Origin of the sequence: Ochrobactrum sp. P6BSIII, from assembly GCF_014138065.1 — a bacterium.
Taxonomy (GTDB): domain Bacteria; phylum Pseudomonadota; class Alphaproteobacteria; order Rhizobiales; family Rhizobiaceae; genus Brucella.
On record NZ_JACGXB010000010.1, the window covers coordinates 171,818 to 228,670 of the forward strand.

The window sequence follows — 56,853 nt, forward strand, 5'->3', positions numbered from 1 at the left end:
GCAATGCCAGCAGTAGAATTCCTGTCCGGGATAGGCCGGATCTTTGAAACCCGGCGTCAGAAGAAACAACGTATCTTGGGTCATTTTGCTTTGGCCTCAGAACGAATGGATTTACAAATACCTGCTTACATCATCCCTTAGCATTTCTGCATCAAACCGTCTTCAAAAGTGAGTAACCGTTGCGGAACCGGATGCATCGCATACCGTTCCGGTTTAACGCCGGTCCTCAACAACAGGAGTTACCCCATGGGCGAAAAGATCAACCAGCGCATCGTGCTTGCATCCCGTCCCGATGGACGCCCCACGGCGGAAAACTTCCGGCTTGAAGAAGCAGCAGTTCCGCGCGCTGGCGAAGGCGAGGTGCTTCTGAAGCTGCGTTATCTTTCGCTCGACCCCTATATGCGCGGTCGCATGAGTGCCGCCAAATCCTATGCCGCACCGGTAGAGATCGGGTCCGTCATGGAAGGCGGCACGGTGGGCGAGGTGGTGGAAAGCCAAAGCGCAGGCTTTGCGCCGGGCGACTTCGTACTGTCCCATTCCGGCTGGCAAAGCTATGCGGTGGCGAATGCTTCAACCTTGCGCAAGCTTGATCCTGAGCAAGCGCCGCTGACTACAGCGCTTGGCGTCCTTGGCATGCCGGGCTTCACCGCCTATTCCGGCCTGCTGACGATCGGCCAACCCAAGGAAGGCGAAACCGTTGTCGTTGCAGCGGCTACCGGTCCCGTTGGTTCTGCTGTCGGGCAGATCGCCAAGCTGAAGGGCGCACGGGCGGTCGGCATTGCGGGTGGCGCGGACAAGTGCAAGGCGCTGATTGACGAATTCGGTTTCGACGTTGCCGTTGACCATCACAGCCCGAACTTTGCGCAAGAGTTGGCGCTGGCCTGCCCGGACGGTATCGATGTCTATTTCGAGAATGTCGGCGGCAAGGTTTTTGCAGCGGTCTTCCCGTTGCTGAATCCTTTTGCCCGTGTGCCGGTTTGCGGGCTCATCGCGCAATATAACCAGAGTGGTCCATTTGACGGTCCCGACCGCCTGCCAGTGCTGATGCGCGATATCCTGTCCAAGAGCCTGACCATTCGCGGTTTCATCCAACGCGACTTTGCCGATCAGCGCCCCGCCTTCTATCACGATATGGCAAAATGGATCGCTGACGGCCAAATCCGCTATCGCGAAGACATTGTGGAAGGGCTCGAAAACGCGCCGAAAGCCTTTATTTCCATGCTTGAAGGCGGCAATTTCGGCAAACTCGTCGTAAAGCTCTCATAGAATGCAACTATTCCGCTTGCAGAACCACGTTGCAAGCATAATGCTACGCCGGGTTTTGCGAGTCACTTCGGCGAGGCAGGCAGATCATGGGTGAACGCCAGCAGGCTGGCATTGGCGAGGATGCCGGCGGTCCGGGACGCGAGCGCCAGGAAGAAGCGCGCCGTATTCTGGATCGGCTGGAGCGCGAACAGATCGGGGCGGACGGCCTCGTCCGTCGCGGTTTTGCCCGCACCGCCAATCACCTTGCCGCCGGGGACGCGCCGGAAAACGACCGTATCGAAATCTGGGCCACCCGCATCGGACGAACCCTCGGCCTTCTCATCACGCTGGCGATCATCGTCTGGCTCCTCATTTATCTCATGCAAAGCTAGGTCTAACATGACGCTTTCTGCGCCTTCGGACGCGACAACCGTTATTGTCATTTCAAGCCATGTCGTGCGCGGTTCGGTGGGCAACCGGGCCGCTGTCTTCGCATTGGAAACACTGGGATTTCCAGTCTGGGCCGTGCCAACCGTGGTCCTGCCCTGGCACCCCGGCCATGGGCCTGCCGGGCGCATCGTGCCGCCGCCGGAAGAGTTTTTGCGCCTGATGCAGGATCTTCAGCGCGCTCCTTGGCTCGGTGAAGTCGGCGCAATCCTGACCGGCTATCTTGGCCACCCGGAACAGGCCGCAGCTGTCGCCGAGCTGGTCAAAGGCGTCAAGGCCCAAAACCCGAACGCAGTCTATCTCTGCGATCCGGTGATTGGTGACGAGAAAGGCCTCTATGTGCCGGAGGCAACCGCCATCGGCATCCGCGATAAGCTCATGCCGCTTGCCGATATAGCAACACCCAATCGGTTCGAGCTGTCCTGGCTGACCGGCGTGCCGCTGGAAGACAACAAATCGCTGATGGAAGCTGCACTGGACGCCGGACCGGCCACCATGCTGGTCACGTCCGCCTTCCCGCTGATGGCGGGCAGCATAGGCAATATATTGCTGACGCCAACCATGGCGCTGATGGCCGAACATCGCCGTGTGGATGGTCCGACAAACGGGCTTGGCGATCTGACTTCGGCTGTGTTTCTCGCACGCCGCCTTTCCGGCCAGTCGGAAGAAAAGACCTTGCAGAGCACAACAGCTGCCGTTTTCGAAATCATGGCGCGGTCGGCCAAACGCGGCGCCGATGAGCTGATGCTGGAAGCCGACGCCTCCAGCCTCGCGACACCCATGGCCATGGTGCAGACGCGTCGTCTTGTGCACCCGACCAAGGGATTGCGCGCTTGACGCGTGAAGCGACGCCTGTTGCTGGCGTCGATGGCTGCCCGGGCGGCTGGATCGTTGTGTCGGGCGAAGGCAGCAGCATGCGTGCCGACGTCTTCCGTAGCTTTGCCGCATTGATTGCCGCGCTGCCGGACAATGCCACTATCGCGGTCGACATGCCAATCGGGCTGCCAGAAACAGGCACAAGGGCAGCCGAACGCGCAGCGCGGGTGCATCTTGGTGCCAGACAGTCGAGCCTCTTTTCCATTCCGCCACGCGAAGCCGTTTATGCCGAAGACTATCGCGAAAGCTGCGCGCGTTCGCTGGAGCGGTCCGATCCGCCACGCAAGGTTTCCCGGCAAGCTTTCGGGCTGTTCCCGAAAATCCGCGAACTCGACACAGTTCTGCGCGGCGAGCCTGAATTGCGCGAGCGTGTGATCGAATCTCACCCCGAACTCGCCTTCGCCATGCTGAACGGCAGACCCGGTGGTCCGAGCGCCATGACGCTGCCCAAGAAAATCAAAAGCCGTGTCAATCCGGAAGGCATGGCGGAACGCCAAGCCTTGCTTGTTCGCTGTGGCCTGCCGGAAAATTTTGTCAGTCTGCGCGCTCCACGAGGCGCGAAAGATGATGACTTTCTCGACGCCTGCGCCATGTTTCTCGTAGCCAGACGTTATACGCACGGCGAAGCCCGAGCACATCCTGCCCATGCCGAGCATGATGCACACGGTCTGCGAATGACGATATGGGCCTGATCATTTTGATTGATCTCGGTTTTCGATAAGGATATTGGAACGCCATGGCTGATCTTCCGGACACACTCCTCTCGGGTTACAAAACCTTCATGACGGAGCATTTCGCACGGGAAACCGCGCGCTATCGCGAACTGGCGGAAAAAGGACAATCACCGGAAACTCTGGTTATTGCCTGCTGCGATTCCCGTGCTGCTCCCGAAACAATCTTCAACTCTGCGCCCGGCGAAATCTTCGTCCTGCGCAATGTTGCCAATCTCATCCCCCCCTACGAGCCCGATGGCGAGTTTCATGCGGCATCGGCTGCGCTGGAATTTGCTGTGCAAAGCCTCAAGGTGAAGCACATCGTGGTCATGGGCCATGGACGATGCGGCGGCATCAAGGCTGCGCTCGATACAGAAAGCGCGCCTCTGTCGCCCGGCGACTTCATCGGCAAGTGGATGAGCCTGATTGCGCCAGCGGCTGAAGCCGTCGGCGGCAACAGCCTGATGACGCCGACCGAGCGCCAGACAGCACTGGAGCGCATTTCGATCCGCTATTCGCTCAATAATCTGCGCACCTTCCCTTGCGTCGATATTCTGGAAAAGAAGGGCAAGCTCAGCCTGCACGGCGCATGGTTCGATATTTCGACCGGCGAGCTTTGGGTGATGGATCACCAGACGGGCGACTTCAAACGGCCTGAAGCCGGCGAACCCATTCTGTAAATCTTGCCAGACGGCAATAAAAAGCCCCGGTTTAACCGGGGCTTTTTTAGTTCCAGAACATGCGGAGCGCTTCAACAGCGCTCCGTCGTTATTCTTAGAGCGCGTTTCGATCTGATTGAATCAGATCGGCGCTCTAATTCTTTGTTTTAACGCGCATCTTTTCCGAAAACTGTTTCACACTTTTCGGGATGCGCTCTAATTCCCGTCAATAGCCTTGCCCATGACGGCAATGGCGCGCTGGTAAACCTGCGCTGCATTCCAGCCCTGGATCGCGCCGTAATTCGGCTCACCCGGCTGGTAGCCAGCACCGCGGCTCCAGCCGTGACCGACCAGGAAGTTGGCGGTCGAGTGAAGAGCGTCCGCCTTGTTCTTCAGGTCGAAATGGGCACTGCCCGAACCGCTGACGCCGTATTTCAGGACATTTGCCGGCATGAACTGGGTCTGGCCAACTTCACCATGCATGGCGCCGACAGCCTGCGGGCTGAGATCGCCCTGATCAACGAGCTTGAGAGCAGCATAGAGCTGTTCAGTGAAATAATCCGAACGGCGGCAGTCATAAGCCAGCGTTGCAACGGCCGAAACCGTGTGCTGCTTGCCCAGATAGTTGCCAAAGCCGGTTTCCATGCCCCAGATCGCGATCAGCGGACCAGCAGGAACGCCGTAGCGCTTTTCGATATTGGCGAAGAGAGCCGCGTTCTGCGCCTTCATGGCCTTGCCGCGCTTGATGATCGTATCCGCGCCGCGCTTCTTCATGAAGTCTTCAAAGGAGAGCTTGAAGCTCTTCTGGTTGCGGTCGGCATTGATGGTGGCCTGCGCATATTTGGTGCTGGCCAGCGCGCTGATGCCCGCCTTGCCAACGCCGCGCGACGGCGCTTCCTTCAGGGTTTGCTGCAGCCACGCATTGTAACCGGCAGCATTATTGCCGCATTGTGCAGCTTCCGCCGCACCTGCACCCGCAAACATGCCCGCTGCAAGAACTGTCGCCGCCCAAATCCGGCCCTTGGCAGTCAACGCCATTCTTCTCTCCTTAGTGAGTGATCTGCTGTGAACTGTTCCGCGAAATTGATTCGCCTTATGCGGGAATTTGCCATTCCCACACTGTAATGTCATCGGCGGATATGCGCTAAATCGGGTGAAAGAACGGCAAAATGACCGAGTTTTGCTTGACATTCAGCCTTTCGAGCCCTAATCCACCCCTCAATCTATCCGCGATCTTCAGAACGCGAGCCACCGACCGGGACCCATTATGGTATAAAGCGATCCCGGAGGTCCACATCCGACAGCGCGTTGCGCCCTCGGGTGCTGTATCGCTTTGGGTGCTTCTTGAACTGGCAGACACGCGGGACGATCTATCCCGGATAAGCCTCCCGCCTACTCCCGGATATAAGGAAACGCGATGTTTGAATCACTTCAGGAGCGTCTTGGCTCCATCCTGAACGGCCTCACCGGACGCGGCGCTCTCTCTGAAAGCGACGTGACGGCAGCGCTGCGCGAAGTGCGTCGTGCGCTCATCGAAGCCGACGTTTCGCTGGAAGTGGTTCGCTCCTTTACCGACCGCGTTCGTGAGAAGGCCGTCGGCGCTGAAATCCTGAAAAGCATCAAGCCCGGCCAGATGGTCGTTAAGATCGTCCATGACGAGCTTATCGAAATGCTTGGCACCGAAGGCGTCTCCATCGATCTGAATGCGCCAGCGCCAGTCGTCATCATGATGGTCGGCTTGCAGGGCTCGGGTAAGACGACCACCACCGGCAAGATCGCCAAGCGTCTCACCGAGCGCCAGCGCAAGAAAGTGCTGATGGCCTCGCTCGATACGCGCCGTCCGGCCGCGCAAGAGCAGCTTCGCCAGCTCGGCATCCAGACCAGTGTTGACACGCTGCCGATCATTGCCGGTCAGTCGCCTGTCGAAATCGCCAGGCGCGCCGTTCAGGCCGCCAAGCTTGGCGCGCATGACGTCGTCATTCTCGACACCGCCGGTCGCACGCATATTGACGAGCCGCTGATGGTGGAAATGGCGGATATCCGCAAGGCCGCCAACCCGCATGAAATTCTGCTCGTTGCCGACAGCCTGACCGGTCAGGACGCCGTCAATCTGGCGCGCAATTTCGATGAACGCGTCGGCATCACCGGTATCGTTCTGACCCGTATGGACGGTGACGGTCGTGGCGGTGCAGCCCTTTCGATGCGCGCCATCACCGGCAAGCCGATCAAGCTGATCGCCACCGGCGAAAAAATGGATGCGCTTGAGGAATTCTATCCCAAGCGTATCGCCGACCGTATTCTCGGCATGGGCGACATTGTTTCGCTTGTCGAAAAGGCTGCTGAAAACATCGATGCGGAAAAAGCCGCTGCGATGGCCAAGAAGATGCAGTCCGGCAAGTTCGATCTTAACGATCTCGCCGACCAGCTGGGCCAGATGAAGAAGCTCGGCGGCATGGGCGGCATCATGGGCATGATGCCCGGCATGGGCAAGATGAAGGATCAGGTTGCTGCAGCCGGCCTCGATGACAAGGTCTTTGACCGCCAGCTCGCCATTATCGGTTCCATGACCAAGGCTGAGCGCGCCAATCCGGACCTTCTGAAGCACAGCCGCAAGCAGCGCATTGCCAAGGGTTCGGGCACCAACGCCGCCGACATCAACAAGCTTCTCAAGATGCACCGCCAGATGGCCGACATGATGAAAGTCATGGGCAAAGGCAAGGGCGGAATGATGAAGCAGATGATGGGCGGTCTTGCCAGCAAGATGGGCCTTGGCGGTCTGGGCGGCGGCATGGGCGGCCTCGGCGGCATGCCGGATCTGTCGAAGATGGACCCGAAGCAGCTTGAAGCGCTTGCCAAGCAGGCGGAAGCAGCCGGTCTGACGAAAGGCGGCGGTTTGCCTGGACTTTCGGGCGGCGGTCTCCCCGGTTTGGGCGGACCCAAGCTTCCGGGTCTTGGTGGCGGCCTTCCAGGTCTGCCGAAGAAGAAGTGAGCATTATGAGCGACGAACAGAACACTGCACCCGCCGAACTTCTGTCACTGCGTGCCTCCATCGACAATATTGATGCGGCGCTGATCCATATGCTGGCCGAACGCTTCCGCTGCACAAAGGCAGTGGGCGTGCTGAAGGCCGAACGGGGCCTCGCCCCGGCTGACCCGGCTCGCGAAAAGCGTCAGGTCGAGCGTCTTCGCGCTCTGGCTGTCGATGCCCATCTCGACCCCGATTTCGCCGAAAAATTCCTGAACTTCATCGTGAAGGAAGTCATTCGGCATCATGAGCATGCCGCTGCCAATCACAGCGGAAAATAAATAGCCGATAACGGCTCGATCCATTGCCCTGACGGGCAGAACTACCGATAGCCCGTCAGGGCCGAACAATTTGTCTAAAGGAAAGAAAAAATGTCCCTCAAGATTCGTCTCGCCCGCGCTGGCTCCAAGAAGCGTCCTTACTACCACGTCGTCGTTGCCGACGTCCGCAGCCCGCGTGACGGCCGCTTCATCGAAACCGTTGGCGCATGGAACCCGATGCTGGCCAAGGACGCTGAACGCGTAAAGCTCGACGCCGACCGCATCCAGCATTGGATCGCTCAGGGCGCACAGCCAACCGATCGCGTTCTGCGCTTCCTCGACCAGGCTGGCATTGCCAAGCGTCCGGCTCGCAGCAACCCGACCAAGGGTGAGCCAGGCAAGAAGGCTCAGGAGCGTATCGCTCTGGCCAAGCAGGCTGAAGAAGAAGCCGCTGCCAAGGCTGCAGAAGCCGCTGCTGCTGCAGCTGCTCCGGCTGAAGAAGCTGCTGCAAGCGAATAATCTTTCGCGCAATTTGCGTTTTGAGAAAGCGGCGGAGCAATCCGCCGCTTTTCTTTTATGCACGGGCCTTCATTTGTCCAGAAAGACTTGCCGTGAGGTTTAACTCCCACGTCTGGCCGATCAGATCGACACCGAAGGAATGGTGCGGCGCTTCTTCGACAAGCCTGAATCCGGCGCGCTCATAAAGACGCCGTGCAGCCGTCAGAACACTATTCGTCCAGAGTGTGAGACGCTCATCGCCGACAGCACGTGCACGCTCGATGCAGGCGTTGACGAGTTTCGCTCCGACACCCGCGCCCCGCGCATCCGGTTCTACATAGAGCAGACGCAGCTTGCCAAGTTTGGGCTGGTCGCCTTTGACCAGAAAGACCGAGCCGACGATGCGACCGTCGATTTCCGCCACCCATGCCGCATCATGGGCGGGATCGAAAGCCTGCGTGAAATCGGCAAGAATGCGGGCGACGAGTGCTTCGTAATCATTGTTCCAGCCATATTCTCCCGTGTAGAGAACGGCTTGGCGATGAATGATCCAGCCGAGATCACCGGCTTTGAGATCACGCAGGAGCACCTGCCCGGTTTGACCTTCTTCGAAAACCCGCATGATCGAACCGGCAGCTGTCAGCAGATCGCGGCGGCGGTCAGGATTTAAACCATCGAGAAGTTCGCCCACGGCCTCGCAGGTATTGCGCTCCAGAGCGCTGAATGTCTTGCGGCCAGCTTCAGTTAGCAAAATGGGGCGGCTGCGACCGCCTTCCGGATGCGGCTCCGTCTCGATCAGTCCGCGCTCGGTGAAGCGCTTCAATGTCCTGCTCAACTGGCCGCGATCAAGTCCGAGTGCTCGCATGATGTCCGCCGCCGTCGGCGCGGAACGGTGCGCGATTTCGTAAAGAATACGCGCCTCGGTCAAGGTGAACGGGCTTTTGTCGAGATGCGCGTTCAACAGGCCGAGGCGGCGCGTGTAGACACGGTTGAAAGCGCGCAATGCGTCAATGTCATCTCGTTTTTCCGGTTTCGTCATCCCTGCATACGCCATGGCGCGGCGCCTCCCTATGTTGACTCTATCAATATCTAAAGTGTTGACTAAGTCAACATAGAGTTGACGTGCATGGCATACTCTCACCAAACGGACTGGACGAGGCGCGAAATTACGCTATCTTATTGATTTGACGGCTCGCATTTGCGTGATTGCGAATATTCGGGCTACGACATCAGTGTTCGGGCGCTTGGCAAAGCGTCCTTTTTCAGGAGAAACCCATGTCGGCTGCGACGGTTGCCTCTTCTTTTTCTTTCCGCCGTATTTTCATTGCTCTTGGTCTTGCCGTTCTTGTTCCGCTGCTTTCTGCATGCGGTTTCAACACGATCCCGACCAATGAGGAAAAGGCCAAGGCCGCCTGGAGCGAGGTGCAGAACCAGTACCAGCGCCGCGCCGATCTCGTGCCCAATCTGGTCGAGACCGTGAAGGGCTATGCCGCCCATGAAAAGGACACGCTGCAAGCGGTGATCGATGCGCGCGCCAAGGCGACGCAAGTGCAGATCACGCCGGAAACGCTCAACAATCCTGAACTCTTCAAGCAATTCCAGGACAATCAGGCCAATCTCACCAGCGCCCTGTCGCGCCTGATGGTGGTGGTCGAGCGCTATCCTGACCTCAAGGCCAATCAGAACTTCCTCGCGCTGCAATCGCAGCTCGAAGGCACGGAAAACCGCATCGCTGTGGCGCGCCGCGACTATATCGAAGCGGTTCGCGTCTACAACACGACACTGCGGACCATGCCAACCATGATCTGGACCTGGATCTGGTATCGCGACGCCCAGCCGATGCAGACCTTCAGCGCTGATGCTGGCAGCCAGGCAGCACCGCAAGTCAAGTTTAACTGACGGTCGCTACCGTGGCGGCGGGCACAGCATTTTCGCGTCATCATCGCGGCCTTCACTGGCCGCGATACCTGCTTGCATGCATCGTTCTGCTGTTTTCCGCTGTCCTGACACTGCAACCGACCTCGGTTGCCTATGCGCAGGATGCTGCCAAGCAGACACCGGCCCTTACCGGTCGCGTGGTGGACAATGCGGGCATCATCGACCCGGCAGAGCGTCAGCAACTGACCCAGAAATTGGCGGACTTCGAAGCCAAGTCGTCCGATCAGGTCGTGGTGGTGACGGTGCCGAGCCTCAATGGCGAGGATATTGAGTCCTATTCAAACCGCCTGTTCCGCAGCTGGGCTCTCGGCCAGAAGCAGGAAAACAACGGTATCCTGCTCGTTGTCGCGCCGAATGACCGCAAGGTGCGCATCGAGGTCGGCTACGGGCTTGAGGGCACCATGACCGATGCGCTTTCGAGCGTTATCATCAACGGCACCATTATTCCCGCCTTCCGCACCGGCGATTATAGCGGCGGTATTGTGCAGGGTGTGGACGGCATTCTCTCCGTTCTCTCCGGCGACGCTGCCGAGCTTGAAGCCCGCGCCAAGCGCAATGCGCAAACCAGTTCGGACGATGTGGACTGGGTTGCCGTCATCTTCATCACCTTCTGGTGCCTGATTTTCTTTGGCGGTTTCGGCTTTGCCGTGCTTGCCCCGATCTTCGGACGCAAGCTTGGCCCCGGTCGCTATGAATGGCTGGGCATGACGATCAACACCAATTCAAGCGGCGGCTCCGGTGGTCGTGGCGGCGGCTGGGGCGGCGGTGGTGGCTGGTCATCCGGCGGTGGCGGCGGCGGCTTTGGCGGCGGCGGCGGTTCATCGGGTGGCGGTGGCGCCTCGGGTAGCTGGTAGGGAGACGCGACGATGAAGCACCACACGCTGATTGGCGCTGAAGACCATACCCGCATTGCCGAGGCAATCCGGCAGGCGGAAGCCGAGACGAGCGGCGAAATCTATGCCGTGCTGGCGCGCAGCAGCGACGACTATTTCTTTGCAGCCGGTTTTGTCGCGACTTGCGGCATTCTGCTCGCTTCGGTCATCGCCGCCTTGCTCGCGCATTGGTACTGGTTTGATATCAGCCTGCCGATGTTTGGCCTTGCCATTTTGGCCGCCTTCATTTCGGCCATGCTGGTTCTCTGGCTCCTGCCATCGATCCGCATGCTGCTGGTGCCGCGCCGTATCCGCTACAAGCGCGCCCATCTCAACGCACTGCAACAATTCCTGGCGCGCAACGTACACATCACGGAAAACCGCACCGGCATTCTGCTCTTCGTTTCCATGGCTGAGCACTATGCCGAAGTCATTGCCGATGCGGGTATTCATGCGCGTGTCGAGCAGGACGAATGGAACGCCATTGTCGCAACGCTGATCCATCACGCATCGCGCTCGCAAATGGCGGAAGGCTTCGTCATGGCGATCGGTCAGGCGGGCACGCTTCTGGAAAAGCACTTCCCCGCAGGCGCTGACAATATTAACGAATTGGACGATCACCTGATCGAACTTTGACGGCTCCAGAGCATTTCCAGCAAAAGTGCGTAGCGGTTTTGCGTAGGATAATGCGTAAAAAATGGATGGAGCGGTTCCACGATTCCGTTCCAACTGGAACCGCTCCAGCATCTCAGAATCATCTACGACTTTGGTCTGAATTGTGGCGAAGCAGAGCCATTTCCGACGCCAGCGGACGCCGTTTTGTAGTGCACGGTGAATTTCTCCGGTATTTTTAGAAAAATTGCCCGAAGTTTTCGATATTTTGTTCCAAATTAAATGGATTAGATGCCATTTTTCTGACTTTTCGGGAAATTTTTCGTTATTCGCAGCGATTTGTCATCGAAACAAATGTCTAATCTGCTAGTTTGGCGCGCATTGCCATCATGACAGGAGTATCCGACGTGACTGCAAAGCAGGATCGGTCGAGCAAAGTTAAGAATTCCAAGGCAAGCAAAGAGGAAAAAAAGGGGGGGAAGCCGAAGGCGCTGGCAGCCTTCTCACAGCTCCTCTTCGAGTGGGCCCCGCCAGAAGATCTGGCTGCTTACGACGCCGAAGCTCTCGACAGTTCTGCCCGCCACGGCTATGCGGCGCTTGAGTCCTACCGCAAGGGCAAGAGCATCATCAGCGTCGATAACGGTATCGAACGTCACGATCGCCCGGTAAGCGTCATCACCATCGTCAACGACAACATGCCGTTCCTGCTCGATTCCATTCTGGGCGAGCTGAACAATCACGTCAGCCAGATTTTCATGGTCGTGCACCCGGTTCTCGATATTGCTCGGGAAAAGGATGGACTGGTCATTCTCGGCGAAGCATCGCAGCTCGCACCCGCCAAGGGCGTTGAGCGCGTCAGCCTTGTGCAAATTCACCTCCCCGCGCTTGGCAAGCAGGCCAAGGCCGATCTGACGGACGGGCTGAAGCGCGTTCTCGGTCAGGTGCGTTTTGCCGTCGGCGACTGGAAGCCGATGTTGAAGCGTCTTGATGACGCCATTGTGGATTACAAGCGCGCTTACGAGCTGAACGGCAATGCCGCCATGCCGGAAGCCATCGCCTTCCTCGAATGGCTGCGCGACGATCATTTCATCTTCCTCGGCATGCGTGAGCTGGCCTTTGAAGGCTCGGGCAAGAAGCGCAGCCTCGTCGCCATCAAGGAGCCACTTGGCGTCCTTGGCGACAATGAAGTGCGCGTCTTGCGCAAGGATGACGACGACACGGTAACGCCGCGCGAGGTCACGGAATTCCTCGATAGCAGCGAGCCGCTGATCGTCACCAAGGCGAACACGCTGTCTCTGGTGCATCGCCGCTCCTATCTCGACTATATCGGCGTGAAGATCTTTGGACCGAAGGGCGAAGCCGTGGGCGAATTGCGCCTCGTCGGCCTGTTTACCTCGGTCGCTTACATCAGCTCGGTTGCCAGCATCCCGTTCATTCGCTCAAAAGCCGATGCGGTCATCAAGCATCTGGGCTTCAACCGCGAAGACCATTCGGGCAAGGCACTGATCAACGTGCTGGAAGAATATCCGCGCGATGAGCTTTTCCAGATCGACACGGAAAGCCTGACGGCCAATGCCGAACTCATCCTCGCGCTTGGCGAGCGTCCGCGTGTCCGTGCCATTCCCCGTCTCGACCGTTTCGGTCGTTTCGCGACTGTGCTCGTCTATATCCCGCGTGATCGTTACGACTCGGTCGTGCGTGAAAAGATCGGCCGCTATCTCGTTGACGTCTATGGCGGTGACAGCTTTGAATTCCACCCGGTTTTCCTGCAGAACGGCCTGACGCGCGTTCAGTTCGTCATTCGCCGTCACGAACGATCCACCCCGCATATCGACCGCGAAGCACTGGAAGCGGAAGTCCGCGCCATGGTCCGCACCTGGGAAGATGCGGTGCGTGAAAGCGTGGAAAATGCCGATGCAGGCGTCGTGGCGCTGGCCGCAAGCTTCCCGCCATCCTACCGCGAAATCTTCACCGCGCCGGAAGCGCTGGTCGATGCCGAGCGCATTGCCGGTCTCAGCCCGGAAGCGCCGCTTTTCGTGGATTTCTACCGCTATCGCACCGATGGACCAGATGCGGTTTCACTGAAGCTCTATCATCACGGAGCGCCGGTCGTGCTGTCGCAGCGCGTGCCGCTTTTGGAAAATATGGGCTTCCGCGTCGTCAGCGAACAGACCATCGACCTGCCGCAAGCCGGTAAAGACGGTGCGCCGGTCTATGTTCACGACATGCAGCTCGTCAACGCCTATGGCGCTCCTGTCGATCTCACAGATGACGGCGAAATGCTGGAAGACGTGTTCCGCACCGTCTGGGACGGCTTTGCCGACAATGACGGCTATAATGCGCTGGTACAGACGGCACGCCTGACCGCGCGCCAGATCATGATCCTGCGCTCCTATGGCCGTTATCTGCAACAGGCGGGTATCGCCTATTCGCAGGGCTTCATCGCAGCCGCGCTCAACCGTTATCCGGAAATCGCCAGCGATCTCTATTCGCTGTTTGATCTGCGCTTCAACCCAGTGGCGAAGCGCCGTGATACGGCTGAAAAGAAGCTGATCGACGCCATCGAAACAGCGCTTCTGGGCGTGCCGAGCATCGATGACGACCAGATCCTGCGCCGGTTCCGCAACCTGATTGAAGCGACGCTGCGCACCAATGCCTATACGCTGGATGGTGACGGCAAGCCGCGCGTGACCTTTGCCTTCAAGCTCAATCCGCGTCTCGTTGACGGACTGCCAGACCCGCGTCCGTATCGCGAAATCTTCGTCTACGGCCCGGAAGTCGAAGGCGTGCATCTGCGTTTCGGCGCGGTCGCACGTGGCGGTCTGCGCTGGTCGGACCGCGCACAGGATTACCGCACCGAAGTGCTGGGCCTTGTGAAGGCGCAGCAGGTCAAGAATGCCGTGATCGTGCCGGTCGGCGCCAAGGGCGGTTTCTATCCGAAGCGCCTTCCAGTGGGCGGTGACCGCAACGCCGTCTTTGAGGCGGGTCGTGACGCCTACAAGGTGTTTATCTCGACGCTTCTTTCGGTGACCGACAATATTCACGACAACGATGTGGTGCCGCCGCAAAATGTCGTGCGTCACGACAATGCCGATCCTTATTTCGTCGTCGCCGCCGACAAGGGCACGGCCACCTTCTCCGATACGGCCAATGCCATCAGTCAGGCGCATGATTTCTGGCTGGACGATGCTTTCGCATCGGGCGGCTCCGCCGGTTACGACCACAAGGGCATGGGCATCACCGCCCGTGGCGGCTGGGAAGCTGTGAAACGGCATTTCCGTGAATTCGACATGGATATCCAGACCGAGCCGTTTACGGTTGTCGGCGTGGGCGACATGTCGGGCGACGTGTTCGGTAACGGCATGCTGCTTTCCGAGCAGATCAAGCTGGTTGCTGCCTTCGACCATCGCGACATCTTCATCGATCCGAACCCGGTTCCGGCTGACGGCTTTGCCGAGCGCAAGCGCCTGTTCGAACTGCCGCGCTCGAGCTGGCAGGATTATGATCGTTCGAAGCTGTCGTCGGGTGGCGGCGTCTACAGCCGCAGCCAGAAGACCATCACACTGTCTGCTGAAGCAGCTGCCGCAATCGGCCTTGCCAAGACCACGGCGACGCCGCAGGAAATCATGACGACTATCCTGAAAGCTCAGGTTGATCTTCTTTGGTTCGGCGGCATCGGCACCTATATCCGCGCCTCCAGTGAAACGGATGCACAGGTCGGCGACCGCGCCAATGATGCCATCCGCATCACCGGCTCGGATGTGCGGGCCCGTGTGATCGGCGAAGGTGCTAATCTCGGCATGACCCAGCGCGGACGTATCGAATATGCGCTCGCTGGCGGCCGCAGCAACACTGACGCCATCGACAATTCGGCTGGCGTCAACTGCTCGGACGTTGAGGTCAACATCAAGATTGCGCTGGCTGCAGCCATGCGTTCAGGCAAGCTGAAGCGCCCCGCCCGCAACAAGCTTCTGGTCAGCATGACCGACGATGTTTCGGAACTGGTGCTGCGCAACAACTATCTCCAGCCGCTGGCGCTTTCGCTGAGCGAGCGTCAGGGTTTGGCCGAGCTACCTTATCAGGCACGCTTCATGGCGGAGCTGGAAAACCGGAAGCTTCTGGACCGCAAGGTCGAGTATCTTCCTTCGGATGCGCTGTTGACTGAGCGCCAGAAGGCTGGCCAGCCGCTGACCCGTCCGGAACTCGCGGTTTTGCTGGCCTATGCCAAGCTGTCGCTCTCCGACGATCTGGTGGCAAGCGCACTTCCCGACGAGCCTTACTTCCAGTCGCTGCTGTTCGGCTATTTCCCGAAGCGCATGGCAAAAACCTATGCAGAGGAAATCTCCGGCCACCGCCTGAAGCGGGAAATCGTCGCAACCTTGCTGGCAAATGATGTCATCAATCGCGGCGGCATCACCTTCATCAGCCGTCTGGCCGATACGACGGGCAAGTCGCCTTCGGATATCGTTCGCGCCTATGTCGCCGTGCGTGATGGCTTCGAGATCGATGCGATCTACGACGCCATCGACGCGTTGGATAACAAGGTGCCAGGCGATGTGCAGAACCAGTTCTACCATCTCGTTGGCGAAATGTTGCAGGCGACGACAGCTTGGGTTCTGCGCAACGATACGACCCGCGCAAACCTCACCGAGCTGGTTGGCACCATCGTCAAGGCGCGTGCCGAACTGGAACCACGGTTCGAAGGCCTGATGCCGGAATTCCTGCGCAATGCTGTGCGTGCCGACAAGGCCGCCTTCGTTGAAAAGGGTGCGCCAGAAAAGCTGGCCCAGCGTCTCGCCAATCTCCAGCTTGCGGGCATCATGCCGGATATCGCGCTGATCGCGCATCTGGCGGAAGCCGATCTGGTGGCAACGGCCAAGGCCTATTTCGGCGTGTCGGAAGCCTTCCGCATCGGACGCATCGAAGATGCGGCACGGTCCATTCCCGTCACCGATTATTATGACGGTTTGGCCCTGTCGCGTGCCAGCGAGACCATCACGCAGGCCGCGCGCGGGATCACCATCGCCGCTCTGAAGCGCTTCGCCAAGGAGAAAGACCCGGCTGTGGCGTGGCTCGATGCGGACGGCGTCCGGATCGAGCAGGTGAGAAACCGCATGGTCGCGCTCACCGAAGGTGGAGACCTCACCGTCTCGCGTCTGGCTGTTGCTGCGGGACTGATGTCGGATCTGGCGCAGTAAACAGCGACCGGGATTATCGAAAGGGCGGCTTGGAGCGGCGATCTGATTGCATCAGATCGCCGCTCCGGTTTTTTCTTCCGCACATCTTATCCGAAAACCGTTTCACACTTTTCGGGATGTGCTTCAAAGCCGCCCTTTTCATTTCTTGTGAGGTTGCCGCTCGCCGTATAAGCTCCGGCCACATTCGCAAGGGAGTGGCATTTGACCGATCAGGCAGTCAGCGAACGCAGCTACGCATCTCGTCGCGGCATATGGGGCTGGATGCTGTTCGACTGGGCGGCGCAACCGTTTTTCACCGTCGTCACGACCTTCGTTTTCGGCCCCTACTTCATCTCCCGCATGGCGGCGAACCCGGAAGCCGGTCAGGTTGCATGGGGCTATGGCATCGCCGCAGCAGGCTTTGTCATCGCCATTCTGTCGCCAGTTCTGGGCGCTGTTTCGGACCGTACGGGGGCACGCAAACCCTGGATCGGCTTCTTTGCCGTTTTGAAGATCGTCAGCCTCTCGCTCCTTTGGTTCGCCGCACCGGGTGCGAGCCTGTTCTGGGTGTTGCTGGCCTTTGCAATCGCCTCGATTGCTGCCGAGTTCTCCATCGTCTTCAATGATTCCATGATGCCGCGCCTCGTGCCGCACGCGGATATCGGACGTATCTCCAACATTGCATGGGGACTTGGCTATCTCGGCGGCATGATCGTGCTGATCTTCGTCGTGCTGTTTCTTGCCGGATCGCCGCAAACCGGCAAAACGATCATCGGCATTGCCCCGCTCTTCGGCCTTGATCCGGCAACCGGCGAAGATGCACGCATCACCGGCCCGCTTGCTGCCCTCTGGTATCTGGTCTTCGTTTTGCCGATGTTCCTCTTCACGCCGGATTCGGCGCGGGGTGAGCCTCTCTTCAAGGCGATGCGGCACGGTCTTTCGGAACTGAAAGCCACGCTACGCGAAGTGCGCCAGCGTTCCGGCATCATGCGTTTTCTCATTGCCCGCATGGTCTACCAAGATGGCGTCAATGCTTTGCTGGCGCTGGGCGGAGGCTATGCCGCCGCCATGTTTCACTGGTCGATTACCGAGATCGGCTTGTTCGGCATGATCCTCAATGTGATGGCGATCTTCAGTTGCCTTGCCGCCAGCCGCGTGGATACGCGCTTTGGCTCAAAAGCCGTGGTCATCGGGTCGCTGGTGCTGCTGCTGCTCGCGACGCTCGGCATCGTATCGACAGGGCGCGATCACACATTCTTCGGACTGCTTCCATTTGCGGAAAGTACAGCACAGGGGCTTTTCTCGACGCCAGCAGAACATGCCTATCTGATTTATGGCCTGATGATCGGCGCAGCCTTTGGCCCGGTACAGGCATCGTCGCGCTCATGGTTTGCGCGCAGCATTCAGCCGGAAGAATCGGGCCGCTATTTCGGCATTTATGCGCTGGCGGGTCGTGCGACCAGCTTTCTGGCCCCGTTTCTGGTCGCCACCGTTACGGCCATCAGCGGGTCGGCGGCAATTGGAATGGCGGTGCTGGTGATCTTCTTCGCCGCCGGTCTCTATCTTACCAAAATGACGCCCTACCCAGCCGAGCGCCCCGCGTGAAAACTGGCGCGAAAATGATCGCGCCAGCTCCGTGATTTCATTCACATCATGCCAACAGCGCTGGCCGCGCTAATGGCAAGCAGAGCGCCAACGATCGGTGCCGCAACGGGCACCCAGGCATAAGACCAGTCCGATCCGCCCTTGCCCGGGATAGGCAACAAGGCATGTGCGATGCGCGGGCCAAGATCACGTGCCGGGTTGATGGCATAACCTGTCGGTCCGCCAAGCGAAACGCCAAGCGCCCAGACGAGAAGACCGACCATCAGAGGACCGAGAACCCCATCGGCTCCAACAGCCTTGGCACCGATGGCGATGACGACGAAAACGAGCACGAAAGTGCCAATGATTTCGGTTACGCAATTGGCCGGAATGTTGCGAATTGCCGGAGCTGTGCAAAACACGCCGAGCTTTAACGCCTTATCCGTGGTCGGCTTCCAGTGCGGCAGATAGGCAAGATAGACAAGCACTGCCCCGACAAAAGCGCCCAGCAATTGCGCGGCGATATAAGGAATGACTTCGACCGCCGGAAAACTCCCCGCCGCATAAAAAGCCAGCGTGACGGCAGGATTGAGATGGCCAGCAGCGCCCGCCGCAACTGCGACCATCACGCCGCACAGCACGGCCAGACCCCAGCCAACCGAAATAACGATCCAACCGGAATTCTGCCCCTTGGATTGCGCCAGAAGTACATTTGCGACGACCCCATCGCCAAGCACGATCAGCACCATCGTGCCGAGAAATTCCCCTAAAAAGCCACTTGTCATAATCTTATCCCGAAAAATCAATGTGCAGAAATCCATCCGGCGGACGCGTAATGCCCACCGGTCTGCCAAAAAAGTTTTGTAATTCTCTGTTCTGCCTGGCCTCAAAGACCGAGCTTCAGCTTCAATCCACCCAATTCAGGGAACGCTGCACCGCTTTTTCCCAGGAAGCGAAAAGGCTTTCGCGCTCCTTTTTCCGCATCTTCGGATGCCAGCGATAACCAACTTGCCAGTTTTCCACGACATCTTCCGTGGATTTCCAGTAGCCGACGGCAAGGCCAGCCGAGTAAGCAGCACCCAGCGCCGTGGTTTCCACGATCTTGGGGCGAACCACCGGCACATGCAGAATATCGGCCTGAAATTGCATGACGAAATCGTTGACCGTCATACCGCCATCGGCGCGCAGTTCACTGATCTTGACGCCGGAATCCTTCACCATGGCTTCCAGCACCTCGCGCACCTGATAGCAGCTCGCTTCCAGCGCGGCACGGGCAATATGGCCCTTATTGGCAAAGCGGGTCAGCCCGGCAATAACGCCACGCGCCGACGATTCCCAATGCGGTGCGTAAAGGCCTGAAAATGCAGGCACGAAATAGACGTCGCCATTATCGTCAACGGTGCGGGCGAGTGTTTCGATATCGCTGCTGTTGCGAATGATGCCAAGATTGTCGCGCAGCCACTGCACCAGTGCGCCGGTGATAGCGATGGAACCCTCCAGCGCGTAAGAGGGAGGCGCATCGCCAAGCTTGTAGGCGACGGTGGTCAGCAGGCCATAATTGGACGAAACGAGCTTGTCGCCCGTATTCATCAGCATGAAGCAGCCCGTGCCATAGGTGTTCTTGGCCGCACCGGGCTCAAGACAGGCCTGACCGAAAAGCGCCGCCTGCTGATCGCCCAGAATACCGGCAAGCTTCACGCCGTTCAGGGATCGAACCGTAATCTCGCCATAAACTTCACTTGAGGAGCGTATCTCCGGCAGACAGGCACGGGGAATATGGAAGAGGTCCAGAATTTCCTGATCCCATTGCAGGCTGGCAATATCCATCAGCTGCGTGCGCGAGGCATTGGTGACATCGGTGATATGAATGCCACCCTTCGGGCCGCCGGTCAGGTTCCAGGCCAGCCATGTATCGATGGTGCCAAACAGCGCCTCGCCAGCCTCTGCCTTTTCACGGGCGCCCGGAACATTGTCGAGAATCCAGCGCAGTTTCAGCCCGGAAAAATAGGTGGCGATCGGCAGCCCGGTTCTGGCGCGCAGCCGGTCAGCGCCTCTTTCCTTCGTATATTGTGCCACGAGGTCGGCAGTGCGCGTATCCATCCAGACCAGCGCATTGTAAAGCGGCTGACCGGTGGCCTTGTCCCAGAGCAATGTCGTCTCGCGCTGATTGGTAATGCCGACAGCGGCAATGTCAGCTGCCGTCAGCTTGGCTTTCTTCAACGCCTCGGCAACGACATGCTGGGTGTTGCGCCAGATCTCAAGCGGGTTGTGCTCGACCCAACCAGCTTTCGGGTAAATCTGTTCATGCTCACGCTGATCCATGGCGATGATATCGCCTTGCTGATCGAAAATGATGCAGCGTGTGCTGGTGGTTCCCTGATCAATGGAACCGATAAATTGCTTCGTACTCACGGTATCCTCCCGTCGAATATCTTTCTGTAAAACCTATTCAGTTTACATCAGGTGATGAAACGCTCCGCCTGTGCCGTGGGCACCCTCCTTCTGATGCAAAGCATGCCCGCATTTGCGCGTCCGCTTACAAACGAATGTAAAACGAAACAATTCGAAACTCAATGAAAACAAAAAGCCCCGAAATTTTTCGTTTCGGGGCTCGTTTTCAGATTGTAAACCAATGAATTAATGGCGGAAATGACGCATCCCGGTCATCACCATGGCAATGCCATGCTCATCGGCAGCAGCGATCACTTCTTCGTCACGCATCGAGCCGCCGGGCTGAATCACAGCCGTGGCTCCCGCCTGAACAGCCGAAAGCAAACCGTCCGCAAACGGGAAGAACGCGTCGGAAGCGACCACACAGCCCTTGGTCAGCGGTTCTGCGAGACCGGCAGCTTCTGCCGCATCTTCTGCCTTACGGGCAGCGATACGTGCGGAGTCGACACGGCTCATCTGGCCTGCGCCAATACCAACCGTTGCGCCGTCCTTCACATAGACGATGGCGTTCGACTTCACGTGCTTGGCGATGCGGAAGGCGAACTTCATGTCGTTCAGTTCGGCTTCGCTCGGGCTGCGCTTGGTCACGACCTTGAGGTCGAGATCATCGACAACGCCGTTGTCGCGCGACTGAACCAGCAAGCCACCGGCAACCGTCTTCGCGGCAATGCCCTTTGCGCGCGGATCAGGAAGGCCGCCCGTCACCAGCAGGCGCAGGTTCTTCTTGGCGGCAACGATGGCCTGTGCGCCCGGCGTTGCATCGGGAGCGATGATGACTTCCGTGAAAATCTTGACGATTTCCTCGGCGGCTTCTTCATCCAGTGTCTTGTTGAGCGCAACAATACCGCCAAAAGCCGACACCGGATCGCAGGCCAATGCCTTCAGATAGGCATCCTTGATAGATGCGCCTTCCGCCACGCCGCACGGATTGGCGTGCTTGATGATGGCGACGGCAGCCGTGCGCGCCGGGTCGAACTCGGCAACGAGTTCGAAAGCTGCATCGGTATCGTTGATGTTGTTGTAGGAAAGCTGCTTGCCCTGAAGCTGGGTTGCCGTGGCAACGCCCGGGCGCTTTTCACCGGAGAGATAGAAACCAGCGGTCTGATGCGGGTTTTCACCATAGCGCATGACCGAATGCAGCTTGCCTGCAACCGAGCGCCAAACCGGCGTTTCTTCTTCGATGGCTTCAGCGAACCAGTTGGAAATCGCCGCGTCATAAGCCGCAGTGCGCGAGAAGGCCTTGGCAGCAAGCTTCTTGCGGAAAACGAGCGGCAGCGAACCGCCATGCTTCTCAAGCTCGGTGACCACTTCGTCATAATCTGTCGGATCGACGACAGTTGCGACATAAGCGTGGTTCTTGGCCGAAGCGCGGATCATCGCCGGGCCGCCAATATCGATATTCTCAACCGTGGTGTCGTAATCGCCGCCCTGGAAGCGGACTTCCTCAAACGGATAGAGATTGATCACGGCGAGATCGATGCCGCCGATCTTGTGCTCTTCCATTGCGGCAACATGTTCCGGGTCGTTGCGCACGGCGAGCAGACCGCCATGGACTGCCGGATGCAGCGTCTTGACGCGCCCATCCATGATTTCGGGAAAGCCGGTGATTTCGGAAACGTCACGAACCGGAATGCCTTCTGCGGCAATGGACTTGGCCGTACCGCCGGTCGAGAGGATCTCGACGCCATGCGCATGAAGCGCCTTGGCGAATTCGATCAGGCCGGTTTTGTCGGAAACGGAAAGGAGGGCGCGGCGCACCCGATGAAGATCGGGAGCGGGAATATGCTTTGAGCTGACAGCCATAGGAAACGGTCTCTTCGTTGCTGAAGCGTTTTGCGTTCAGGAAAGGGGACAGCGTCGCCGTAGCACAGTCGGACAAGGAATCCTACCGCAAAAGACCGGAAACCACCGGCGAAAGAAAAACCCCGCCTTGAAGGCGGGGTTTCGTTTGCAAACTAATGGTTATTTCATCGTCGGGATGACGAACTCAGCTCCATCCTTAACCCCAGACGGCCAGCGCGAGGTGACGGTCTTGGTCTTTGTATAGAAGCGGAATGCATCCGGGCCGTGCTGGTTGAGATCGCCGAAGCCGGAAGCCTTCCAGCCGCCGAAAGTGTAGTAAGCGATCGGAACCGGGATCGGCACATTGATACCGACCATGCCGACCTGAACGCGGCTTGCGAAATCGCGAGCCGCATCGCCGTCGCGGGTGAAGATGGCGACGCCGTTGCCATATTCATGATCGTTCGGCAGAGCCAGCGCTTCCTCGTAGTTCTTGGCGCGAACGACCGAAAGAACCGGACCGAAGATTTCTTCCTTATAGATGCGCATGTCGCGCGTCACATTGTCGAACAGGCAGCCGCCCATGTAGAAGCCATTTTCATAGCCCTGCATCTTGAAGTTACGGCCATCGACAACCAGCTTCGCGCCTTCTTCGACGCCGAGATCGACATAGCCGCGAATGCGATCAAGGGCGGCCTGCGTGACAACCGGGCCGTAATCGGCGGAATTGTCGGTGGACGGGCCAATCTTGAGCGATTCAACGCGCGGGATGAGCTTTTCCATCAGGCGGTTGGCGGTGTCTTCACCGACCGGAACAGCCACGGAAATTGCCATACAGCGTTCGCCTGCCGAGCCGTAACCAGCGCCGATGAGCGCATCGACGGTCTGGTCCATATCGGCGTCGGGCATGATGAGCATGTGGTTTTTCGCGCCGCCGAAGCACTGAACGCGCTTGCCGTTCGAGCAGCCACGACCATAGATATACTGGGCAATCGGCGTGGAACCGACAAAGCCGATGGCCTGTACATCCGGATCGTCGAGCAGAGCATCGACAGAATCCTTGTCGCCATTGACGACGTTGAAGATACCGGCAGGCAGGCCTGCTTCCATGAACAGTTCCGCCAGACGCATCGGGACGCCCGGGTCACGCTCGGATGGCTTCAGAACGAAGGCATTGCCGCAGGCAATCGCCGGACCAGCCTTCCAGAGCGGGATCATGGCCGGGAAGTTGAACGGCGTGATGCCGGCAACGACGCCGAGCGGCTGGCGCATGGAATAGGTGTCGATGCCCGTACCGGCATTGTCGGTGAATTCGCCTTTCAGCATATGTGCGGAGCCGAGGCAGACTTCCACCACTTCGAGACCGCGCTGAATATCGCCCTTGGCGTCGGCAATGGTCTTGCCATGCTCACGCGCCAGCAGTTCGGCCAGGCTGTCATATTCGGCTTCGACGAGTTCCAGGAACTTGCGCAGGATGCGAACGCGGCGCTGCGGGTTGGTCGCGCCCCACGCAGGCTGCGCAGCCTTGGCGTTTTCGACGGCGGCGCGCACTTCGGCCTTGGTGGCAAGCGCGACTTTGGCCTGTACCGTGCCGTCGAGCGGCTGGAAAACGTCGGCGGTGCGACCGCTATTACCGGCAACATGCTTGCCGCCGATGAAATGTCCGATATTGCGCATCGAGAAACCTCCCTGATTACCATTTATGAGGACACACCTTGCCCTCATCGTTGTATCTATCCTGACTCTGCAAATTCATGATTGCAAGGCGCTGAAAAGCGTATCCGTTGTGCATTTTTCATAGTACGAAACATGATCCCGAAAAGTGTGAAACGGTTTTCGGACAAGATCATGTTCAAGCGAAGTACATTATGAACTGGGACGATATTCGCATATTCCTCGCGGTCGCGCGCTCAGGCCAGATTCTGGGTGCGGCCAAGCGGCTTGGCCTGAACCACACCACCGTGGCGCGGCGGCTGACGGCGCTTGAAACCGCGCTTTCCACCACGCTTCTGACACGCCGCACCAACGGCTCGACACTAACGCAGGCGGGTGAGGAATTTCTGCTTGCCGCCGAGCGCATGGAAGCGGAAATGTTGTCCGCCCGCGCGCAGGTTGGCAATGCGGATGTCGCGGTTTCAGGCACGGTGCGCATAGGCGCGCCAGACGGTTTCGGCGTCACCTTTCTAGCGCCGCGCCTCGCCCGGCTGACACAGCAATATCCAGACCTCACCATCCAGCTGGTACCCGTACCGCGCTCCTTTTCGCTGTCCCGGCGGGAGGCCGATATCGCCATCACCGTCGAACGTCCGGATCAGGGGCGGCTCATTGCGCGCAGGCTGGTCGATTATACGCTCGGCCTCTATGCCCATCGCAGCTATCTGGAAGCCAACGGCACGCCCGAAAATTCAGACGACCTCAATCACCATCGCCTGATCGGCTATGTGGAAGATCTGGTTATCAACCCGTCGCTCGCCTATGCGCCGGAAATCAGCCGCGACTGGAAACCGGCATTCGAGGTGTCGAGCGCCTTGGGACAGGTGGAAGCGGTGCGCGCAGGTGCAGGCATCGGCATTCTGCATTCGTTCATCGCCCGCGCAGACCCCGATCTCGTGCCGGTTCTGCCCGATCGGGTGATCCGGCGCGCCTATTGGCTCGCCTATCATGAATCCGCCCGCACATTGCGACGCGTGACAGCCGTATCGGCTCTCATCTCCGAACTGGTGGAAGGCGAAAAATCGCTGTTCAGTTGAGAGCAGGCTTGCTCAATTAAGCCGCATATAGGCGATCATAACGCCGACAATCATCGCAGCTGGAACGAACAATGCGTCAAGGCCGATGAACGCATGGCCGAGGCCACCGGCAACAGCGCCGAGCATCAAGGCCAGCCAGACGGAAACATGTTGCAACCAGCGCCACTTTGGCGTTTCGCCGCGCAGCGAACAGGCAAGATCCGCCGCCGCATTGAAAAGCGTTCCGGTCACATAGGTTACGCCGAGACGCGCCGCGCCTATGGGCTGTACGGCAGCATTCTGCGCACCCATCGCGGCGGCGAGCAGCAGCACCGGCTGGATGAACATTGAGCCCTCGCGCCGTAGCACGCCCACTGCCAGCAAGATCACCACGACGCTGGCCATTACATAGAGACTACCCCAGCGCCCATAGGCGCGCACGGTCAGCGTGCCGAAAAACGCGCCAAGGAAGAACAGTATGATGAGGATCGCGGGAAACCAGACCAGCACGGAGCCTTGAACGCCGGGTTGCCCCGCAAGTGCGACGCCGAGCTGCGTGGTATTGCCGCTCATGAAGGAAGCGAAGAAACCGCCCAGTTGCAGAAAGGCTATCGCATCAACGAAACCAGCCGATGCGGTAAGAACCAGACCGAGCGACAGTTTGGAATTCGGTGTCATTTCACTGGACTTCGGGAAAGGAAACGACCCGGCTTCGACAAAGCCGGGTCTTGCAAGAAATGGAACTGATCCTCAGACGCGTTTGACGATGCGCAGAATGATCAGAAGTATTGCCGCGCCGATGAATGCATTGATGATCGAGGCAATGATACCGCCGCCGACGGAAAAGCCGAGGCGCGGTAAAAGCCAGCCTGCAAAAAACGCGCCGATCACACCGACAATGATATTGCCGATCATGCCGAAACCGCCGCCCTGCACGACCTTGCCGGCCAGCCAGCCAGCGACGAGACCGACAAAAAGAAATACGATTAGACTTCCAACATCCATGCGCTTTTCTCCCTCCAGAGCACATCCCGAAAAGTGTGAAACGGTTTTCGGGCGAGATGTGCGTCAAAACAAACGGTTAGAGCGCCGTCACCCGGCGCATCTGGAGTGAGTTGACAATATGTTGGTCGAGCACACAAGAGGGGTGCGAAAATTTGAGCACATCCTGAAACAGCCTCGCATTTTTCAGGATGTGCCTGAAAATTACGGCGCCAGATGCCGGAATGCGGCGACGACTTCCTCGTAGACCTTGCGCTTGAATGGCACGATCAGTTCCGGCAGCTGCTGCATCGGCTTCCAGTCCCAGCTGTCGAATTCAGCCGTGTGCCCACCGGGCGGCGGATTGATCGCGATCTCGCTTTCATCGCCCTCGAACCGATAGGCAAACCATTTCTGCGTCTGGCCGCGATATTTGCCCTTGAGGGCCTGCCCCACCAGATGCGGTGGCAGATCATAATTGATCCAGTCCGGCGCTTCGGCAAGCAGCGAGACCGACTTCATGCCGGTTTCTTCATAAAGCTCACGCAATGCGGCTTCGACCGGGTCTTCGCCCTTGTCGATACCGCCCTGCGGCATCTGCCAGAGTTGCGTTGCGCCATCCATCTCATCGCCCGGAATGACGATGCGATGTCCAGCCCAGACCAGACCGGCCTTGTTCAGCACCATCAGCCCGACACAGGGGCGGTAGGGCAAGCTTTCAGGATCGACGGGGCCTTTGTGCTTCGACATGACATTCTCCATGATATGCAGCATTTCCAGCAAAAGTGCGTAGCGGTTTTGCGTAGGATAATGCGTAAAAACAACTAGTGTCGTTCCGGGTCGCGGACCAGCGCCGAAACGGGAACGATTTCGATGCCGCGCTTCTTGACCTCATTCGCCCAATCCCGCACTGCATCGACGGTCACGCCGAAGGCGGAGCCGGTGCCAATCGCACTGCCATTGGCGCGCGCAATGCGTTCCAGCTCATTGAGACGGTCGAGCACAGCCGAACGGTCCTGCGACGCATCGATCAGCACATCGGCTGCCGCATAGGGCACAGCATCCTTTTGCGCGATCTGATCGGCCTGACTGCGCGCCGAAGTGCCATCATCCAGATAATAAAGCCCGCGTCTGCCGATCTCGCCCAGCACCGGCGCGAAGGCATCCGCCTCGCCGGTAAAGCGTGCACCCATATAATTCATCACACCGGCATAGTTGGTCATGCGCGACAATGCCCACAAAAGCGACGTCTGGTTCTTGGCGGCTCCGTCATCCACCGTCAATGTGTTGCGTCCCGGATTGATGCGCGGATAGTCGAATGGCTCCATCGGCAATTGCAACAGAAGCTCGTGGCCGTTCTGACGCGCCGCCTGCATCCAGCGTTGCAGGCTGTTACCCTGCGGCGCGAAGGCCAGCGTCACTTCTGATGGCAGCTTCTCTACAGCTTCCATGCTACCGGTCTGTGACAGGCCAAGCCCGCCAATGACCAGCGCGATCCTTGCGCCCCGCGCGCCCGACCAGCCGACGGCATAGGCATCCATCGGCCGCAAGCCATCCGCACCGCGCACTGGCAATGGTCCGGTCGCGCTTTGCTCGACCAGTTCCTGTTCCGGCAAATGCGCAACACGCGGATCCTGCCCCGTCTTGTGCTGGTTCTGCACGACGACGACATTGCCATCCGCTGAACCGGCGGTGACATTTGGCATATCAGGCGTGACCTTGATGATTGCCGGGCCGGTTTGCTGCCCCCCGGTTCCGCGCAGCGCGGTGCCTGGCGCGGGTGTGTTACCGGTCGCAGTCGATGCCTGCTGCCCAGTTTTGACCGCGGCGTCGGGCGGCGTTTGCGCCTCGGCAATTGCCGCCTTTTCAGGCTTGCGAAAAGCATCGCGGTTGGTCTGCCAGACGGTGAACATCATACCGCCTGCGACACCCAGCACGACTGCCGCGCCCAAGCCTAGCAAAGACCAACGAAAAGCGCGGGAGCGTTCGCCCCCGCGCTTTCGCGGTTTCTTATCCAGTCCTAACGGGCTGTTCAGATCCAGCATGGAATGATCAGTTCAACACGCCCTTCTTCGGATCCGGCGGGAATGCGGCATTCGCCACTTCACCACGCAGGAGCTTCAGAGCTTCATTGAGCTGGATATCGTCCTTCGGCTCCGCTGGCACATAGGCCGACGAGCCGGAGCCATTGTCATCTTCGGCATTGCCTTTGATATGGCCCTTGAGTTCGGATTCGCCGCGAACGACGTCCTCACCCTTCAGTTCCGGCGGCAGCGGCTGCTCAACCTTGATATCTGGCGTGATGCCCTTGCCCTGGATCGACTTGCCCGACGGCGTGTAATAAAGCGCCGTGGTCAGACGCAGCGATCCGTTTTCGCCCAACGGAATGATCGTCTGCACAGAACCCTTGCCGAAGGACTGCGTGCCGAGCACCGTCGCACGGCGATGATCCTGAAGCGCGCCTGCAACGATTTCCGAAGCACTGGCCGAACCGCCATTGATGAGCACGATCACCGGCTTGCCGTCAGTCAGATCGCCCTTGCGGGCATCGAAGCGGGTCACATCCTGCGGATCGCGGCCACGAGTCGAAACCACTTCGCCCTTGTCGAGGAAGGCATCGGAGACAGCGACGGCCTGATCGAGCAGACCACCCGGATTGAGGCGCAGATCGAGCACGAAGCCCTTGAGCTTGTCGCCCGGGATCTTGCTCTGAATATCCTTGATCGCCTTGCCGAGATCGTCAGCCGTCTGTTCGGTGAACGAAATCACGCGCACATAACCGACATCGTTTTCAACGCGGTAACGAACGGCCTTCACCTTGATGACGGCACGCGCAATCTTGAGCGTGATCGGCTTGTCGACGCCCTGACGCATCAGCGTCAGCTCAATCGAGGAACCGATTTCGCCGCGCATCTTGTCGACCGCATCGTTAAGGCTGAGTCCGCGCACTTCCTGACCATCGATTTTGGTGATCAGGTCACCTGCGAGAACACCGGCCTTCGAGGCAGGCGTATCATCGATCGGCGCAATCACCTTCACAAGGTCATTGTCCATAGTGACTTCAATGCCGAGACCGCCGAATTCACCCTTGGTCTGCACGCGCATATCCTGCGCGGCTTCCGGATTGAGATAAGACGAATGCGGATCAAGCGAGGTCAGCATGCCGTTGATGGCGCTTTCCGTCAGCTTCTTGTCATCCGGAGGCGTCACATATTGCGCGCGCACACGTTCGAAAATATCGCCGAAAAGCGCCAGGTCCTTATAGACGTCAGCATCCTTGGCGGCTGCGAAAGCCGTCGAAGCTGGAGCGCCTTGCACCATCACCATGGCAGATGCCCCCATCAGGGCTCCGGCGAACAGCAGCGACAGTTTACGTATCATTTTGTGTCCTTCCAGAAAGCCGTTCGGTCCACCATGGGGCCGGATCGACGGGTTTTCCATCTTTTCGAAACTCAATGTAAAGCAACGGCGCACCATTGCCCACCTCTATCGGCGCAACACTCGCGAGAAGTTTATCTCCCATCGCCCCGACCGGTTCACCTGCCAGTACAAACTGGCCCTGCGCCACGTCGATTCGCCCCATGCCTGCCATCACAATATGATATCCATTGCCCGCATCGAGGATCAAGAGTTGCCCGTAAGATCTAAACGGTCCCGCATAAAGCACAACGCCATCGGAAGGTGACGTAATCGTGGCAGACGGCAAGGTTTCCAGCACCTGGCCCATCATGGCGCCGCCAGCACCATCCTTGTCGCCGAAGCGGCGCGACGTCTTGCCCGCTGCCGGTAAAACCAGCTTTCCCTGCAGGGAGGCGAAATTTGTCTGCGCGCGCAGATGATTGTCATCCGGCGTCGCCTCGCCCGCACGTTCGCGGGCCGATGCCAGACGATCGGCCTCGGCCTTACGCGCCGCATCGGCGGCATCGCGTACACCGGCCATCTGCTTGTCGAGCCCGTCAATCAGGTCCTTGAGGCTACCTGCCTTGGCCGCGAGTTCTTCAGAGCGCTTGCGCTGCGCTTCCATTTCCTGTTCCGACTGGGCCTGCAGCTTCTTCTTTTCATCGAGCAAAAGTGACTGACGCTTCTGTTCTTCAGCTTGCGTGGTGCGGGTCTGTTGCAGCTTCTCGCGTTCCTGCGAGATAGACGCAGTCACTGTCTGCATATCTTTCAAATCGCCCGTCAGCTCTTCCACCTGTTCGCGCATTTCCGGCACCACTGCACCAAGCAGCACGGCACTGCGCACTGAGGCAAGAGCATCGTCGGGGCGAACCAGAATAGCAGGCGGCGGGTTGAGCCCCATGCGCTGCAACGCAGCCAGCACTTCGGCCAGAACCCCGCGCCGCGCCCGCAGCGATGTGCGAATGCCAGCTTCCTGCTCATGCAGGGAGACCAGCTTTTCGGCAATATCGGCGATGTCCTGCTGCAATTTCTTGTCGGTCTTGGCTGACTGGATCAGGGCTGCCGTAATCGTGTCCTGGTCCTTCTTGAGGCTAGCAACCTCGCTTTCGAGCTGCTTGAGCTTGTCTCCCGTGACGGTCATCTCACCGGTCAGCTTCTCATATTCGCCAGCCGCCTGATCGCGTTGCTGCTGCAAGGCATCCTGCGCCAAGCCGAGCTGCGGCGAGGCCACCGCGCCCAAAAAGGCGCAGGTCGCAAAAAAGCCCGCCCGCGCTAGAGCGAGCAGCCGGGGCTTGCTGAAAAGACGTACAGGATTCATGCGTGTTCTATCAGGGCGAAACAAGGCTAAAATCAGGGCCAAAAATCAGGCTCCGATCAACCTATCCCGATACCGTTAACGAAACATCAACCATAAGTCCCGCGATCCCAAACATTGGCTCGTCGAACTTTATCCAACCGGTACGGACCAGTTCAAGATGACGGAGCCGTCGGCTCCATTAACTCTATGCGGTTTCCAAATGGATCGGAAACGTAACAGCGATTATAGCCCGCCAGAGGTTCATCTTGTGTCACCGCATATCCGGCATCGGTCAACGCCTGCACCAGCGCCTCCAACGCGCCGACAATAAAAGCCGGATGCGCCTTACGCGCCGGGATGAAATCAGGATCGACGCCCAAGTGAATTTTCAAAGCGCCGCTTTCAAACCAGCAGCCGCCTCTTGCGGCTAGATTCTGCGGCTTGGCGACTTCCGGTATGCCGAGAAGAACGCCATAAAAAGCACGCGCCTTGTCTTCCCCGCCTTTCGGCATGGCCAGTTGAACGTGATCGAGTTGCTTGATCCACATGGTCCCGTTCTCCCGCTTTCGCGAACGGCCCGGTTCATGATCTGTGATAAGGATGCCCCGCTAGAATGGTCGCAGCGCGATAGAGCTGTTCGGCAATCAGAATGCGGGCGATCTGGTGCGGCCAGGTCAGTTCTCCCAACGCAAGAACCAGATCAGCACGCGACCGCAACGCCGGATCGTGCCCATCCGGGCCACCGATGGCAACAATCAGCTGCCGTTTGCCGTCATCGCGCATGCGTCCGATGCGCTCGGCAAAGGCTTCGGAACCCAGCGCCTTGCCGCGCTCGTCGAGCAGAATAAGGGCCGCGCCATTGTCCAGCGCTTCATTGATGCGCTGCGCTTCTTCCGTCTTGCGCAATTCTGCCGTCTGGCCGCGACTTTCCGGGATTTCGTTCACACCGGCGAATTCAAGCCCCAAAGGCGGACCCGCTTTGGAAAAACGGTCGAAATAGCGCTCGACCAGCTCCCGTTCGGGGCCGGCTTTCATCCGGCCCACGGCAAAAACACTCACACGCATCACGCCCTCAATATGGCAGGGGTCCAAAGCGCTTCCGACCTGATTGCGTCGGATCAACGCTCCAAACGTTTACTTTACGCACATCCTATCCGAAAACCGTTTCACACTTTTCGGGATGTGCGCAACGCCTGCCAGACCTTAGCGGCGACGGATCAATGGACGGTTTCCAACGCTCGTTCGTCGTCGAAATCGTCATCGAGCCATATCTTCTCGATATTGTAGAAGTCACGGACTTCCGGACGGAAGATGTGCACGATGATATCGCCCGTGTCGATCAGGACCCAATCGCCACTGTCTAGCCCCTCGACCCGCACATTCTTGCAGCCCGCTTCATTGAGCGCCTGCAAAAGATGGTCGGCCACAGCCGTCACATGACGGTGCGAACGGCCCGACGCGACGATCATATAATCGCCGATCGTTGATCTTCCGCGAATGTCGATGGGGATGATGGATTCTGCCTTGGAGTTTTCGAGACTGGCCAAGGCCGCGTCGAAGGTCTGGGACACGAGATCGGTCTCGTTCATCCTGACCAGTGAAGGCGCGTGGAGAGCCTTCTTCTCAAGTGCTGTTCTCAGTGTATTGCCTTTCTAACAAGAACAACCCGATACGGCAGTAAAAGCACCGTACAAACCTAAGATAGGCAGAGTCCCTGTTTTGTTTCAAGAGTCACGACCTGACAGGACCGTTCACTTTTTCGATTATCTCGCATTTTTCGCATATATCTTGTTTAAACCGTCACCAAACTATCAAGATCGTGTGCCGGACTTGCGAATGGCGCTTGATGACAGCGATGAGCGCGGCCCGTGGATGAAGGTCCATGCTGGTGGCGTGCGACGGGCCAGCATCGGCGCATATTGCTCATCAAGACGGCTGTGCGAAAAAGTCTGCGCCATGCGCGACGACAGATATGCCAGCGTCGAGCCGGGACGGTCGATCACTGCAATCGGGAAATTATTGGCGATTTCGCGCCAGCGCTGCCAGCGATGAAACGACGCCAGATTGTCCGCGCCCATCACCCAGACAAAATGCACGCCGGGATTGGCGTCGCGGATCAGGGCCAGCGTGTCGGCGGTGTAGCGCACATTGAAGGCGGCTTCGAGCGCCGTCACCTTGATACGCGGGTCACTGGCGATTTCTTCGCTCCATCGCAGCCTGTTCGCCAGAGGCGCCAGTTCGCGGGTGTCTTTCAGCGGATTGCCGGGCGTCACCATCCACCAGAGCTGATCCAGTTTCAGCCGCCGAATGGCGATCTCCGCGACCAGAGCGTGACCGCCATGTGGCGGGTTGAACGAACCGCCGAACAGGCCAACCGCCATGCCTTTCTCGGCATGCGGCATGCGCAAATATTTCGCGTCAACGTCCGGATACTGTTCTTTCAGTGCGGAAAGCCCGAAACCAAAGCGCATCAGCTTCGAATCTGCCCGTTACCGCGAACACGATATTTGAACGAAGTGAGCTGTTCGACACCGACAGGGCCACGTGCATGCATCTTGCCCGTGGCAATGCCGATTTCCGCGCCCATGCCGAACTCACCGCCATCCGCAAACTGCGTTGAGGCATTGTGCAGCAAAATGGCCGAGTCGATTTCATTGAAGAACCGGGCAACCGCTTCCGCATCCTCAGCGACAATGGCTTCGGTGTGATGCGAGGAATAGCGGTTGATGTGCCGGATCGCGCCCTCAACACCATCGACAAGCATCACCGAAATGATCGCGTCGAGATATTCGGTGGACCAGTCTTCTTCACTCGCCGCAATGGCTGCCGGATAAAGTGCCTTCACCTCTTCGCTGCCACGGATTTCGCAACCCTTGGCGGCCAGATCTTCAAGGATCGGCACGAGATGTGTTGAGGCGACCGCGCGATCCACCAGCAGCGTTTCCGCCGATCCGCAAATGCCTGTGCGTCGCATCTTGGCGTTGACCGCGATCTTGCGCGCCATGTCGAGATCGGCGGTCTTGTCGATATAAAGATGGCAGATGCCTTCCAGATGCGCGAAGACCGGCACGCGCGCTTCCGATTGGACGCGCGCGACGAGGCTTTTGCCGCCGCGTGGCACAATCACGTCGATAGCGCCGTCGAGCCCTTTCAGCATTTCACCAACCGCGGCACGATCCGTCACCGGCACGATCTGGATGGAATCGGCAGGCAAGCCGCCAGCTTCCAGTCCAGCCACCAGCGCCTTGTGAATAGCCGCAGACGAATGGGCCGAATCCGAACCACCGCGCAGGATCACCGCATTGCCAGCCTTGAGGCAGAGCGCACCGGCATCCGCCGTTACATTCGGGCGACTTTCATAAATGACGCCGATAACACCAAGCGGCGTGCGCACGCGCTCGATATGCAGACCGTTGGGGCGATCCCATTCGGCAATCACCGCACCGACCGGATCTGGCAATGCTGCAATGGCGCGGATGCCCTCCGCGATCCCATCAATGCGCGTGTCATCGAGCGTCAGGCGATCCACGAAGGAAGCGGCCATTCCGCTCGCGGCGGCATTGGCCAGATCAAGCTTGTTGGCTTCGAGGATGGCGTCGCGGCTTTCGAGAATGGCATCGGCTGCAGCCAGAAGCGCCTTGTTCTTCTGCTCCGTGCCAGCAATCGCCAGTGGTGCTGCGGCGGCTTTCGCCTTGCGGCCCACTTCGGCCATGATCGCGGCTATGTCGCTTCCAGCTTCCACTTTATTCAGCATCCTCTCCCCGCCTTTCCCTGTTCAGGCATTTTCGGTCTCGGCTGCCACGGCTGCGCCGCGCACCACGAGATCATTGCGATGGATCATTGCCGCGCGGGCATCATACCCAAGAATGGTGCTGATCTCATCGCTTTTATGCCCGGCAATCTTGCGTGCATCCTCGGCATCGTAAGCAATCAATCCACGCGCAATTTCACGGCCATCTTCATTGAGTACGGCCACCGTATCGCCGCGCTCGAAATGACCGTCGACATTTTTCACGCCCGCAGGCAATAGCGACTTGCCCGATTTCAGCGCTTTGCCAGCGCCTGCATCGACAGTGAGACGACCCGCCGGTTCCAGATTGCCGGAAATCCAGGTTTTCCAGGCATTGACTGGCGCACGTGCAGCTTCGAACAAAGTCGCACGCTCACCGCGATCAATCGCCGAAAGCGGCCCCATGCGGATACCCGAGGTGATGATCATCGCCGTTCCAGCCGCATTGGCGATCTTGCCCGCATCGAGCTTCGTCTTCATGCCGCCACGCGACAGTTCCGAAGCCGCGGCGCCTGCCATGGCTTCGATCTGCGGCGTGATGGTTTCCACCAGCGGCAGAAACGCGGCATCCGGGTTCTTATGCGGCGGTGCCGTATAAAGCCCGTCAATGTCGGAAAGCAGGATCAGCAGGTCAGCGCCCATCATCGTCGCCACGCGGGCGGCCAGACGGTCATTGTCGCCATAGCGAATTTCTGTCGTCGCCACCGTGTCATTTTCATTGATGACCGGCACGGCCTTCAGTTTCAAAAGCGTCTCGATGGTCGCGCGCGCGTTGAGATAACGGCGACGTTCTTCAGTGTCGGAAAGCGTCACCAAAATCTGGCCCGACTTGATGCCGTGGCCACCGAGCACGTCGGCATAGGCCTTGGCAAGCGCGATCTGGCCAGCAGCGGCGGCTGCCTGACTTTCCTCAAGCTTCAACGCCTTTTTCGGCAGGCCGAGCACGGTGCGTCCCAGCGCGATAGCGCCCGACGACACCACCAGCACCTCGACGCCTGCGTGATGCAGGGCGGCAATGTCCTGCCCCAGGCTTTCCAGCCATTCGCGCTTCAGCCCCTTGGCGCGATCCACCAGAAGAGCGGAACCAATTTTTACAACAATGCGGCGATAGTCTTTCAGTTGCTTCAGCATGCTCTCATTCCTCTCGCCGCATTCAGCCTTATTCGTCGACTTTCGCCGTTCCGGCTTCCTGCGCACGACTCGCGTCGATAACAGCGCCAAGCTGGCGCAGCGCATCGTTCAGACCTTCATGGCTGACAGCGGAAAGCAGCAGCGGATCGCGTCCGCAAGCCTTCTTCAGCGCTTTGACCTTGGCCTTGCGCGCATCGGGATCGAGCGTATCGATCTGCGACAGAGCAACAATTTCCGTTTTATCGGCAAGACCATGTTCATAGGCTTCAAGCTCGCCGCGAATGACCTTATAGGCCTTCGCCACATCTTCTTCCTGCGCCGAAACGAGATGCAGCAGAACTCGCGTGCGCTCGACATGGCCAAGGAAACGGTCGCCAAGGCCAACGCCTTCGCTGGCGCCTTCGATCAGACCCGGAATATCCGCGATCACGAATTCACGCGCATCCACACGCGCAACACCGAGATTGGGATGCAGCGTGGTGAACGGATAATCGGCAATCTTCGGCTTGGCTGCTGTCACACTGGCCAGGAAGGTGGACTTGCCTGCATTGGGCAGACCGACCAGACCGGCATCGGCAATCAGCTTCAGGCGCAACCAGATTGTGCGCTCGATGCCTTCCTGACCCGGATTGGCACGGCGCGGCGCGCGATTGGTCGATGTCGTGAAATGCAGATTACCGAAACCGCCATTGCCGCCCTTGGCCAGACGATAGCGCTGGCCGACTTCTGTAATGTCGCAGATCAGCGTTTCATCATCTTCTTCAAAAACCTGCGTTCCAACCGGCACCTTGAGAATGACATCGTCACCCTTGCCGCCGGTCATGTTGCGGCCCATGCCATGCATGCCGGTCTTGGCCCGGAAATGCTGCTGATAGCGATAGTCGATCAGCGTGTTGAGGCCGTCGACCGCTTCGACCCAGACATTGCCGCCACGTCCGCCGTCGCCGCCATCGGGACCGCCAAATTCAAGAAACTTCTCGCGGCGAAACGATACGGCCCCCGCCCCGCCATCGCCGGAGCGAATATAGATCTTGGCCTGATCGAGAAATTTCATTGAACCTTACCTCTTGCGGCGCAAACGCGCCTTAAACCCGGGCTCGCGCATCATCTTGCGCGAGCCAAATTGCAATTACAGCAAAACCCGTTTCCTGCAAACAGTTGCAGTGCTTGGATTTCATCAGAACTTGTCTTTCCAGACAGGTTCGCTGAAGTCGATATAGAGCAGTTCCTGATCCAGATACTGCCCCTGCACAAAAAGCGACTTCGGCTCTAGCCCGTAGGTCTTGAAGCCGAGCGCATGATAGATTCGCTTTGCCGGTTCGTTCGTCGCCACCACCTTGGCATCGAGAAGCACAACCTGCGCCGCCGAATGTTCGATCACTTTTTGAACCAGAGCCTTGCCCAGTTCCAGCCCGCGCGCTTCCGGCGCTACAAACACGCCCCAAAGCGTTCCGCGATGGCGCTCGGATTTGCGATCGTGGCGAAACATACCTGCCGTGCCCAACAGATTTTCACCGTCGAATGCACCGAAGATAATATTGCCATCCACCTGCTCCAGACGGCGCGCAAAGACGCTGTCGGAATAGGCATTTTCTTCCTCGAAGCTCGATCCGAAGGACATCGGTGCGCGGCTCAGCGCGCTCAATCTGATAGCGCGATAGCGATGCAGATCGCCCTTATCGAGGGCGCGCACCACAATCTTTTCGGGTGCACTCACATAAGCGTCGTTCATTGCATTCCCCATTCTCTTTATATTTTCCCGACCATCTGCCGAAAACCGCTTCATGCTTTTCGGGATGTGTTCAAGGCGGCCCTGCGAAACACGCAGGGCCTTGTGTTCTTATGACTGCCAGCTTCTCAGGCCGATCCAGGTGCGCCGGTCGAGAACATAGCGTTCAACGGGCACGTTTCCGGCAGCAAGCGTATCCGACATGCCCATATTGCTGAACTGGAAACCGCACTTGTGGATCACACGACGCGATCCATTGTTGGTCGCCCGGCAGGAAATATGCAGGCGGTCGATTGCGGTCGCCCGAAACACCAGATCAATCAGTGAATGAGCAGCCTCAGTGGCAAAGCCATGCCCCCAATAGGGCTCGCCCAGCCAGTAGCCGATCTCCAGACCGTCGCCATGTTTATTCGCATGAATGCCGCAACAGCCCATAAAGATGCCGGTCTCGGCTTGCGTAATGGCGTAGATGCAATTGCCCATCTCGCCTTTTCGCACGCGCTCGACAAAGTCGACGGCATTCTCACGCGTGTATGGATGCGGCATGCGAGTGAGCATGCCAGAGACGCGAAGATTGTTGGCAAGATAGGAAATGGCATCTACGTCTTCGACATGCGGCGGGCGCAGAACCAGCCTTTCGGTGACCAAGACGGGGCAATCTAACTCAGGGGCTAACTCAGGAGCCAATTCAGACTCCAGATCAGCTGCCAGACCGGGAGAGAAATCGGCGAAACGCTCTCTCCGGCTCGTACAGCTTTCTGCGTAACTATCTTCTTCTAAAACGTCGACAACCATTTGTCTGTCCTCCAGATGCAAAAAGGGAAGATGGTGGCCCCATCTTCCCTTCGATCTTTTGGCTAGGCTGCCATATACACCGGGTCCGATGGGACGCCGGTGGTTTTAAGAGGCCCGGCTTACTCTGCTGCTTCCGCGATCGGGTCTACCGATACGTACGTGCGGCCGTTGGCTTTCGTACGGAAAGATACGGAACCGTTCGTGGTTGCAAAAATAGTGTGGTCCTTGCCGAGGCCAACATTGGCGCCCGGATGCCACTTCGTGCCGCGTTGACGCACGATGATGTTGCCAGCGAGCACAGCTTCGCCGCCAAACTTCTTCACGCCAAGGCGTTTGGATTCTGAATCGCGACCGTTACGCGAGGAACCGCCAGCTTTTTTGTGTGCCATTGGTGTTCTCCTTTAATCTCTCTACTTACTCAGCCGACTCGGCCTTGGCTGCAGCCTTCTTAGGCGCTGCCTTCTTCGGCTTTGCGGCTTCGCCTTCAGCGGCTTCTGCCTTCGGAGCCTTCTTCTCAGCAGCCTTCTTCGAAGGCTTTGCGCCGTCGGTGAGGATCTCCGAGATGCGGATGGTCGTCAGTTCCTGACGATGACCACGGGTGCGCTTCGAGTTCTGACGACGACGCTTCTTGAACGCGATGACCTTGCGAGCACGGCCCTGTTCGACGACTTCGGCGGTTACGAGAGCGCCTGCGACGACTGGTGCGCCAATGGTCGTGCCGACCATCAGAACTTCTGCGAATTCTACGATGTCACCGGCTTCGCCAGCAACTTTTTCGACCTTGATCAGGTCGTTTGCGGCAACGCGATACTGCTTGCCACCGGTCTTGATGACTGCGAACATTTGTTGTCCTTTCGGTTGTTCGGTCCGGCTCTCATTTCCACGACATTAGCGCCGAAGTGATGGGCCGTCTTTTTATCAGTCGGTTAAGTGAAGGGCTTGAGCCCCTTGATTGACGCCCCGGAAACCCGGAAATCCTCAATCAAAACAATAGGCGCGGACTGCCCCACGCCTAAGGTCTGGTGCTTATAGGTTCGGAACGTGGGAAAAGTCAAGAATTTTCACGAGAGAATGCAAATTAGGTCTTGTCTAATTGCAATCAGCCCGCTATTGAGCCGCTACACACTTAGCATTCGCTTTTGATGCTGTTTGACGGTGCGATTAAATAGATCGTTTTACCGGATTGCACAATGCGGAGAGGTGGCTGAGTGGTCGAAAGTACCGCACTCGAAATGCGGCGTGGGGGTAACTCCACCGTGGGTTCGAATCCCACCCTCTCCGCCAGCGACTCTTTCACTCTCCCCCAATTCAATTCCAAGATACTGTTTTCGCTACATATTCGCTGACTGACTTGCCCATAAATCAAGGGTTATGTCATGGTGAAAGCCGGAAATGTATCGTTGAATGTACAGTCTGATGTATCGCTCAAATATCGAATAGCGTCGGAATCAAAGCAAGGCAGTCAACGTCCCGCTAACGCGCTTGGGCGCTATCTCATAAGGAACGGCAACACGATTCTGTTCCAGATGCGCGCACCGAAAAACGCCATCCACCCGAACGGTTATATTGTCAGGATCAGCCTTGGCGCGCTATCACTGCGGGAAGCCCGCGAAATAGCCGATGAGCTTGCATCCCTTATGCGCTCTATCAGTCGGGCATTGGGGCGCAAAATGTCAGACCAGAATCATAGAGACGAAAATGATACAGGTGTTGATCTTCTGGAGATCGACAGCCACTTCTATAATTTTGTCCTGAAATCCGCTCTTTATCAGATACGTGGTCCCGGTCGCGCGCCCACCGAGGATGAGAAAAAAGGCCATGAACTCATTCGCAATCTGCTTTCCATCAATCGTGAGGTGGAAGCAAAGGAGCGTAGAGAGCCGCATAACAGCCTGATTGCCGACAACGCGCATATGCTGGCTGCGTCATTCGGGCAGAAATGGCTAGACGACACCAAAGCATCGCAGTCCGAAGAGCAATCGCAGACGAACGAATTGAATCACGGCGAGGATGCGGGAACTGTTCCCTCGTTATCGATACAGGAAGCGACCGTTCCGACGTCCGCGTTGCAACCGTCTCCCGCCCTCAACCATTCATCCAAAAAATCGAAGCAAGCTTCCGTCCCTGCGTTCAAGCAGGACAGACGCTACAGCGAGCGCTCGCAATCCAGCAAACCATTGTTCAGCGAGATAGCAGCCGAATATCTCGCGCTACGGGAAAGCGCATCCTCATCGGCAAACAAGGACGTCAAGATTGCGCGCTTCCGTATCGACCTGTTCATTGAATTGATCGGCGACCACCCCGTCGATACTTATACGGGCACCGATTTGCAGGCATTCATCGACCTCCTGAAACACTGGCCAGCCGAAGAAAAGGAACGTGACGCCAGCAAAACCGCGCGGGAAATCATTGAAAACAATCAGGACCTTCATCTGCGGCCACTAGCACGAAAAACCCTCTCTGAAGGCTATATGGCGATCATCAAAACGGTGATCAACTCCGGCCAAACACAGTACGATTATGCAACACCGATAGCGCGCGCCAAGCTCATCTACCCTGATACTGCCCGTCCATCAGTCGCAGCCGAACCATTGAGCGGGCAGAAAGTGGAGTTGCTGCTGCGTACCGGTGTTGAAACAGGCTATCTCGACAATGCCATGCTGCCGTTGCTTGGCTTTCTGACCGGTCGCCGCCTCGGCCTTCTCGTTCACCTCAAAGGATCGGACATACGGGAAAAGTACCCAGATGTCTGGGTGGCCCAGACCAATGGCATTATTCAGTTGAACGGTAAATGGCAGCGCAATCCGATCAAGACCGAGGCCAGCACTAGCTTCTTCGTGCTGCACAACTTTCTAAAAGAAATTGGCTTCGTCGATTGGGCTGTAAAAAAGGGAGAAGAATTCCTGTTTTCCGAATTGATGCGACTGGATAATCCGAGCAAGTCGGCATCCTCATACATGGGGCGGCTCTTCAAAAAGGCGGGAATCAAGGATACCCGCAACGAGGTCTTCCACTCGCTACGTGGGGGATATATTTCGGAAAGTGCCGAACAGCAGATTGACCGCCGTGAACGAAAGTTACAGGTCGGCCATCAGCTTGGAGAAGACGAGCACGATAAATACGGCTTCAGGGCGCTCACAGACAAGCAGGCTCGCCGCATCGCCTCGCTGTCCTTTGCAAGCGACATTGATCTGTCGATGTATCAGGGGCTTGATTTCGAGAAAATGGCCAGAAAGAAGCGCAGAAGGCTGACGGTCTGAAACCCGGTCGTTGCGCGTTCTATTAGTTGCGCTTCGGCATATGAAGGGGGCCGCATCAAGCGACGTCAAGGCAATGGGTTGATACGGCAGCGGACGGCATAGACTCGTTTCAGGTCATGCGTGGGCATGGCCGTGGCCGAAGGCCGAAACAGTCGTCCGCAGCTGTGTCACCGCAGGCCAAGGTTCCATGTCTTATTTTTTGTGACGTAATGAAAACCCGCCTTCACCGAGATGTGCAGCTCGGTGAAGGCGTTGGTTGGAGTATGTCAGAAAAATCGACATGGAAAGGCCAAGGTTACCCATGCCGCTTCACATTAGTTTCGGGCGTCTGCTCTGGCTTTATCCGCCTTGGCCGCCCCACGTGCTTGCCTCGGAGCTTTGCCGCTGCCATTCCGGCCCGAGTACGCTCACTTATTAGCGACCTCTCAAATTCAGCCAAAGCCGCGATCATATGGAACAGTAGTTTGCCGCCCGATGAACTTGTGTCGATACTTTCGGTCAGCGATCTGAACTCGACGCCCTGCTTTCCCAGACTGCTCACGTGCTCGACTAGATTGACGAGCGAACGCCCCAGCCGATCCAAGCGCCAGACAATGAGTGTGTCGCCTGCTTGAAGCATATCCATGGCTTGCCGCAAACCAGGTCGCTCGACCGTCGCGCCCGATATTCCATGGTCGGTGAAAATGAAGTCACAGCCCGCGTTTTTCAGGGCATCCAATTGTAGGTCCATGCGTTGCACGTCAGTAGAAACGCGAGCATAGCCGATTTTTAAGGGGTTAACTCGTAAGTCTCCCTGTTTTTCCTTGGATGTATTCTTTCTTTTCACTGCGTCATTCCTGCGCCTTTCTTTCAGTATTCGCTTGAATCTCATAGATTTCCAGTCCCAAAAATTGTTGTGAAAGGCAAGCCTTTTGAATTGCAAGAGTCGTCAACGGATTTGCGATGATTTTTTCTTTTATTCTGGTGATTTCGGCGCTTTCGCGGGCCGTTCATGAAGTTATTCATATTCGCCAATATTTGAATCAATTGTCCTGATAAGGCTTCCCTTTATCATTTTCTCCAATGCGGGCATCAGCGTTCAGGCCTTCAGGCTGTTGAACAGATCGGTGAATTCATGAAGGGAATGGGGCTAGATGATTAAACTTTTCAAAGAAATAAATACGCCATTGAAAATACGGTGGTGATGAGATGAATTACATAAAAGCCTTTTCTAACTTGTTCTGGCGCTTTGTTTTCATCTTGGGATGGAACGCAATACCATATTATGTGTATGCGACGAGTAGCAACAGAAGCAGCCTTGGTAACTTGCCGTTTGGAATGATGGCTTTTGCTGGGATGATAATGGCTGCGGTTCTCGCAGGAAGAACAATTTCGGATTTTGTCGTGGCAACGTTCGCGACGAAGACCGAATAATATGCGTGGTCTGCTTCTGAAGGCTCTGACCGTGGCATCGATTGCGACGCCACACGCAACTGCCGTTGCCGCTGGCGATCCTTATGTTGGCGAATATCTCGGGAACTGCGAGCGCGCTCAGTGTTTCATCGAGATCACGAAGAAGAAGGGCAAAAATTATCATCTCCGTTTCACTGCCGCTGACCCGATGGACGCGAGGAAAATTCTCTGCAATGCTGACATTCCGATGAAACGGGGACGGCTCGACTTCACGGCCAATGAGCAATACGACGACGCTCTATCCGGCGAATACAAGTCTGATCCACTTGTATGGCTGTTGGCCTTCGATGACGGCAGCATACATTTCTACGTCGAGAACGCACCTTGCGGACGCTTCAACATGGCAGGCGAATATGTTGCATTCGGAGACGAATGAAAGAAAAAAGCGGCTCACTGAAACAGTAGCCGCTTGCAGCATCTTGAGGAGGGGGTGGAGAGACGCCGCCCTTTAATATTTCGATCAATTTCCTGTCGGCGCAACACATTATTTCTGTCGGCCAAAAACACAATATTTGACAGCTTCGTTAGCTGAAGGACAAAATAAAACCACTGCGGTCAACGGGTCGGAAGCCCTGCGCAGTGGTTTAAAGGAACTTCATTATGATGCTGAACGGCCAAACGAATGTAAAGACCCTCGATAGCCGCGAATGAATGCGCAGCTGGATATCACCTTATCCAGCAAACAAACATACTTTACCCCTCAAGCCCAAAATATTGACAAACCCGCATCTGGCCTCGCGAGTTCAGTTCCTGCTCGTTCGCTCGACGTCTCCAACGACAATGTTCTTGTGCGCACCCATGACGAGGTGCTGCACAACAATGCGCTCAACAGGCTTTCCGGCATTGACTTCATCGAACGCCTTCTGGCCGATGCCCAGCTTGCAAAGCAGTCCGAACGCATCGCCTATAAGCTGGAGAAATCCGGCTTCAATCCGTACCTGTCAGGCGAAAACACCATTTCCATGGTCGGCCTGATTTCCGGTGCCGTTTTCAGTCTGTCTAGATATCGCAACGTCAACATCATTCCTGAAGTCGCCCAGCGCAATCGGCAGCCATTGCTCCAGCAATTTGACCTATTCCTGAAAGAACATCCGAAAATCCGTCGTTATGCCCGTTACATGGTCGTAACGTCGGGCAAGCGGTTTCATCTCGACCAGTTTCCAGAACGCCTTGCGGCCTTTAACAGGCAACTGGGCCGCTACTTCGCAATCAGCACGAACGCCGAAATCGACGTGCTTCTATGCTCGATTGAATTCACGGTCGATGAAGATCAATCCATTAATCTACATGCCAATATCGTTTCCGCACCACGCAAGGCATTCGGCCCGCAAGGCTGGTCGAACTGGCTGGATACCACCCGAAGCCATTTCGACGATCAGATGCTGCACGATGCAGGACGCGTCAAGGACACCAAGGAAATCATCAAGTACGTCTGCAAATACAATGAGATTGCAGGCCTTGACGGCGTGAGCACCGCCTTCATTGCAGAAACCCTGCATAAGAAGCAGATGATCCGTCCTCTGGGACTTTTCCGCGATTGGCGCATGAAGCTCAAGGAAAGCGGTCAAAAAGTCCGTTTTGACAGCAAGGCCAAGTCGCTTGTCCGTTGTCAGGTCTCAAAGCGCAAGCCTGCACCGGGATCGGCGGAAGAGATTCAGGCCGACATTCTGGCGGACGCCGAAGAAGCCGAACGTCAGCAGCGTCGTGTCATGGCTGCGCGATATGAGCGCGGCAACGAGAAAGAAGAAATCGAAAATCAAATCCTCTGCAAAACGCTTCCCCAGTCGCGAGCCATGCTCTTGGCCGAGCCTTTCGTCGTGGTGAGCAATTTCAGCAGCTATCCGATGACTAGGAATGGCAGGGATGGTCTGGATGCCATCAATGGACGTCGCGCCTTCCATATGAAACTTCTTGCCGAACAAGGCGTGGAGTGTGAAGACCTGGACGACGTAGGCGTCCGGTCATCTAAACTTGACACTCTTACGATAATTCCCAGACAGTTCATTTCAGAATTTGTGCGCACCTCACATGAGCGACGTCAGAAGCTGTTCAAGCTGCTAGGCTTTATCAGACCGGAACCCGATTTGGACGTCATTCGTGACCGTGTAACGCAAATCCTGCAGGAACACGCTCCGAAGACGTTCCATGAATGGTCAATCGACGTCGCTGATTCCCATAAGCTGCTTGAGAAAGGCCGGGAACAGCAAGAGGCATGGGAACAGCGCCGTAAGGATGATCTTCTCCTGCTGGAAGAATGCGGCATTTATCGCGAGCGTTTCGAAGAACTCACGGACGATGATCTGGACGACCTGATCCCATATGATCTGCCTGTCTCAAAATTTATTGAACAAATGCGGAGTGATTACATATCTGGCGCGATGCAATGGAAATGTAACGGATAATTCCGTTACAAAGATGGCCCCTGCCGAGGCCCTCGGAGAGCCGATATCTATGAGCAGCCACAGGCGTGAAGCGAATAGATGTAGTCGGTCGCTATATCTTTCCCTTGTTTCATTCGCGCCGACGGGTGACGATTCTTGTCTAACCGTTATGACAGGAGTCTGGACCATGAATCTGCTTGAAATTCCAACTGAACAATTTCCGCTCAATCATGCCCGCTACAACCACCTCATGGATGAGCTACGCTCGGCTGCGCGTGGCTTTGAACGATTACAGCAGCGCGGGTGGACAAACGGTAAGGAATTGGATGCAAGGCTCATGCAAATCCGCGCCGATCTTCAATCGGTGTGGGAATTGGTTCAGGAAACCGAACGCCAGCTCGCCGCCAGTGTTGCACCAAAGCGATAACGAAAATGGGCTTCCAGTTCGCTCATATCGAAACTTACTCTCGCTCTGGTGGCCGCAGCGGAAAGCTCAACATAGCGGAAATTATTTCCGAAGCGCGGCGCTTACCGGAAGCCTCACTTCACGTTGAAAATCCTAAAGCCCCCGTGCCCGTCTACGGTAGCAGCTTCGATGAACTCATGCGCCGTCACGATACAATGATCGAGCAGGCTCAGGAATCGCTGGCGAATGGCAAGACGCGGGCCGTGCGCAAAGATACCTGCTCGCTGTTCACATGCGTGCTCTCACATCCAGCGACACCGGAAGAATGCCGAAGCGATCCCGACGTCAAAGCTTCCGTGGAAGCGTGGGCCAAGGATTCCGTGAAATGGTTGCGGCATGATCTGGAAGCGCGCGGTGGCACGTTGGAAACCGTCATCATGCACGTGGACGAGGCGCATGTGCATCTGCACGCGTACGGCCTGCACTCCTCTGGCCATGCGGACAGGCTGCACCCCGGTAAAGTAGCCAAGAAAGCAGCGGTGGAAGCTGCAATTGAAAACGGTCAGGAAAAGAAGGCTGCCAATGCCATCGGTGACAAAGCTTATGTCGAAGCAATGCGCACCTGGCAGGATTCATATTCAATGAATGTCGGCCTGGTGCATGGCCTGACCCGTCTTGGTCCAGCGCGACGTCGCCTTTCGCGCGCCGAATGGAACGCAGAAAAGGCTGTGGCTAAAAGCGTGCAGCAAGCGAACGCGGTGGTAGCTGCGGCGATGGATGCCGCGAATGCAGCCGACAACAATCGTAAGCAGTACGAAAAGGCTGCGCAAAAGACTGTCGCCGACGCCCAACAACAGGCAAGAACCATTATTCGGGATGCGCAATGCAAATCCGATAAGCTTGTCGCAAGTGTCGACGCCGAAGTGCGAAAGGTCCGATCTATTGCCAGCAGGCTGCGGAGCTTTTGGGACGCGCTGCGCGTATCCGCACTTCACAAGGCTCTTTGGAAAGAAGTGCAGCCCCTCATTGACCGGGAACGCGAACGCGCAGCACACATCCAGAGCAACTTGCAGAATGAAACCCGCCGCCGCATGGCTGCGGAAACAAAGCTTTCCAATACCAGCCAGTCAATGCAGGTCGTGATCAGCGAACGCGATCAATTGCGGCGTCAAAGGGATCGGCTACTCAATCCTGACGGGGAGCGCTTTGAGCCAAATGGCCCGAAAATTCGATGACCTGAACATCATGCGACATTAATCTTCGCGTTCTTTGCCCTGTTTCTGTGCGTTAGAATGTTGACGGTTTGCAAAAACCGCCCTGAAACGCGCCGCCGGTGGCTTTTTCTCCCATAATTCTTCCGAAGCTAAAAAATCGGGAGCCCGTCATGGAAAAGAGAAAACGAAGTCAAAAGAGCTGCGCGGAAATTGCTCTGGTACGGGCACGTCAAGCACGACGTCAGAATAGGCATCCGGTTGTCGTCGGCTGGGTTTTCATTGCAGCGCTGCTATCAATTCGCACACCTGTCATGCTGCCAGCGACACCGTACCCGTCCGAGGCCGAAAATGACTGGCCGATTTCGGATTATGAGCGCGGTTACTCCACCTCGCCGAAGCCTCGCCGCGAGCGTTATAACACGCAGCCATCAATGAAACGCTTGATGCGCGATCTCCGTCGCCCTGCCGCACGCGAGGATGCGATGCAATTTCTGCTCGCACGCATTGATAACGTCGGCCTTCGCGGCTGGGTCATCAAACAAATCCGAGAAGATCAGATTAATCGGCTTTCAATTCACGTTCACCCCGGCTTACCTGATACTGCGATAATCGCTTCATGGCAGGCCGAACTCAATGCCGAAAATACAACTGACAGTGAAACCATAAACGATGGCTTACAAACGCAGCAGTCGCCAACACTTTAGGACGTGCTGAATGTCTGCGATGGAGGGGAAAGTGGTCTGAGAGGTTTCGGGCAAACAAGCTGAGAAAGCTGCCATTGTTCTGACCAATATGCTTCGACGGAAGTTACGAGCGTGTGATTTTGAACGTCATCCACCCGATGCGGTGGCATTGCTAATCCATTTCTAGCAAACGAAACAAAATTCATCGCCCCTTCATCTTGGTTGCCGGGCAGGCAGCCACATCCACGAGTTACCTCTTTTAGCGAATTGTAGCCGCTCTGCCCTGCACCCAACGCGAAAATTGCATTTAACCATCATTTTGACGCAGTCCTTTTTGCCGCACACGAAATGATGTTGCTGAAGTATCAGTACCCAGCCATACTTCCTAGATGCAAGAGATTCCAGACAACGTATTTGCCACGCAACAGATGCTAAACGATTTAGTGAGATCGCAAGCAGAGGACCTCGGGGCTATTTTTCAACCTTACGACGTAAAGGCCAGCGTTGCCGCCGCAGGCGGGTTGCTTACGGTTCCAGAGCTTCAGGCGAACACGGTTAGGCTTGAGGCTATTGCGCATTTGATTATCGCTAACTCTTCAGGAAAGAAAAAACCGAACAAGCAGGACGCCGCTCGTTGGTTTAAGCAGGTGGGACAAACTTTCGCGCGCATGGAAGATGCGGCTGAAGATGTGTTCGTCGGCCGCGTGTATATGGATGGACGCAATTACCGCGTGCTTGAAGGGTTGGCAGAGGCAAATTGCCATCATCTGCAGCACATGCTCACAGCTGTCGAGAACATGCCCGGCCATGGCATCTATGCTGCGCTCAAACGGTCTTGCCGCGCAATGCTTACTCTATCCGACCTAGTTTGCGCTCGCTCTGGATTGGAGGCCTTTTGCTGCGGTAGTGAATATGGTCTCAATGCACTACCGATAAGCGGCCTTCCAACACTCAAAACGCTAGCCGCGCGCGTTATCTTTTCAGAGGATGATCTAGCGCTTGCTGGCGTTAGTCGCGAGGCGCTCGTTAGGTTTTGCTTGCCACCGTCGCAGCGCAATGTCGATTTTGGTGGTTATGGCGATAGCTGGCTGGAGAGGCAGCCACTAGTCGATTTTCAGGATGAGCTCGTGGTGGCGATACCTTCGGCCATTGGAACGGCTATACGACGGGCAGTGATTGAAACCTGTCACGACGCCGGGGCAAAGTTCGGCCTATGGACTGCCCTGCTAATCGCCCAGACAGAAGAGCTTTCTTTGAACCCCGCTATTTCGAGTCTGGGTATTCCTCCCACCGAAATGAAACGGGATTCCCACGTTGTTCCCTCCGAGCCCGTGGAGTTTCAGCCCGGCTTGTGGTTCCATCTCGTCCTGCTGACCGATGATTTCACCGGATTTCATGAGACAGGCTTTAGTCGACCCGGACCATCCAGCGAAAAGACGTACGCTGAGCTACAACAGGCGATAAATAACGCCGCCGCTGGCACCAAAGCCCGACCCGGTTTCAAACTCGGATTCTCGTTGATTGTCCTTTGCGGGTTTGGCAGGGGACAATTGGTCGAGTTTACCCGTCCGGCTCATTGGCTAGTAGAAGGCATCAGCAGCTACGACCTCGATGTGTTGGGGTGGCGGCACGACTTCAATATCGCCGAGTTGCTCAAATTCCTCCTCGCTGAAGGCAACGCTGGGCGTATGGGCTTTCCGTTGATGGCGATCAACGGGCTGCTAGCGCGTATCGGTTTTGCATACGGCAACAATGGCCATGTGGTGCCCCATGAGGCCATGCCGGACGGCACCGAACGTGCCACGTTCATGGTGCCTACCAACGCACATCTTCGGCTCAGGGCCGAACATCATGCCCGTTTCGACAAGCACGCTGTACGCGATGCGGCAGGCAAGGGGGTTGTTGTCCGCTGTAAGGATGGTGGCAAGCGTTCACCACAGAATATGCAGCGAGTTTATGTTTCGCATCTTGATGCCCGAGAACTGCGGTTTCGCGGGGTGTGGAGGTCGGGCAGCCGAACATGGTGGCTCGAAACCGTACCGGTTAATGAAGGCTCGTACCTCTACCCTATTTTTGAAATGCAAATGGTATGGATGGAGCGCCTTGCACCCATATTGTTGCAGCACATCCCGAGCCTTCCGGATGTTTTGACATGGAAGCTCGTGAGCCCTGCAGCTCCCGTTATGAGATCACGAGAGATCAGCTCTCCGCCACTGGACGAGTTAAAGCGGGCAATCCACGCATCATGCGATCAGGGCGGTTGCGTCGTCACCACTGAGATCGGTTTGCCGTTTTTCCGAGGATTGTCCCATCCCAGTAATGTCGCGGAAGTTACGTTAATAGAAGCCTTTCTTGAGCAGGTTGTTAAGTTCGCAGATTGTATTGAGGTCGATCTTGCCGCGCTATTACGTGAAATTGTTCCCTCGCCTGAAGCGCGGCAACTTCATGCTTTCGCACCGCAGGACTTTCGCGATCACGTTCGTGATTCTGTCCCGCCGAAGGTTGTACAGATAAGTAGTTTCGACGATGCTGCGATTCGCTTAGGAATGGGCTGGCACGGGCTTCCTCGTCCAGGTGGCACGGTCACAGGACGCGACGAATGTACGAGGGTGCTCAATGCTATCACCACTGCTGTCGAGGAAATGTTCTGTACTCACCTGAGGCAATTCGAGAGATCCGCCCTGATTCGGCGTGTGGTGGAAAACCACGAGGCTTCCATTATTGATAAGTCCAAATGGGAACGAACCTCAGGTGCCATTCTTAATCTCTCCGCCAATCCGCAGGAATCACGCGAGGAAATCTCCACGAGAATTCAGGAAGCTAACGCCACTGGCTTAGCCAGCCGCATCATTTTAGAGGCAGCACTCTGCGAATCCCCGTTGGGTGTAGGTTTCGAGGTCGCAGATTTCGACCTCTCCAACCTCATGGCACTGGCGATGATGATTCATCATTTAGGTGGCTACTCCGACGCTATCCGTTATGAAGGAATGCGTCCCGAAATGCGCATCTCTCCGGCAGGCGAAGTGCAGGTGGATGTGTCGTTTTTCGACGCCATCGTGAACCCGGTGGGTCAGTCCTTTATTAACGGGCAAATAGATCGAAGCCGCCGCGACTATTCGGACTTGCTGCACGAACCCGAACCACTCACTCAAGAACAAGCGGCTAATCAAACGGATCCCCGCTTCGCTGCGGCCTGGGAAGCCGAAATGGGTATTTCGCTCCAAGATTTTCGCACAGCGCTGGAGGCACTGGAAAATCGGTTAGTCGAAAGCAAACAAGCATGGGAGACATTGCCTAAGCCAGTACTGCTTCAGTATCTCGGCAAATACGTCGATTGCGCAGACCGGTTCATTAGCTCACTCGAGCTTGTGCCACGCGACGGGTGGAAGAGAGTCTTACTACCCTACGTGGATCAGGATCGGCAGCCATGGCGGTTCAGGCGTCGTTTGTCCGTTGCACGACGTCCTATTCTACAGCTCGAACCGTACCCTGAATCGGATGTCATTATCGCTCCCGGTATGATCCGTGATGCCTTTCGCGCTCAGCTTCATAATTTCTACTACGGTCACTATGACCTTAGTTCCATTGCATCAAAAGAAATGCGACGTTGGAGGGAACACATAGTCGCAAAGGAAGCGGCAAATTTTGAAGACAGAGTCGTCACGCGTTTACAGGAACTCGGATGGCAGGCAAGAAGAAGCATAAAGTTCCCACATATTCTTGGCCGCAAACTATCCGAAGATCCCGGCGACATAGATGTGCTTGCATGGCATTCTGACGGGCGGGTCATGCTCCTCGAATGCAAGGATCTTCAGTTCGCCAAGACTTCAAGTGAGATTGCTAAACAACTCTACAAGTTTCGAGGAGAAACGGATGAGAAAGGACGCCCGGACCTCCTCGGTAAGCATCTCAAACGGATTAAACTCGCACAGGAGAATGCCGCAGCATTTCAGTCTTTCCTCCAACTGTCTGAGGTGAGAGTAGATGGCGCTCTAGTCTTCGCAAACACTGTCCCTATGACCTTTGCAGCTGAGCGGATAAGGCATAAAGTGACGCTCTTGATCTTTGATCAGCTGGCATTTGCTTTTGGATGCCGAGCCTAAACTTAGCTCATGTCGCTGTTCGATAACTTTCGACACGTAAGCCCAGAGCATCTGGATGTCTCCACTATCGAACCTTTGTCTGATGTGGCAGTTGCACGCCTAAAACCTGCTGTTCCAGTCCTGGCCCGTCTCACGCCGACAATTTGGCGTGAGAGGGGTTTGTTTAGGGTAAATGCGGAGACGATAAGAAGCTCTTTACACCCACTCAATAAGTAGGTGATGGCGTCCATTGTCAAAAAGTATCGTAAAATGTATCGTTCGGGGCGTCGAAACGGGCAATGTTATCAATGTGTTGCGAAAAGTGCTTTTGAATCAGTGAATTGGGAAAGAGTCCCACCCTCTCCGCCATTTGTTTCCTAGCAAAATCCATCTCCTACCCGAGCTGCGACACTTCTATGTGCAGGCTGAACCATGCTAGAAGGCAGCATGAGTGAGTTGTCATCCGTAGCCCCTATTTATAATCCGCCGCTGGAGCCATATGTCTCCATTATTCATCGCGATGCGGATCTTCTGGTATTGGACAAGCCAAGCGGGCTTTTGTCCGTTCCCGGTCGTCACCCAGCCCTTTCCGATAGCCTTGCCACGCGGGTGCAAAAGCAGTTTCCGCAGGCGCTGATGATCAACCGGCTGGACAAGGACACATCCGGTCTTGTCCTGATGTCGTTGAACCGGAAAGCCCATGCTCATGTCGCTGCGCAGTTCGAGGCTCGCACCACAGAGAAATCCTACATCGCCGAAGTCTGGGGCCGTATGGATAGTGATGAAGGCTTTATCGATCTGCCGCTGGCTATCGATCCCGACAACAAGCCGCGCCATCGCGTGGACCATGCGCACGGCAAACTGGCACATACGCGTTGGCAAGTTCTGAGCCATGGTGAAAACAGCACGCGTTTGCGCCTCTCTCCTCTGACTGGCCGCACCCATCAGCTGCGCGTCCACATGCTGGCGATAGGACATGTCATTCTCGGTGACGAATTCTATGCGGAAGGCGCAGCACTGGCAGCAGCAGACCGCTTGCTTCTACACGCCGAAAAGCTAGCCTTTCACCATCTCGATGGGCGTGACGTGACATTCACCGCGCCCTGCCCGTTCTAACCCGGCCCTGAGATCACAGATGTCGCAGAAACTAGATACATCGGAGCTGGTTGTCGATTTCGTTGGCGGTGCTGTCGGTCACCGGTTTCGCTCCGGCGAAGGACGCGGACAAGCGCTTGCCAAAGCGGTTGGCCTCACGCGCGGAGTCACGCCGGAGATTGTCGATGCGACGGCCGGTCTGGGCCGTGACGCCTTTTTGCTCGCATCGCTCGGCGCTCGCGTCACCTTGATTGAACGTTCCGAGAAAATGCATGCATTGCTGGCCGATGGTCTGGCGCGCGCCGCTGCGGAAGGCGGCCAATATGCCGAAACCGTTGCGCGTATGACATTGCTGCATGGCGATTCCTGCAAACTGCTGCCGGACTTGAAGCCGCAGGTAATTCTGGTTGACCCCATGCATCCGCCACGCGGCAACACGGCCCTCGTCAAAAAGGAAATGCGGCAGATCCGCGAGATCGTCGGTACAGACCCGGATGCGGAAAAGCTGATGCAGGTGGCGCTGGAAGCTGCACTCAATCGCGTGGTGTTGAAATGGCCGTTGCGCGCCGAGCCAATGGCAGGCCTGCGTAAACCATCACATCAAATTCTTGGCAAAAGCACCCGCTATGACGTATTCGTCAAAGCCAAGATTGCATAAAACGCTTTTTGAAGACCTTCAAAGTTAGACAGCGCGTTGCAAGCCAAACGCGCAAAAAATATAGAAATTTTGGTAATTCGGTTTAATTTGAAAACGCTGCATTTCGCAAAACGTAATTCATAATATTACTGAGGGCGTATGAAGACACAGATGGATCTGACGACGGCGCCAATCAATCAAGCGCTGCTGCTCTTCGCCTTACCGACGCTCGGATCGTCGATCCTGCAATCGGCAAATGGTTCCATAGACACGATCTGGATCGGCCATTTGCTCGGAACGAATGCGCTGGCCGCTACGACCAACGGCAATCTTGTCATGTTCCTGCTGACTGCCTTTGTCTTCGGCTTCGGCATGGCATCGACCATTCTGATCGGACAGTCTTTCGGACGCCGCGAAATCGAAACTGCGCGCGCTATTACAGGCACGACGCTGGGAGCTTTCGTGCCGATCAGCATTCTTGTTTCCATTGCAGGCTGGTTTCTGGCACCACATGTCCTGACTTTGCTTGGTACGCCGGAGACAATCGAGCCTCTGGCTCGCGCCTTCCTGCAAGTTACTTTCATCGCCATGCCTGCCATCCTTATGCAGACCATCCTGATGATGGCCCTGCGCGGCAGTGGAGATTCGATCACCCCGCTGATTTTCATGGGACTGGCAGTTATCCTGGATATTGCCTTCAACCCCCTGCTCATCCTCGGGATCGGCCCTATTCCTCCACTGGGCATATCTGGTTCAGCACTTGCTACTGCGGTCGCGAACTATATCAGCCTCGCCGCCATGCTGTTTTACATCTACCAAAAGGACCTTCCCTTACGCTTGAAGGGTCAGGAACTCCGGTTTCTGATACCGGACCTCAAAGTGCTGAAGCTCATCTTCAGCAAGGGTCTGCCGATGGGAATCCAGATGATCGTGGTTTCGAGCGCGATGCTGACCATGATGCGGCTCGTCAATCAGGAGGGCGTCGATACGACGGCGGCTTTTGGCGCGACACAGCAGTTGTGGACCTATGTGCAGATGCCCGCTATGGCGCTTGGCGCGGCGGTCAGTGCCATGGCAGCGCAGAACATCGGCGCCGGCAACTGGGACCGCGTCAGCAGCATCAACCGCATCGGTGTGCTCTATGCGATCCTGATGACCGGCATTCTTGTCGTTGTGCTGCTTATTGCCGACCGGCAAGCTATGGAAATATTTCTCGGCGCTGAAAGCCCGGCGATACCGATTGGCCAGCATATTGGCAAAATGGCGACCTGGGGTTTCATCGCCTTTGGCGTCTCAATGGTCCTGTTCGGAACAGTTCGCGCTAACGGACAGGTGATATGGCCTCTCATTATCCTTTTCGTATCAATGTATCCGGTTCGGCTGGGCGTTGCGCTCGGCTTGCGGGAATGGCTAGGCGTTGACGCGCTGTGGCTGAGTTTTCCGGTTGCCATGCTGTCCACCATGCTCATGGCTGGCGTTCTTTACCTCCGCGGCAACTGGCGCGAAAACAAATCAATGAATGTCGATAAATACGAGCGGGACAATGTTGTCGCTTCGACGTCTCAGACGGCGGAAGCTGCCCCATCCTGTAATGCACTCGCACCCAATGCGCCTGCTGTGATGGAGGGCAGTGCAACGGGCGCGCGGTGAAACAGGCGAAATCGCCCGCAATCCGAATATCCGCACGCGCCGGTTCGCTTCGTTGAAAACAATGCAAAATTACCAATGTAGACCTGTTGCAATCTGTCCGGCCTTGGTTCATATAGCGCGGGCCTGACAGAATCGGTTCTTTATAGAATCGACTGGCGCGAGCGGGTGTAGCTCAGGGGTAGAGCACAACCTTGCCAAGGTTGGGGTCGAGGGTTCGAATCCCTTCGCCCGCTCCAGTTTTCTGATCAGTACAGCTTTCAAAATCCCGGCTTCGTCCGGGATTTTTGCTTATCTGACTTCCAATCCGCTTCAAACTGCAGACAATGTCCTCAGTTGTTTCTCAGGAACTTAAACGGAACGCCGGAGATGAGCGCCTTCACATAGCGCGGCCTTTGATAATAGCCGTTCAGCGATACACGCGGCAATCTCATGAGGGACTGAAGGCTATTACAGTCCAGTACACCCGGCTGGGTCGTAACTCCGACAGCAAACCCCGCATCTGCAATCGCTGAGGTCTCACGCTTCCCGACCGCAGTCGGCCAGCCATACGGATAGGAAAACGAACGCGGCTTCTGCCCGACATAGCGTTCAATCGCGGCGGCGGACTGCTCGATCTCTTGATGCAACCGGTCTTCATCGACGCGGCGCAGATTGAGGTGATTCATTGTGTGCGCACCAAAATGAACCAAAGGGTCTTGCGCCAATTGGCGTAATTCCGCCTTATCCATCACCAGCTTTTCAATAATAGCAATCGGTGAAACGCCGTGCACCTGCGCTGCCGCATCGATACGCGCTACAGCTTGGTCTTCGTCTATGGCCTTAACAAAGGCGGTGAACCGATCGAAGGCTGATAGCTTTTCGTGCAACGTCTCGCAGCGAATGTGCTCACTTCCATTGCCGAAATCGAATTCAAAGCTTGAGGCTTTCCGCGCCAAGGCTTCCACTGTTTCCCACCAGGCGCTCCGCTTGCGCTCCACAAACCCCGGATTGACGAAGATTGTATAAGGGACGGAAAACTTCCGGAATATAGGTGCGGCGAACTCGGCGTTATTGCGATAACCGTCATCGAGGGTGAAAGCAACGAAGTTGCGTCTGTCTGCCTTGTCTGCAAGCAGGCGCGGCAAATCATGCAAATGAACTGGAGTGAGCCCTTCGTTGATCGCGACGCTGATAGCTTCTTCCAGAAACTCTGGCGTAACCGACAGATGTGCATTGGGTGAGAAGCGCTCCGCATGTGCAGGGCGAACATGATGCAGGGTAAAGATTACACCTCGCCCCGAAGCACCCGAGAATAGCGAGCGTACAAAGGGAACAGCCGCCAGCTCCAGCCCGGCTCTGATCAAGCCGTAGCGCAGAGAGGAGCATATCCCCTGAAACGATCGCATTGCACCCCGCGCTATTCAAGCGCGTCCCTTATTAAGTAAAAATCAAAAATGTCATTACACTATGGTTCGTCAACAAGTCATTGATGAATGTTGATATGTACTAGTTCTTCCTAATTCGATGGCTTTATAGAACTACGGTACCAATAGCATCCGAGCCATAAGGCGACCAACGCCGCCGCACGAATGATTGTATCATCCGCTGCATTGTCTTGTCATCGGCCGCACTCACCCAGTTCGCAAAAGCCCAGTTCCATATGCGGAGTTTTCCCTTATGGACATTCTGTTTGGCGTGAGGCTGGTGTCTGACCACAGGGTGGGGCCTCCTCTCTCATCGCCAACAGTAAACGCCACCAGCCCCGGTTTTCATGCGCTGTGGCTTTTCTGTATTTGTTGTGTTCTGGCTTATTTCCAAGTCTGGGGATTGTTTTGCGTGAGGGACGCTGCGTTGAGCCCTCTGCGTCTTTTCGCGCTCTTTAAACGCCGAAAGCCCGCTTTGTTAGCGGGCTTTATGGAATGGTTGTGAGAAGATTTGGTTGCGGGGGCAGGATTTGAACCTGCGGCCTTCAGGTTATGAGCCTGACGAGCTACCGGGCTGCTCCACCCCGCGCCAGGGTGATT

Annotated in this window: 50 protein-coding genes and 3 tRNA genes (1 of these 53 running past the window's edge); 26 read left to right on the forward strand and 27 right to left on the reverse strand. The window is 56.9% G+C overall.

Going from position 1 to position 56,853, the window contains the following annotated elements:
- Positions 1-84, reverse strand: partial view of a DUF3088 domain-containing protein gene (locus FHW00_RS15620; RefSeq protein WP_078339565.1) — the beginning only. Its footprint begins 264 nt before the window's first position; 84 of the gene's 348 nt are visible here — the first part of the coding sequence; the start codon lies at positions 82-84; the stop codon falls past the left edge of the window.
- 162 nt (positions 85-246) lie between these two features.
- Here FHW00_RS15620 and FHW00_RS15625 point away from each other — a divergent pair, with 162 nt between their 5' ends.
- From FHW00_RS15625 to FHW00_RS15645, 5 genes are all read left to right on the forward strand, one after another.
- The gene (locus FHW00_RS15625; protein ID WP_078339566.1) at positions 247-1,266 is read left to right on the forward strand and encodes an NADP-dependent oxidoreductase; all 1,020 of its coding nucleotides are present in this window, start codon (positions 247-249) and stop codon (positions 1,264-1,266) included.
- 86 nt (positions 1,267-1,352) lie between these two features.
- The gene (locus FHW00_RS15630; protein ID WP_078339567.1) at positions 1,353-1,637 is read left to right on the forward strand and encodes a hypothetical protein; all 285 of its coding nucleotides are present in this window, start codon (positions 1,353-1,355) and stop codon (positions 1,635-1,637) included.
- Positions 1,638-1,644: 7 nt separating this feature from the next.
- The gene (gene pdxY / locus FHW00_RS15635; protein WP_078339568.1) at positions 1,645-2,529 is read left to right on the forward strand and encodes a pyridoxal kinase PdxY; all 885 of its coding nucleotides are present in this window, start codon (positions 1,645-1,647) and stop codon (positions 2,527-2,529) included.
- Positions 2,526-3,260: a DUF429 domain-containing protein gene (locus FHW00_RS15640; RefSeq protein WP_078339569.1), complete on the forward strand. Its 735-nt coding sequence runs from the start codon at positions 2,526-2,528 to the stop codon at positions 3,258-3,260. Before pdxY ends, FHW00_RS15640 begins: the two co-directional genes overlap by 4 nt.
- A 44-nt stretch (positions 3,261-3,304) precedes the next feature.
- Positions 3,305-3,961, forward strand: coding sequence for a carbonic anhydrase (locus tag FHW00_RS15645; RefSeq protein ID WP_078339570.1), 657 nt, complete (start codon positions 3,305-3,307; stop codon positions 3,959-3,961).
- Between the two features lie 195 nt (positions 3,962-4,156).
- Here FHW00_RS15645 and FHW00_RS15650 read toward each other — a convergent pair whose 3' ends face one another.
- Positions 4,157-4,978 (reverse strand): lytic murein transglycosylase, encoded by an 822-nt coding sequence (locus FHW00_RS15650; RefSeq protein WP_078339571.1) that lies wholly within the window; start codon positions 4,976-4,978, stop codon positions 4,157-4,159.
- A 379-nt stretch (positions 4,979-5,357) separates the two neighbouring features.
- Here FHW00_RS15650 and ffh point away from each other — a divergent pair, with 379 nt between their 5' ends.
- The 3 genes from ffh (at position 5,358) to rpsP (ending at position 7,744) form a co-directional block, all read left to right on the forward strand.
- Entirely contained in the window at positions 5,358-6,929 is a 1,572-nt protein-coding gene (gene ffh, locus FHW00_RS15655) for a signal recognition particle protein (protein ID WP_078339572.1), read from the forward strand.
- 5 nt (positions 6,930-6,934) lie between these two features.
- The gene (locus FHW00_RS15660) at positions 6,935-7,246 is read left to right on the forward strand and encodes a chorismate mutase (protein ID WP_078339573.1); all 312 of its coding nucleotides are present in this window, start codon (positions 6,935-6,937) and stop codon (positions 7,244-7,246) included.
- A gap of 90 nt (positions 7,247-7,336) precedes the next feature.
- Positions 7,337-7,744: a 30S ribosomal protein S16 gene (gene rpsP / locus FHW00_RS15665; protein ID WP_078339574.1), complete on the forward strand. Its 408-nt coding sequence runs from the start codon at positions 7,337-7,339 to the stop codon at positions 7,742-7,744.
- Between the two features lie 55 nt (positions 7,745-7,799).
- Here rpsP and FHW00_RS15670 read toward each other — a convergent pair whose 3' ends face one another.
- Complete coding sequence (locus FHW00_RS15670) at positions 7,800-8,777, reverse strand: bifunctional helix-turn-helix transcriptional regulator/GNAT family N-acetyltransferase (RefSeq protein WP_445557949.1); 978 nt, start codon at positions 8,775-8,777, stop codon at positions 7,800-7,802.
- A gap of 221 nt (positions 8,778-8,998) precedes the next feature.
- On the opposite strand from FHW00_RS15670, the gene FHW00_RS15675 reads away from it, so the two are divergent.
- The 5 genes from FHW00_RS15675 (at position 8,999) to FHW00_RS15695 (ending at position 17,927) form a co-directional block, all read left to right on the forward strand.
- Complete coding sequence (locus FHW00_RS15675) at positions 8,999-9,622, forward strand: LemA family protein (protein WP_078339576.1); 624 nt, start codon at positions 8,999-9,001, stop codon at positions 9,620-9,622.
- An 80-nt stretch (positions 9,623-9,702) separates the two neighbouring features.
- Entirely contained in the window at positions 9,703-10,515 is an 813-nt protein-coding gene (locus tag FHW00_RS15680; RefSeq protein WP_182514667.1) for a TPM domain-containing protein, read from the forward strand.
- A gap of 12 nt (positions 10,516-10,527) precedes the next feature.
- Positions 10,528-11,169, forward strand: coding sequence for a TPM domain-containing protein (locus tag FHW00_RS15685; RefSeq protein ID WP_078340898.1), 642 nt, complete (start codon positions 10,528-10,530; stop codon positions 11,167-11,169).
- A 383-nt stretch (positions 11,170-11,552) separates the two neighbouring features.
- Positions 11,553-16,343 (forward strand): NAD-glutamate dehydrogenase, encoded by a 4,791-nt coding sequence (locus FHW00_RS15690; RefSeq protein WP_078340899.1) that lies wholly within the window; start codon positions 11,553-11,555, stop codon positions 16,341-16,343.
- Between the two features lie 261 nt (positions 16,344-16,604).
- A complete protein-coding gene (locus FHW00_RS15695; RefSeq protein ID WP_445558007.1) occupies positions 16,605-17,927 on the forward strand; it encodes an MFS transporter in 1,323 nt (440 codons plus the stop codon).
- A gap of 41 nt (positions 17,928-17,968) precedes the next feature.
- On the opposite strand, the gene FHW00_RS15700 is transcribed toward FHW00_RS15695, so the two are convergent.
- The 4 genes from FHW00_RS15700 to FHW00_RS15715 form a co-directional block, all read right to left on the reverse strand.
- On the reverse strand, positions 17,969-18,691 hold the full coding sequence (locus FHW00_RS15700; RefSeq protein ID WP_078340929.1) for an MIP/aquaporin family protein: 723 nt from the start codon (positions 18,689-18,691) through the stop codon (positions 17,969-17,971).
- A gap of 121 nt (positions 18,692-18,812) precedes the next feature.
- Complete coding sequence (glpK, locus tag FHW00_RS15705; protein WP_078340901.1) at positions 18,813-20,318, reverse strand: glycerol kinase GlpK; 1,506 nt, start codon at positions 20,316-20,318, stop codon at positions 18,813-18,815.
- 225 nt (positions 20,319-20,543) lie between these two features.
- Complete coding sequence (purH, locus tag FHW00_RS15710; protein WP_078340902.1) at positions 20,544-22,160, reverse strand: bifunctional phosphoribosylaminoimidazolecarboxamide formyltransferase/IMP cyclohydrolase; 1,617 nt, start codon at positions 22,158-22,160, stop codon at positions 20,544-20,546.
- A gap of 159 nt (positions 22,161-22,319) precedes the next feature.
- Entirely contained in the window at positions 22,320-23,816 is a 1,497-nt protein-coding gene (locus tag FHW00_RS15715; protein WP_078340903.1) for a CoA-acylating methylmalonate-semialdehyde dehydrogenase, read from the reverse strand.
- A 191-nt stretch (positions 23,817-24,007) separates the two neighbouring features.
- Here FHW00_RS15715 and FHW00_RS15720 point away from each other — a divergent pair, with 191 nt between their 5' ends.
- Positions 24,008-24,889 carry a LysR family transcriptional regulator gene (locus FHW00_RS15720; protein ID WP_078340930.1) on the forward strand — a complete coding sequence of 294 codons (882 nt, stop codon included), beginning with the start codon at positions 24,008-24,010 and terminating at the stop codon, positions 24,887-24,889.
- 12 nt (positions 24,890-24,901) lie between these two features.
- Here FHW00_RS15720 and FHW00_RS15725 read toward each other — a convergent pair whose 3' ends face one another.
- From FHW00_RS15725 to rplU, 17 genes are all read right to left on the reverse strand, one after another.
- Positions 24,902-25,546, reverse strand: a complete 645-nt coding sequence (locus tag FHW00_RS15725; protein WP_078340904.1) for a YoaK family protein — start codon at positions 25,544-25,546, stop codon at positions 24,902-24,904.
- A 72-nt stretch (positions 25,547-25,618) separates the two neighbouring features.
- The gene (locus FHW00_RS15730; protein ID WP_078340905.1) at positions 25,619-25,873 is read right to left on the reverse strand and encodes a GlsB/YeaQ/YmgE family stress response membrane protein; all 255 of its coding nucleotides are present in this window, start codon (positions 25,871-25,873) and stop codon (positions 25,619-25,621) included.
- Between the two features lie 201 nt (positions 25,874-26,074).
- Positions 26,075-26,599: an RNA pyrophosphohydrolase gene (locus FHW00_RS15735; RefSeq protein ID WP_078340931.1), complete on the reverse strand. Its 525-nt coding sequence runs from the start codon at positions 26,597-26,599 to the stop codon at positions 26,075-26,077.
- 74 nt (positions 26,600-26,673) lie between these two features.
- The gene (locus tag FHW00_RS15740; protein ID WP_078340906.1) at positions 26,674-27,894 is read right to left on the reverse strand and encodes a divergent polysaccharide deacetylase family protein; all 1,221 of its coding nucleotides are present in this window, start codon (positions 27,892-27,894) and stop codon (positions 26,674-26,676) included.
- Between the two features lie 7 nt (positions 27,895-27,901).
- Positions 27,902-29,230 (reverse strand): S41 family peptidase, encoded by a 1,329-nt coding sequence (locus tag FHW00_RS15745; protein WP_078340907.1) that lies wholly within the window; start codon positions 29,228-29,230, stop codon positions 27,902-27,904.
- Complete coding sequence (locus tag FHW00_RS15750; protein ID WP_078340908.1) at positions 29,220-30,566, reverse strand: murein hydrolase activator EnvC family protein; 1,347 nt, start codon at positions 30,564-30,566, stop codon at positions 29,220-29,222. Before FHW00_RS15750 ends, FHW00_RS15745 begins: the two co-directional genes overlap by 11 nt.
- A 152-nt stretch (positions 30,567-30,718) precedes the next feature.
- Complete coding sequence (locus FHW00_RS15755) at positions 30,719-31,093, reverse strand: VOC family protein (protein WP_078340909.1); 375 nt, start codon at positions 31,091-31,093, stop codon at positions 30,719-30,721.
- Between the two features lie 34 nt (positions 31,094-31,127).
- Complete coding sequence (rlmH, locus tag FHW00_RS15760) at positions 31,128-31,610, reverse strand: 23S rRNA (pseudouridine(1915)-N(3))-methyltransferase RlmH (protein ID WP_078340910.1); 483 nt, start codon at positions 31,608-31,610, stop codon at positions 31,128-31,130.
- 152 nt (positions 31,611-31,762) lie between these two features.
- Positions 31,763-32,134, reverse strand: a complete 372-nt coding sequence (gene rsfS / locus FHW00_RS15765; RefSeq protein ID WP_078340911.1) for a ribosome silencing factor — start codon at positions 32,132-32,134, stop codon at positions 31,763-31,765.
- A gap of 222 nt (positions 32,135-32,356) precedes the next feature.
- A complete protein-coding gene (locus FHW00_RS15770; protein WP_078340912.1) occupies positions 32,357-33,016 on the reverse strand; it encodes a nicotinate-nucleotide adenylyltransferase in 660 nt (219 codons plus the stop codon).
- On the reverse strand, positions 33,016-34,299 hold the full coding sequence (locus tag FHW00_RS15775) for a glutamate-5-semialdehyde dehydrogenase (protein ID WP_078340913.1): 1,284 nt from the start codon (positions 34,297-34,299) through the stop codon (positions 33,016-33,018). Before FHW00_RS15775 ends, FHW00_RS15770 begins: the two co-directional genes overlap by 1 nt.
- A gap of 21 nt (positions 34,300-34,320) precedes the next feature.
- Entirely contained in the window at positions 34,321-35,466 is a 1,146-nt protein-coding gene (gene proB / locus FHW00_RS15780; protein WP_078340914.1) for a glutamate 5-kinase, read from the reverse strand.
- Positions 35,467-35,494: 28 nt separating this feature from the next.
- Positions 35,495-36,520 carry a GTPase ObgE gene (gene obgE / locus FHW00_RS15785; RefSeq protein WP_078340915.1) on the reverse strand — a complete coding sequence of 342 codons (1,026 nt, stop codon included), beginning with the start codon at positions 36,518-36,520 and terminating at the stop codon, positions 35,495-35,497.
- Positions 36,521-36,643: 123 nt separating this feature from the next.
- The gene (locus FHW00_RS15790) at positions 36,644-37,198 is read right to left on the reverse strand and encodes a GNAT family N-acetyltransferase (RefSeq protein ID WP_078340932.1); all 555 of its coding nucleotides are present in this window, start codon (positions 37,196-37,198) and stop codon (positions 36,644-36,646) included.
- Positions 37,199-37,306: 108 nt separating this feature from the next.
- Positions 37,307-37,990, reverse strand: a complete 684-nt coding sequence (locus FHW00_RS15795) for a GNAT family N-acetyltransferase (RefSeq protein WP_078340916.1) — start codon at positions 37,988-37,990, stop codon at positions 37,307-37,309.
- Between the two features lie 119 nt (positions 37,991-38,109).
- Positions 38,110-38,379 (reverse strand): 50S ribosomal protein L27, encoded by a 270-nt coding sequence (gene rpmA, locus FHW00_RS15800; protein WP_010661520.1) that lies wholly within the window; start codon positions 38,377-38,379, stop codon positions 38,110-38,112.
- 25 nt (positions 38,380-38,404) lie between these two features.
- On the reverse strand, positions 38,405-38,833 hold the full coding sequence (rplU, locus tag FHW00_RS15805) for a 50S ribosomal protein L21 (protein ID WP_078340917.1): 429 nt from the start codon (positions 38,831-38,833) through the stop codon (positions 38,405-38,407).
- 351 nt (positions 38,834-39,184) lie between these two features.
- Here rplU and FHW00_RS15810 point away from each other — a divergent pair.
- A tRNA-Ser gene (locus FHW00_RS15810) sits at positions 39,185-39,274 on the forward strand.
- Between the two features lie 92 nt (positions 39,275-39,366).
- Positions 39,367-41,250, forward strand: coding sequence for a hypothetical protein (locus FHW00_RS24555; protein ID WP_445558005.1), 1,884 nt, complete (start codon positions 39,367-39,369; stop codon positions 41,248-41,250).
- A gap of 295 nt (positions 41,251-41,545) precedes the next feature.
- On the opposite strand, the gene FHW00_RS15820 is transcribed toward FHW00_RS24555, so the two are convergent.
- A complete protein-coding gene (locus FHW00_RS15820) occupies positions 41,546-42,076 on the reverse strand; it encodes a recombinase family protein (RefSeq protein ID WP_445558006.1) in 531 nt (176 codons plus the stop codon).
- A 588-nt stretch (positions 42,077-42,664) separates the two neighbouring features.
- Between FHW00_RS15820 and FHW00_RS15825 the strand changes: the two genes are divergently transcribed.
- The 10 genes from FHW00_RS15825 (at position 42,665) to FHW00_RS15870 (ending at position 55,086) form a co-directional block, all read left to right on the forward strand.
- Positions 42,665-43,078, forward strand: coding sequence for a hypothetical protein (locus FHW00_RS15825; protein ID WP_078340920.1), 414 nt, complete (start codon positions 42,665-42,667; stop codon positions 43,076-43,078).
- A 586-nt stretch (positions 43,079-43,664) separates the two neighbouring features.
- Positions 43,665-45,104 carry a hypothetical protein gene (locus tag FHW00_RS15830; protein ID WP_139364442.1) on the forward strand — a complete coding sequence of 480 codons (1,440 nt, stop codon included), beginning with the start codon at positions 43,665-43,667 and terminating at the stop codon, positions 45,102-45,104.
- 166 nt (positions 45,105-45,270) lie between these two features.
- A complete protein-coding gene (locus FHW00_RS15835) occupies positions 45,271-45,510 on the forward strand; it encodes a hypothetical protein (protein WP_078340922.1) in 240 nt (79 codons plus the stop codon).
- A 401-nt stretch (positions 45,511-45,911) separates the two neighbouring features.
- Positions 45,912-46,724, forward strand: a complete 813-nt coding sequence (locus tag FHW00_RS15840) for a hypothetical protein (protein ID WP_182514666.1) — start codon at positions 45,912-45,914, stop codon at positions 46,722-46,724.
- Between the two features lie 149 nt (positions 46,725-46,873).
- Positions 46,874-47,407: a hypothetical protein gene (locus FHW00_RS15845; protein ID WP_078340924.1), complete on the forward strand. Its 534-nt coding sequence runs from the start codon at positions 46,874-46,876 to the stop codon at positions 47,405-47,407.
- A gap of 368 nt (positions 47,408-47,775) precedes the next feature.
- A complete protein-coding gene (locus FHW00_RS15850) occupies positions 47,776-51,489 on the forward strand; it encodes a hypothetical protein (protein ID WP_078340925.1) in 3,714 nt (1,237 codons plus the stop codon).
- A gap of 426 nt (positions 51,490-51,915) precedes the next feature.
- Positions 51,916-52,584: a pseudouridine synthase gene (locus FHW00_RS15855; RefSeq protein ID WP_078340933.1), complete on the forward strand. Its 669-nt coding sequence runs from the start codon at positions 51,916-51,918 to the stop codon at positions 52,582-52,584.
- Positions 52,585-52,603: 19 nt separating this feature from the next.
- Complete coding sequence (locus FHW00_RS15860; protein WP_078340926.1) at positions 52,604-53,221, forward strand: class I SAM-dependent methyltransferase; 618 nt, start codon at positions 52,604-52,606, stop codon at positions 53,219-53,221.
- Between the two features lie 138 nt (positions 53,222-53,359).
- A complete protein-coding gene (locus tag FHW00_RS15865; protein WP_078340927.1) occupies positions 53,360-54,850 on the forward strand; it encodes an MATE family efflux transporter in 1,491 nt (496 codons plus the stop codon).
- Between the two features lie 161 nt (positions 54,851-55,011).
- Positions 55,012-55,086: transfer RNA gene (locus FHW00_RS15870), tRNA-Gly, on the forward strand.
- Between the two features lie 93 nt (positions 55,087-55,179).
- Here FHW00_RS15870 and FHW00_RS15875 read toward each other — a convergent pair.
- Both FHW00_RS15875 and FHW00_RS15880 read right to left on the reverse strand, forming a co-directional pair.
- Entirely contained in the window at positions 55,180-56,235 is a 1,056-nt protein-coding gene (locus FHW00_RS15875) for a polysaccharide deacetylase family protein (protein ID WP_078340928.1), read from the reverse strand.
- 530 nt (positions 56,236-56,765) lie between these two features.
- Positions 56,766-56,842 (reverse strand) — tRNA-Met (locus FHW00_RS15880).
- Positions 56,843-56,853 lie beyond the last annotated feature (11 nt).

What these genes read in the sequence shown, in the direction of transcription:
- FHW00_RS15835 (WP_078340922.1), top strand. Translation starts at nt 45,271, where the DNA reads ATGAATCTGCTTGAAATTCCAACTGAACAATTTCCGCTCAATCATGCC.
- FHW00_RS15695 (WP_445558007.1), top strand. Translation starts at nt 16,605, where the DNA reads ATGCTGTTCGACTGGGCGGCGCAACCGTTTTTCACCGTCGTCACGACC.
- FHW00_RS15860 (WP_078340926.1), top strand. Translation starts at nt 52,604, where the DNA reads ATGTCGCAGAAACTAGATACATCGGAGCTGGTTGTCGATTTCGTTGGC.
- rsfS (WP_078340911.1), bottom strand. Translation starts at nt 32,134, where the DNA reads ATGAACGAGACCGATCTCGTGTCCCAGACCTTCGACGCGGCCTTGGCC.
- FHW00_RS15845 (WP_078340924.1), top strand. Translation starts at nt 46,874, where the DNA reads ATGGAAAAGAGAAAACGAAGTCAAAAGAGCTGCGCGGAAATTGCTCTG.
- FHW00_RS24555 (WP_445558005.1), top strand. Translation starts at nt 39,367, where the DNA reads ATGGTGAAAGCCGGAAATGTATCGTTGAATGTACAGTCTGATGTATCG.
- ffh (WP_078339572.1), top strand. Translation starts at nt 5,358, where the DNA reads ATGTTTGAATCACTTCAGGAGCGTCTTGGCTCCATCCTGAACGGCCTC.
- FHW00_RS15830 (WP_139364442.1), top strand. Translation starts at nt 43,665, where the DNA reads ATGGTCGGCCTGATTTCCGGTGCCGTTTTCAGTCTGTCTAGATATCGC.
- FHW00_RS15770 (WP_078340912.1), bottom strand. Translation starts at nt 33,016, where the DNA reads ATGCGCTTTGGTTTCGGGCTTTCCGCACTGAAAGAACAGTATCCGGAC.
- FHW00_RS15630 (WP_078339567.1), top strand. Translation starts at nt 1,353, where the DNA reads ATGGGTGAACGCCAGCAGGCTGGCATTGGCGAGGATGCCGGCGGTCCG.
- FHW00_RS15715 (WP_078340903.1), bottom strand. Translation starts at nt 23,816, where the DNA reads ATGCGCAATATCGGACATTTCATCGGCGGCAAGCATGTTGCCGGTAAT.
- FHW00_RS15670 (WP_445557949.1), bottom strand. Translation starts at nt 8,777, where the DNA reads ATGGCGTATGCAGGGATGACGAAACCGGAAAAACGAGATGACATTGAC.
- FHW00_RS15625 (WP_078339566.1), top strand. Translation starts at nt 247, where the DNA reads ATGGGCGAAAAGATCAACCAGCGCATCGTGCTTGCATCCCGTCCCGAT.
- rplU (WP_078340917.1), bottom strand. Translation starts at nt 38,833, where the DNA reads ATGTTCGCAGTCATCAAGACCGGTGGCAAGCAGTATCGCGTTGCCGCA.
- FHW00_RS15740 (WP_078340906.1), bottom strand. Translation starts at nt 27,894, where the DNA reads ATGCTGGATCTGAACAGCCCGTTAGGACTGGATAAGAAACCGCGAAAG.
- FHW00_RS15720 (WP_078340930.1), top strand. Translation starts at nt 24,008, where the DNA reads ATGAACTGGGACGATATTCGCATATTCCTCGCGGTCGCGCGCTCAGGC.
- rpmA (WP_010661520.1), bottom strand. Translation starts at nt 38,379, where the DNA reads ATGGCACACAAAAAAGCTGGCGGTTCCTCGCGTAACGGTCGCGATTCA.
- FHW00_RS15790 (WP_078340932.1), bottom strand. Translation starts at nt 37,198, where the DNA reads ATGAACGACGCTTATGTGAGTGCACCCGAAAAGATTGTGGTGCGCGCC.
- FHW00_RS15730 (WP_078340905.1), bottom strand. Translation starts at nt 25,873, where the DNA reads ATGGATGTTGGAAGTCTAATCGTATTTCTTTTTGTCGGTCTCGTCGCT.
- FHW00_RS15750 (WP_078340908.1), bottom strand. Translation starts at nt 30,566, where the DNA reads ATGAATCCTGTACGTCTTTTCAGCAAGCCCCGGCTGCTCGCTCTAGCG.
- proB (WP_078340914.1), bottom strand. Translation starts at nt 35,466, where the DNA reads ATGCTGAAGCAACTGAAAGACTATCGCCGCATTGTTGTAAAAATTGGT.
- FHW00_RS15775 (WP_078340913.1), bottom strand. Translation starts at nt 34,299, where the DNA reads ATGCTGAATAAAGTGGAAGCTGGAAGCGACATAGCCGCGATCATGGCC.
- FHW00_RS15875 (WP_078340928.1), bottom strand. Translation starts at nt 56,235, where the DNA reads ATGCGATCGTTTCAGGGGATATGCTCCTCTCTGCGCTACGGCTTGATC.
- FHW00_RS15675 (WP_078339576.1), top strand. Translation starts at nt 8,999, where the DNA reads ATGTCGGCTGCGACGGTTGCCTCTTCTTTTTCTTTCCGCCGTATTTTC.
- FHW00_RS15850 (WP_078340925.1), top strand. Translation starts at nt 47,776, where the DNA reads ATGCAAGAGATTCCAGACAACGTATTTGCCACGCAACAGATGCTAAAC.
- FHW00_RS15725 (WP_078340904.1), bottom strand. Translation starts at nt 25,546, where the DNA reads ATGACACCGAATTCCAAACTGTCGCTCGGTCTGGTTCTTACCGCATCG.
- obgE (WP_078340915.1), bottom strand. Translation starts at nt 36,520, where the DNA reads ATGAAATTTCTCGATCAGGCCAAGATCTATATTCGCTCCGGCGATGGC.
- rpsP (WP_078339574.1), top strand. Translation starts at nt 7,337, where the DNA reads ATGTCCCTCAAGATTCGTCTCGCCCGCGCTGGCTCCAAGAAGCGTCCT.
- FHW00_RS15700 (WP_078340929.1), bottom strand. Translation starts at nt 18,691, where the DNA reads ATGACAAGTGGCTTTTTAGGGGAATTTCTCGGCACGATGGTGCTGATC.
- FHW00_RS15865 (WP_078340927.1), top strand. Translation starts at nt 53,360, where the DNA reads ATGAAGACACAGATGGATCTGACGACGGCGCCAATCAATCAAGCGCTG.
- FHW00_RS15645 (WP_078339570.1), top strand. Translation starts at nt 3,305, where the DNA reads ATGGCTGATCTTCCGGACACACTCCTCTCGGGTTACAAAACCTTCATG.
- FHW00_RS15745 (WP_078340907.1), bottom strand. Translation starts at nt 29,230, where the DNA reads ATGATACGTAAACTGTCGCTGCTGTTCGCCGGAGCCCTGATGGGGGCA.
- rlmH (WP_078340910.1), bottom strand. Translation starts at nt 31,610, where the DNA reads ATGCGTGTGAGTGTTTTTGCCGTGGGCCGGATGAAAGCCGGCCCCGAA.
- FHW00_RS15660 (WP_078339573.1), top strand. Translation starts at nt 6,935, where the DNA reads ATGAGCGACGAACAGAACACTGCACCCGCCGAACTTCTGTCACTGCGT.
- FHW00_RS15755 (WP_078340909.1), bottom strand. Translation starts at nt 31,093, where the DNA reads ATGTGGATCAAGCAACTCGATCACGTTCAACTGGCCATGCCGAAAGGC.
- purH (WP_078340902.1), bottom strand. Translation starts at nt 22,160, where the DNA reads ATGGCTGTCAGCTCAAAGCATATTCCCGCTCCCGATCTTCATCGGGTG.
- FHW00_RS15795 (WP_078340916.1), bottom strand. Translation starts at nt 37,990, where the DNA reads ATGGTTGTCGACGTTTTAGAAGAAGATAGTTACGCAGAAAGCTGTACG.
- FHW00_RS15650 (WP_078339571.1), bottom strand. Translation starts at nt 4,978, where the DNA reads ATGGCGTTGACTGCCAAGGGCCGGATTTGGGCGGCGACAGTTCTTGCA.
- FHW00_RS15825 (WP_078340920.1), top strand. Translation starts at nt 42,665, where the DNA reads ATGCGTGGTCTGCTTCTGAAGGCTCTGACCGTGGCATCGATTGCGACG.
- FHW00_RS15685 (WP_078340898.1), top strand. Translation starts at nt 10,528, where the DNA reads ATGAAGCACCACACGCTGATTGGCGCTGAAGACCATACCCGCATTGCC.
- FHW00_RS15855 (WP_078340933.1), top strand. Translation starts at nt 51,916, where the DNA reads ATGAGTGAGTTGTCATCCGTAGCCCCTATTTATAATCCGCCGCTGGAG.
- pdxY (WP_078339568.1), top strand. Translation starts at nt 1,645, where the DNA reads ATGACGCTTTCTGCGCCTTCGGACGCGACAACCGTTATTGTCATTTCA.
- FHW00_RS15735 (WP_078340931.1), bottom strand. Translation starts at nt 26,599, where the DNA reads ATGTCGAAGCACAAAGGCCCCGTCGATCCTGAAAGCTTGCCCTACCGC.